This window comes from Rubrivivax gelatinosus, from assembly GCF_016583785.1.
GTDB lineage: Bacteria > Pseudomonadota > Gammaproteobacteria > Burkholderiales > Burkholderiaceae_C > Rubrivivax > Rubrivivax gelatinosus_B.
Genome location: NZ_NRRU01000008.1, coordinates 1 through 55,849, shown reverse-complemented (window position 1 = coordinate 55,849; position 55,849 = coordinate 1). Strand labels below are relative to the sequence as shown.

Genomic DNA, 55,849 nt, shown 5'->3' with positions numbered 1-55,849 from the left:
CGGCGGCAGCAGCGCCAGTTCTTCGACGGCGGCGAAGGTCAGGCGCAGCTTGTTCGTCAGCAGCCGGCCGAAAGCCTGCCAGTGGCGCGGGCGCGCCGCCAGCAGCCGCACCAGTTCGTGCTGCGGCACGTGCAGCAGCGTGCAGTCGCTCTCGGCCCAGGCGTCGTGGGTGCGCGCCGCGCCGTCGAAGAGCGCGATCTCGCCGAACCACTGCGGCGGCTCCAGCATCGCCAGCAGCGCCTCCTGCCCCGGGCCGGTGACGGCGCCGAAACGCATCACGCCGCGCACGATGGCGTACAGGCCGTCGGCTGCGTCGCCGCGGGCGAACAGCCGCTTGCCGGCGGCCAGCTGCTGCGGGCGCGCGAGCGCCAGCAGGTGGTCGGCCAGGTCTTCGGGCAGCGACGCGAACCAGGCGCCGGCACGCACGGTGTCGGCGAGTTTGGCGGGCAGCAGGGGCGCGGGCATGGCAGACAGGTTCGCAGCGGGATGGCGCCCGACGGTAGCGCAGCCGCCGGCCGCGGCGCGACGCGCCGGGGACAGCCCGAAGTCGTGCGATGCTCGCTGCCCACACCCGCGACCGCCATGGACAGCGCCCACCCTGCCCCACCCGCCCCGCTGGGCCTCGTCGCCGCGCTGCGCCAGGAGCTGCGCGAACTGCTCGAGCTGATGCCGGGCGCGCAGCGCCGGATCATCGGCAACCGCGAGTTCTGGCTGGGCGAACTGGAGGGGCATGCGGTGGTCGCGGTGCAGTCGCGCGTCGGCAAGGTGGCCGCGGCGGCGACGACGGCGACGCTGATCGCGCACTACGGCGTCGGCGCGGTGGTGCTGACCGGCATCGCCGGGGCGCTGGCGCCCGGGGTCGCGGTCGGCGATGTCGTCGTCTCGAGCGAACTGCTGCAGCACGACCTCGACGGCTCGCCCTTCTTCCCGCGCTGGGAGGTGCCGCTGACGGGGGTCTCGCGTTTTCCTGCCGACGCGGCGCTGGTCGAACGCGCCGCTGCCGCCGCGCGCGCGGCGCTGGCCGACCCGCTGGCACTGTTCGGCGCGCAGACGGTGCAGGCCTTCGGGCTGCATGCGCCGACCGTGCACACCGGGCTCATCGTCAGCGGCGACCGCTTCGTGCGCACGCGCCAGGACAGCGACACGCTGCGCCAGGCGCTGCCCGACGCGCTGGCGGTCGAGATGGAAGGCGCGGCGATCGCCCAGGTCTGCCACGAATGGGGCCTGCCCTTCGTCGCGATCCGCGCGATCTCGGACCGCGCCGACGACGACGCCCACGCCGACTTCTCGCGTTTCCTGCGCGAGGTCTGCGCGCGCTACGGTGCCGCGGTCGTGCGGCGGCTGCTGGCCGACGCGCCGCCGCCGGCCGGCGCCCGTTCCCCAGCGTTCTAGCCGCGGCCGCGGGGCCGGCGCACAGTGGCGCGATGAACACCTGGTCGCACGCCTTTACCGCCCCCTTCACAGCAGCCGGCCGCGCCGCGCTGGTGCCGCCGCCGCCCTGGCACTACGCCGGCTGGCTGCTCAACGTCGCCTTCGAACACGAGGCCGCGGGCGCCGCGGCGCTGGTGCCGCCGGCCGCCGGGCGTGCGCTCGGCCGCGGCTGCGTGCATTTCGCCGACTGGCAGGCCTGCACCGACGGCCACGAACTGCTGGACCCGGTGCTGGCCCAGTACCGCGAAACCATCGTCGTGCTCGAACTCGAACGCCCCGACGGCAGCCGCTGCAACTACTGCCCGGCGATCTGGGTCGACCAGGACATCTCGCTGCTACGCGGGCTGCTGCAGGGCTGGCCGAAGAAGGCCGGCAGCACCTGGCTGACGCGCAGCCTGCCGCTGGCGCACCCGGCCGCCGCGCCGCTGGCCGCCGGCACGCGCCTGGGGGCGACGCTGGCGGTGCGCGAACGCCGCCTGCTCGAAGCCCGCGCGACGCTCACCGGCGCACCCGGCCGGCCGCTCGGTTTCCTGGCCTTGCCGACTCTGGGCGCGGTCGGCTGGCCCGACCTGCGCCAGCCCGGCGTGATGCCCGAGCCGCGCCTGCTGCGCCCCGACATACGCGACCGCATCGGCTCCGGCTGGCACGCGGCCGAGGCCTCGCTGCAGCTGCTGGCGCATCCGCACGAGGAACTGGACGCGCTGGGCGCGGTGCGGGCCGTCGAGGCCAGCGCCGGCTGGATCGGCATCAGCGTCGCCGGAGCGCTCGATGCCTGAACACGCGCCGCCGGCACGCTCGACGGTGCGCCGGCTGCAGCTCGTCGACCTGGAACAGGTGCGCCACACCCAGGCCGGGCAGGAATGGGTGCCGCACTGGCACGAGGACTGGTCCTTCGGCGCCGTCGTGCAGGGCCGCTGCCGCTGCAGCGTCGGCGGGCAGCGCTGGCAGCCCCGTGCCGGCGACCTGATCGCGATCGCGCCGGGCACGGTGCACACCGGCGTGCTCGAAGCCACCGGCGCGCCGGTGCTGGTGGTGATGTTCTACGTGCCCGGGCGCTGGCTGCGCCGCGCCGGGCTGGTGCCGCCTGCGGCCAGCGGGCTCGTGCCGGCCCCGGAGCTGGCGGCACGAGCCGCGGCGCTGGACACGCTCGACGCCGTGCAGGCCTGGCTGCACGCCGCCGTCGCCGAACTCGGCGCCGGGCTGGCCGCGGCCGAAACCGGCCCGGGGCCGACGGCGGCCGAACACCAGGTGCTCGCCGGCCTGCGCGCCGCGGTGACGGCCGGCGAGACCCGCGTCGCCGCGCTCGCGCAGCGCTGCGGCATCGGCCGCCGCCGGCTGCACCAGGTGCTCGTGCGCTGGACCGGCACGTCGCCGTCGGACTACCTGCGCCAGGCGCGGCTGCACCAGGCGCGGCAACGCCTGGACGCGGGCGAGAGCCTGGCCGAGGTCGCCGCGGCCTGCGGTTTTGCCGACCAGGCGCATTTCACACGCTGGTTCCGCCGCGCCTTCGGCTACACGCCGGGCGACTGGCTTCAGGCCGGGCGCTGAACGAGCAGCCGCCCGATCGCCCGCAGCAGCGCGTCGACCATCACCCGCGTCACGACCAGCGGCGGCATGAAACGCAGGCTGGCAGCACGCTGGCCGACGACGAAACCGGCGTCGAACAGCCCGGCCGCGAGCTGGCGCGCCAGCGCCTCGTCGGCAAGCTGCAGCGCCAGCATCAGCCCGCGGCCGCGCACCTGAACCACCTGCTGCGCATGGCGCGCCTGCAGCGCCTGCAGCCGCGCGAGGAAGTACTCGCCGGTGGCGGCGGCACGTTCGACCACACCCTCGGCCTCGAAGGCCGCGATCACCGCGTTCGCCGCGGCGCAGCCGGCGGGGTCGTTCTGGTGCGACTGGGCATAACGCAGCGGCTGAGCATCCAGCGCGGCGGCGACGCCGGCATCCACCGTCAGCGCGCTCACCGGATAGCCGTTGCCCAGCGCCTTGCCGCAGGCCACCAGCTGCGGCGCCAGGCCTTCGTGCTGGTAGGCGAACCAGCACCCGCTGCGGCCGAAGCCGGTGGTCACCTCGTTGGCGACGACGTAGGCGCCGCCGCGGCGCGCGGCTTCGACCAGGTGCTGCACGAAGTCGGCGCGCGGGAAACGCACGGTCTCGATCGACGCGCCGCCCAGCTCCAGCACCAGCGCCGCGACCGTGCTCCAGTCGACCGCGTCGACCGCCGCCAGGTCGTCGCAGCGGATGTCGACGCGGTGGCCGTTGTCGGCCGCCAGCCGGCCGTAGCCGAAGGCCGCGAGGTAGCTGCTGTCGATGCGGGCGAGGCGCTGGCGCCCGCTCAGGTGCATCGCCACCTGCACCCCGAGGTTGACCGCCTCCGAGCCCGAGGACAGGAAGACGCTGCGCCCGCCCGGCATGGCGTGCAGCCGCGCCAGGTTGGCGGCCAGCGCCTCGGCTTCGGCGCTGCGGAAGGCGTAGCCCTGGTGCAGCACCGTGCCCAGGCTGCGGCGCAGCGCGCGGTTCACCGCCGGGTGCGCATGGCCCAGGTTGGCGGCCCAGACGCCGGACTCGAAGTCCAGGTAGCGCCGCCCCTGGTCGTCGACGAGGCGGCAGCCGCGCGCGCGTTGCAGCACCCGTTCGGGCTGGCCGTAGAAGGGCAGGATGCCGTGGTGGGGGTCGGGGATCTCGGTCATCGGGACGTCGGCGCGGTGATGCGCCGAGGCTAAGGCGTCGCTGCCGCAGCGGGCTTGAGCCCGGACACCGGTTTCAGCCCAGGCGCGAAGGCCGCACCCAGCCGAAGAGCAGCACGTCCTCGAACACGCCGCCGACATAGAGGTGGCGCACGAGCCGGCCTTCGGCGCGCAGCCCGGCTTTCTCCAGCACACGCGCCGAGGCCGGGTTGCGCGCCAAGCAGCGGCCGACGACGCGGCTCAGGCCCAGTTGGCCGTCGGCGAAGGCCGCCAGCGCGCGTGCCGCCTCGCTCGCATAACCCAGGCCCCAGTGTTCGTGGCCGACCCAGTAGCCGAGCTCGGCACTGGCGTGGCGTGCGTTGATGCCCATCAGCGCCGCCGCGCCCAGCAGTGCGCCGTCTTCGCGGCGCACGATGGCCCAGCTGATCTCGCTGCCGTCGGCCCAGCCGGCGGCATGGCTGGCGATCCAGGCTCCGGCGGCGCCGTCGGGGTAGGGGTGCGGGATCGCCAGCGTCGTCTCGGCAACGCGGGCGTCGCCGGCCAGGCGCTGGACATCGGGAGCATCGGCCGGCACGAAGGGGCGCAGCAGCAGGCGGGGGGTGTCGAGTACGGGTTGCATGTCGGCTGGGTGGAGGCCGGCTATTCTGCGCGGCGCCCACCACTTGCCAAGCCGATGGACCCCCGCAGTCTCGCCCACGCAGCCGAAATCCTGGATCAGGCCGACGCCGTCGTCGTCGCCGCCGGTGCCGGCATCGGCGTCGACTCGGGCCTGCCCGACTTCCGCGGCGACACCGGCTTCTGGAACGCCTACCCGGCGCTCGCCGCCGCCGGGCTGCGTTTTGCCGAGATCGCGTGCCCCGACAGCTTCGCCACGGACCCCGAGCTCGCCTGGGGCTTCTACGGCCACCGGCTGGACCTGTACCGGCGCACCGTGCCGCACGCCGGTTTCGACATCCTGCGGCGCTGGACTGAACGCGCGCCGGCCGGCGGCTTCGTCTTCACCAGCAACGTCGACGGCCAGTTCCAGCGCGCCGGCCTGGCGGCCGGGCGCATCGCCGAATGCCACGGCTCGATCCACTGGCTGCAATGCACGCGCCCCTGCAGCGACACGCTCTGGCCGGCGGACGAACTGGTGGTCGAGATCGACGCCGCCGCCTGCCGCTGGCGTGCGCCGCTGCCGCGCTGCCCGCGCTGCGGCGCCGGGGCGCGGCCCAACATCCTGATGTTCGGCGACGGCGCCTGGCTGCCCGGGCGCAGCGCCGCCCAGCTCGACGCACTCGCCGGCTGGCTGCGCGGCGTGCGCCGGCCGGTCGTCGTCGAGATCGGCGCCGGCACCGCCGTGCCCTCGGTGCGGCATTTCACGCACCAGGTGCTGCACGAACACGACGGCTGCCTGATCCGGCTGAACCCGCGCGAGAGCCGCGTGCCCGGCGCGCTGCACGTCGGCCTGGCGGCGGGTGCGCTCGACGGCCTGCTGGCGCTGGACGCGGCGCTCGCCGCCGGCTGAAACCCGGCCCCGCCACGACGATGACACCCCGCGCCACCTGGTTCGAACGCCTGACCGGCGTCGCCGAGACCTCGCCCACGCAGGTGCGCCGCGACCTCGCCTGGCACGACGGCCATCTGCATTCACGCGCCAACGGCCGGCGCTGGGCCGTCGGCGAGCTGGAACTGATCACGCTGGGCGAACTGCGCCAGCGCGCCGCCGCGCTGCCCGACGTCGGCGCGCCGGCCTGCCGCGTCGTGCAGGGCGACGTGCGGGCGCTGCACCGCGACCCGGCGCACGCCGGCGCGCTGTTCCAGGTGGCTTCGCAGTTCAACCTGCTGGAGATGGTCGGCCCCGAAGTCGGGCCCGAAGACGGCGTCGGCCGCTACGAAGGCGACCACACCCAGGGCCCCGCCTGCGCCGTGGCCTGCGGCGCCGCGACCATCGTGCGCAACTACTTCGTGCCGGTGGCCGGCGGCCCGGGGCAGACGGCAGAGCGCCAGATCGACGCGCTCGCCGGCCTGGGCGACGCGCTGGCCGCGGCGACCGGGCTGCCGCGCGCGGCGCTCTGGACGATGCGCAACGGCTACGCGCTGCCCTCGCGCGCCGGGCTGGAGGCGGTCGACGCGCACCTGGCGGCACTGGACGAAACCGGCCGCGACGCGCTGCGCGCGCAGCTGGCGATCGGCGTGCACCGCGACCTCGAGGTCACCGACGTCGCCGACGCACCGGGGCCGCGCGTGTCGCAGGCCTTCTGCTCGGCGCTGCCGGTGGCGTATTCGCGCCATCACGGCGCGCCCTGGGCAGGCTTCGCGACGCTGGTGCTCGAAGCCGCCTACGAGGCCACGCTGTGGGAGGCACGGCTGGCCGCGGCGGCCGGCAAACCGCCGCTCGTGCTGCTGACGCGCCTGGGCGGCGGCGCCTTCGGCAACCGCGACGCCTGGATCGACGCCGCGATGCGCCGCGCCTTCGCCTCGCCGGCTGCCGCCGGGCTGGACCTGCGCATCGTCAGCCACGGCCCGCCGCCACCGGCGCTGGTGGCGCTGGCGGCCGAGTTCGGCTGATCCGTCCTCAGGCCGACATCGCGGCGCAGGCTTCGGCGCAGGCGAGGCAGGCCTTGGCGCAGCGCCGGCAGTGGGCGTGTTCGTGGCGCCCGCACTCGTCGGCGCAGCGGCGGCAGACGTCCTCGCACAGCACGCAGGCCGAGGCGGCGGACTCGCTGCCGTGGGCGATGTAGCTCGCGGACAGCCGGCAGATCGCCGCGCAGTCCAGGTCGAGCACGATGCAGCGCGCCAGCATCGTCACGTCGTCCTCCTTCAGGCAGGCGGCGGCGCAGCGTTCGCAGGCCTCGGCGCAGGCAGTGCAGGCATCCAGGCAGGCTTGTTCGGTGTCGTGTTTCATCGGCGGCTTTCGGCCCGCGGCGCGGGCATGGGTGGCGTGCCCGGCGACGGCGCGGGGCCTGTGCCGCCCGGGCAATCGCCGCGCCGCCGGCCGCGCCGGCGCGCCGCTCAGTACAGCGGCCGCAGGCGGTCGAACACCGCCTGCTGCTCAGCCGGTGCGACCTCGTCGCAGCGCGCACCGGCCAGCGGGTCCTCGCCGGCCCACCAGGCGGCCGCCGGGCCGGGGTGGTCCAGCGCCGTCACCAACGCCTCGTTGAACTCGTACAGCTCCCAGGCCAGGCCGGCTTCGCGCAGCGCCGACTGCAGCGCGTTCTGCACCAGCGCGCGCACCTGGCGGTGGTCACTGCTCACCGGAACCTCGGCGCGGCGGCCGGCCGCGGCCTCGGCGCAGGCGCGTGCGTCGCTGGACGCGTGGCCGCGGCAGGCCAGCGGCCGCACCGGGTAGATCACGCAGACGCCCTGGGCGAGGAAGGGGCAGCGCACCGGCGCCGCGGCACGTTCGGCTTCGCTGCGGCGATGCGTTCGCGCCTCGGCGGCACGCAGCGCGCCGACCAGGTCGATGCCGCGGTCGGCCAACGGCGGCGCGACGCGGGCGAGGAAATGCGCCGCCAGCAGCACCTCGGGCGTGCTGGCGACGACACGCAGCTGGCAGCAGGTGGCGCAGGCCTTGCGGCAGGCGGGTGGCGGCTCGTCGGCGCAGCGCAGGCGCAGGTTGCCGTCGAAGGTGTCCAGCGCCTGCGCCATCAGGCGCTCGATGCCGGTGGTCGTGCCGCGGCCCTGGGCCAGCGTGCTGTCGAATGCGCGGTGCAGCGCGCGGTAGAAGTCGAGGTCGTCGCCTGCGGGCAGGTCGGCTGCGGCGGAGTCGGTGTCGACGGTCATCGGCAAGGCGTCGGGGCCGCTGGGCGGCGGGTGCGTGCACCTTATCCGGCGTCAGGTGGCGCGGCCTTGCAGCGGCGCAAGAAGCAACGCCCCGGCCGCCGCCCCACTGGACGAAAATACAGCCGAGATGGACGCCCCCGCCGCCCCCGCCTACACCGTGCCGGTGCGCACGCTGTGTGCGTTCGCGGCCAAGACCGGCGACCTGGACCTGCGTTTCACGCCGGCGCCGAGCGCGGCCGAAGGCATCGCCGGCCACCGCATCGTCGCCACGCGCCGCGGCGCCGCGCAACAGGCCGAGGTGACGCTGGAAGCGGCCTGGCGCCACCTGCGCGTGCGCGGCCGCGCCGACGGCGTCGACCTCTCGCGTGCGCTGGTCGAAGAGGTGAAGACCCACCGCGGCCCGGTCGAGCGTGTGCCCGAACACCACCGCGCGCTGCACCGTGCCCAGGCGCGCATCTATGGCTGGCTGCTGGCCGCGGCGCACGCGCTGCCGCGGGTGACGGTGCGCGTGCTGTACTTCGACGTCGACCGCCAGACCGAAACCGCCTTCGACGAGACGCTGGACGCGGCCGAGCTGCAGGCCCACTTCGAGACCTTGTGCGGGCGTTTTGCCGCCTGGGCCGACGCCGAGCTGGTGCATCGCGCGGCGCGCGACACAGCGCTGGCGGCGCTGGCCTGGCCGCACCCGGGCTACCGCGCCGGCCAGCGTGAGCTGGCAACCGCCGTCTACAACGCCGCGCGCTCCGGCCGGCCGCTGCTGGCGCAGGCGCCCACCGGCATCGGCAAGACGATGGCGACGCTGTTCCCGGTGCTCAAGGCCATGCCGGGGCAGCGCCTGGACCGCGTCTTCTTCGTCAGCGCCAAGACCCCCGGCCGGCGCCTGGCGCTGGACGCGCTGGCGACTCTGCAGGCCGGCGGCGCGCGGCCGCTGCGTGTGCTGCAGCTGGTGGCGCGCGACAAAGCCTGCGCCGAACCCGGCCGCGCCTGCCACGGCGACGACTGCCGGCTGGCGCGCGGCTTTTACGACCGGCTGCCGGCGGCGCGCGAAGCGGCGCTGGCCGCGCTAGTCCCCGACGGCGCCGCGCTGCCCGCGGTCGCGGCCGCGCACGCCGTCTGCCCCTACTACCTGGCGCAGGAGATGGCACGCTGGGCCGACGTCGTCGTCGGCGACTACAACTACGTCTTCGACTCGGGCGCGCTGCTGCACGCGCTGGTGCAGGAGAACGGCTGGCGCGCCGTGGCGCTGGTTGACGAGGCGCACAACCTGGTGCCGCGGGCGCGCGAGATGTACAGCGCGACGCTGGACGTGGCCGCGGTGCGCGCCGCCAAACGCAGCGCGCCGGCGGCGCTGAAGCGCCCGGCCGAACGCATCGCACGGGCGCTGGCTGCGCTCGCCAAGGCCGGCGACGCACCCTTCGAGGTGGCCGACGCCGCACCCGACAAGCTGCTGGACGCGCTGCGCGGCTACGTCTCGGCCGCGGCCGAGCTGGCGGTGCAGGCGCCGGCGGCGCTGGCGGGTGACGCGCTGCAGCTGCACTTCGACGCGCTGCGTTTTGCCGAACTGGCCGAGGCGCTGGATGCGGCCAGCAGCCAGTTCGACCTGACACGCCGCCCGGGCCTGCGCGGCAAACCCGAGGCGGTGGCCTGCGTGCGCAACATCGTGCCGGCGCCCTTTCTGAAGCCGCGGCTGCAGGCGCTGCACACGGCGGTGCTGTTCTCGGCGACGCTGGCGCCGGCCCCGTACCAGCGCGACCTGCTCGGCCTGCCCGAGGGCACGGCCTGGCTGGACTGCGATTCGCCCTTCGACGCCGCGCAGCTGCAGGTGAACATCAGCCGGCTGTCGACGCGCTGGGCCGACCGGCAGGCCTCGCTGGCGCCGCTGGCGGCGCTGATCGCCGGCCAGTACCGGGAGCGGCCGGGCAACTACCTGGCGTTCTTCAGCAGCTTCGACTACCTGGAGCGTGCCGCCGCGGTGCTGCAGGCGGCCGCGCCCGAGCTGCCGCTGCGCTGCCAGCAGCGGCGCATGGGCGAAGCCGAGCGCCAGGACTTCATCGCCTCGTTCACCGAAGACGGGCGCCAGATCGCGTTCGCGGTGCTGGGCGGCGCCTTTGGCGAAGGCATAGACCTGCCGGGCACGCGCCTCGTCGGCGCCTTCGTCGCGACGCTGGGGCTGCCGCCGGTGGACGCCGTGCAGGAAGCGATGAAGACCCGGCTGGACGCCCGTTTCGGCACCGGCTGGGACTACACCTACCTCGTGCCCGGGCTGCAGAAGGTGGTGCAGGCCGCCGGCCGCGTGATCCGCACCCCCGAGGACCGCGGCGTGCTGCACCTGGTCGACGACCGTTTCGGCCGCGCCGAGGTGCGGGCGCTGCTGCCGGGGTGGTGGCGGGTGCAGCGGCGCTGAGGCTCGTCAGCGACGACAGGAGGACCGGTGTTCGAGCACTCCGACATCCCCATCCGCGGCGGCGCGCTGCACGTCGTGCAGGCACGCAGGCCGGGCCGGCCGCTGCTGGTCGTGCACGGCGGCCCCGACTGGGACCACAGCTACCTGCTGCCCGCGGTCGCGGCGCTGCCGGATCACGGCATCCGGCCCCTGCTGTTCGACCTGCGTGGCTGCGGGCGCTCGCTGCGCTGCGCCGACAGCCGCGGCTACAGCGTCGACGCCGTCGTCGGCGACATCGTCGAACTGCTGGACGCGCTGGGGCTGGCCCAGGCGGACGTGCTCGGTTTCAGCTTCGGCGGCGTCGTCGCGCAGGCGCTGGCGGCGCAGCAGCCCGGGCGCATCGACCGCCTGGTACTGGCGTCGACCGCTTACCCGGTGCCCGCCGACACGCCCCCGTTGCCTGGGCGGCCCGAGCTGCGGGCTCTGTGGAGGCGCATCTTCGACACCGAAGCCGACCCGCTGACCGCGACACGTCGGCTGGCGCTGGAAACGCTGGAACTCGACGTGCACCGCACCGAGGCGCTGGAGGCCGCGCGCCGGCTGGTCGGCGCGGTGGGCTTCTCCGGCGAGTGGCTGAGCGCGGTACGCCAGCACGGCCTGGCCGGCCGACGCGGGACGCTGGCGTCGCTGGGTGCCCTCGGTGCCCGCGTGCGGCTGGTGCATGGCGAATACGACGCCCGCTTCGCCGTCGAAGGCGCACGGGCGGCGCACCAGGCGCTGCCGGCGTCCACGCTGTGCGTCGTGCCCGGGGCGGGGCACCTGGCTTATCTCGATGCGCCCGACGAATGGCAGGCGGCGCTGATCGAGGCGCTGAACTGAAAGCCTCGGCGCGCCCATCGCTCAGAACCGATTTCAGTCCGATATCGGCTTCAAGCGATTTCTTGCGGATATCGCCCCAAGGCGATACAGTGAATATATCGCCAGGAGCCGATATTCCATGGACTACCCCGTCCACCTCAGCAGCCAGCTGCCGCAGTTCCTGAAGTCGCTGCGCAAGTCGCGCGGGCTGACGCAGACCGAGCTCGCGCGCCGGCTGGGCGTGGTGCAGTCGCGCGTGGCGGACATCGAGCGTGACCCGGGCTCGGTCAGCGTGGAGCAGCTGCTGCAGCTGCTGTCCATCCTGGGCGCGCAACTGCTGATCCAGGACCTCGAGGCCGCCGCCGCGACGACGCCGCCCGCCACGCCGCCGGACGACGATGGCCCGCGCGGCGCCTGGTGAACCGCCCGCGCCGCGGCGGCGACCGAACACCTGGCGCAAGCGCACGGCCTGCCATGTCTGACGCACGCGAACTCTGGGTCTGGATGAACGGCGAGCACGTCGCCGTCTGGCAGCGCCCGCGCAGCGGCGGCCACCGTCTGGTGTACGAGAACTCCTGGCTCGCCTCGCCGAGGGCAAGGCCGCTGTCGCTGTCGCTGCCCTTCACGCCCGATCGTGCCGTCAGCGGGCCGGTCGTCGGCCACTTCTTCGACAACCTGCTGCCCGACGACGAGCGCATCCGGCGGCGCGTCGGCGCGCGCTTTCGTGTCGGCTCGACCGAGGCATTCGAGCTGCTCCAGGCGATCGGCCGGGACTGCGTCGGCGCGGTGCAGCTGCTGCCTGCAGGACAGCCGCCCACCGGATTCGACGCGCTGCGCTACGAGGCCATGGACGACGAGGCCGTCGCCCGGCACCTGCGCGGCGTGGCGGTCGACCCCGGGCCGGGCTGGCAGCCTGCGGCCGACGAGCTGCGCATCTCCATCGCCGGCGCGCAGGAGAAGACCGCGCTGCTGAAGGTCGACGGCCGCTGGTGCCGGCCGCAGGGCGCGACGCCGACCACACACATCCTCAAGCTGCCGCTGGGGCTGGTCGGCGGACGGCGGCTGGACCTCCGGCACTCGGTGCACAACGAATGGCTGTGCGCGCGGCTGCTGCGCGCGCTGGGCCTGCCGGTGGCCACGAGCGAGATCGCCCGCTTCGGCGACGAGACGGCGCTGATGGTCGAGCGTTTCGACCGCCAGTGGCTGGACACGCCGCAGCGCTGGATCGCCCGCATTCCGCAGGAGGACTTCTGCCAGGCGCTGGGCCTGCCGTCCGACGACAAGTACGAAGCCCAGGGCGGGCCGGGCCTGGCGCGCTGCCTGCAGCTGCTGCGCGGCAGCCGCAGCCGCGATGCCGACATCCGGAACTTCCTGTGCACGCAGCTGGCGTTCTGGCTGCTCGCGGCGACCGATGGCCACGCGAAGAACTTCTCCGTCTTCATGCTGCCGGGGGGCGCCTACCGGATGACGCCGCTGTACGACGTGCTGTCCATCTGGCCGGTGGTGGGTGAAGGCCCCAACCAGATCCGCTGGCAGGAAGCTCGGCTCGCGATGGCGCTGCGCTCGAAGAACGTGCATTACGAGCTGGGGCGCATCCAGACGCGGCACTGGCACGCGCTCGCCCGCCGCAGCGGCGTGGCCGACACCTGGGAAGCGATGCAGGCGCTGGTGGCCGGTGTCGAGCCCGCGATCGCCGCCGTCGAGGCGGAGCTGCCGGCCGGCTTCCCGCAGCGCACCGCAGACGCCATCTTCGCCGGGCTCCGACGGCAGCTCGTGGCCTGGGATGCAGGGCTGGCCGAGATCGCCTAGGGCTGGCGGGCGGATCGCCGATGGCGACACGGCCCGGCAGCCAGCGCAAGACATCGCGCTACCGCCATCGCAGGCCCGAGCTCAGCGAATGAACGCGTCGTACCCGGTCTTCAGGATCAGCGCCCCGACGACGACGATGAACACCTGGCGCACGAAACCCGCGCCGTGTTTGAGCGCCAGGCGCGAGCCGATGACGCTGCCGGCGACGTTGGCCACCGCCATCGTCAGGCCGATGTGCCACCAGACGTGGCCCTTGGCGGCGAAGAGGCCAATGGCGGCCAGGTTGGTGGCGACGTTCAGCAGCTTGGCCGAGGCCGAGGCGTTGAGGAAGTCGTAGCCCAGGAAGCGCACGAACAGGAAGATGAAGAAGCTGCCGGTGCCCGGGCCGAAGAAGCCGTCGTAGAAGCCGATGACCAGGCCGATGGCGGCGGCGCCCGCCGTCTCCGCCGCGCGCGACGCGATCGGCGCGTGGTGCTGGCCCAGGTCCTTGCGCGCCAGCGTGTAGAGCAGCACCGCCAGCAGGATCAGCGGCAGCGCCTTGCGCAGGAAACCGGGGTCCACCAGCGTCACCGCCCAGGCGCCCAGCAGCCCGCCGGCCAGCGCCGCGCCGGCGGCGGGGGCCAGCACCGCCCAGCGCAGCTCGACGCGCCGGCTGAACTGCCAGGCGGCGAACGAGGTGCCCCAGATCGACGCGCTCTTGTTGGTGCCGAACAGCGTGGCCGCCGGTGCCGTGGGGTAGGCGGCGAACAGCGCCGGCACCAGGATCAGCCCGCCGCCGCCGACGATGGAGTCGACGAGGCCGGCGAAGAACGAAGCGAAAGTGACGAGGACGAGATCCATCGGGAAGCGGCAGCCCCGGGCGGGCAAGGAGTGGGTCTGGTCGGCGCTGCCGCGGGCGCCCTCGCACCGTCGGCCGACGGTGCCCGGCCGGTGGCCGAAGGCGCGCATTCTCTCAGGGGGCGGCGGCGGGAGCTGCGGGCGACAATCCGGGCGATGGACACCACCGACTTCGCACTGCGCACCGAATACATCACGCTGGACGCGCTGCTCAAAGCCGCCGGCTGGGCTTCCAGCGGCGGCGAGGCCAAGACCGCCATCGCCGAGGGCCGGGCGCTTGTCAACGGCGAACCCGAGACGCGCCGCGGCCGCAAGCTGCGCGCCGGCGACCGCGTCGAATACGAAGGCCGGGCGCTGAACATCACTGGCGCCGCCGCATGACCCTGGACCTGGCCGCGCTGCTGGCCGCCCCGCTGGAGGCCACGACCAAGGGCCTGCCGGCGCGCGCCGTCGGCCGGCCGCTGGCCGAGCTGGGCACGCTGGGCCTGCGGCTGGACGGCGGCGAGCTGCCGTGGCCGGTGGCGCTGCTGAAGGACACTGCGCTGGCGCACAACAGCGCCTGGATGCGCGACTTCTGCGCCCGTGCCGGCGTCAGCCTGTGCCCGCACGGCAAGACGACGATGGCGCCGCAGCTCTTCGAGCGCCAGCTCGCCGACGGCGCCTGGGGCATCACCGCCGCCACCGCCGGCCATGTGCGCACGTATCGCCGCTTCGGTGTGCCGCGTGTGCTGCTGGCGAATCAGCTGGTCGGCGCGGCCAACGTCGACCTGGTGCTGGCGGAACTGGAGGCCGACCCGGCGTTCGACTTCTACACGCTGGTCGACTCCGAAGCCGCACTGGCCGAGCTGCTGGCCGGGCTGGCGCGCCGGCCGATCGGCCGGCCGCTGCAGGTGCTGCTGGAACTGGGCGCGCCGGGCGCGCGCACCGGCGTGCGCGGGCGCGACGCCGCGCTGGCGCTGGGCCGTGCGATCCGCGCCGCCGCGCCGGCTGTCGTGCTGCGCGGGATCGAGGCTTACGAGGGCGTGGTGCCGGGCGATGGCGAAGCCGCGGTCGAGCTGGCGGCGCTGACGCTGATCGAGCAGATCGGCGACATCGCCGCTGCCGGCGTCGCCGAGGGCTGGTTCGCGCCCGGCGAGGTGATCGTCTCGGCCGGCGGCTCGCAGTTCTTCGACCTGGCGGCGCAGGTGCTGGCGGCCGTGGCCGCGCACCCGGGCGGCCCGGCGGTGCGCCCGGTGCTGCGCAGCGGCTGCTACCTGTCGCACGACGCGCTGCATTACGAACGCATGCAGGAGCGGCTGCGGCAGCGCGCCGGGGCGGCGTGGGGCCGCGGCCCGGGGCTGCGCAAAGCGCTGGAGGTCTGGACCGTCGTGCAGTCGGTACCCGAACCCGGCCGCGCGATCTGCGCCGCCGGCAAACGCGACCTGTCGCACGACTTGATGCTGCCGCAGCCGTTGGGCTGGTGGTCGGCGGGCGAGGCGGCGCCGCGCGCGGTGCCGTCAGGGATCAAGACCGTGGCGCTGTCGGACCAGCACGCCTGGGTGGACGCGGCCGACGGGGCGATGCCGTGGCGCGTCGGCGACCTGGTCGGATTCGGCGTCGGGCATCCGTGCACGACGTTCGACCGGTGGGGGCTGCTGCTGACGGTGGATAACGGGTATCGGGTGACGGGTGGGGTGAGGACGTTTTTCTGAGCGTCCTCGGCACCGAGACGGATCCACGGCGACACGCGGTGCGCCTCGGTTGAGAAGATTCGTTGGAGTGAACTGATGCCGATCGAAACCGCGCGCTTGAATCTGCTGACGCCGGAGGAAGTCTCCGCCGAGGCGGTTCAGCGCTACTTCGTCGCCAACCGGGCGTTCTTGGCCGACTGGGAGCCGAGACGGTCGGACGATTACTACGATCTCTCGACGATTTCGAGGATGGTCGAGGCGCAGCAGGAACAGTTCCGCGCGCGCACAGGCATCAACTTCTACCTCGCGCGGCAGGGAAGCGCGGACGTCATCGGCACCATCGGGTTCTCGAACATCGTCTACGGCTGCTTCCTGTCTTGCTTCCTGGGTTATCGCTCGAGCCAGGGCAACGAGGGCCAGGGGCTGATGCAGGAAGGGCTGAGGGCCGCGATCCGGTGGGTGTTCGAGTCACTCCAGCTGCATCGAATCGAAGCGAACGTGATGCCGCGGAATCTGGCGTCGAAGCGGGTGCTGGAACGGCTCGGTTTCGAGCTGGAAGGCAGCAGCCGGAAATATCTGAAGATCAACGACGTCTGGGAAGATCATCAGCATTACGTGCTGTTGAACGAGGGCGTCGAGTAGCAAGCTTCCAGGGGCAGAATCAAACCAGCGCCTTTACGGCACCATCAAAAACGTCCAGGACGCAGCATCCGGAGGATCCGTGAGCGATTTCGAAGTCCGGCGCGAGACAGCACTTCGCATTCTCAAGGCAACGGGCATTCCAGAATCCAACTACCGCCCGCCGCTGCTGCGCCTCTTGTGGCACCTGGGCTTTCAAGTCCGTCCACCGCACTTCGCAGGCTTCGGCGCAACAGCCGTCTTCGCCGGTACGTTTTCCGCCATCGGCTGGGGAGCCCTCATGTGGCTGCTGGTGTGGCACAACGCACGCTGGTCCCCGATGGCCGCCTTGGGCGCGAGCGCCTTCGGGGGCGCGTGTTTCGGCTTGCTCATGAGCTCGTATTACGCACGTGACCGGCAGAAGCATCGCCTGCCGGACTGGGACAGCCTCGGCACGACCGGCCTCGGGCAGACACCCGACACCCACCGCCGCTGAAGCGACCGCACTCACCATCGGCGACCAGGCGGTCACAAAGAAGCCGTCGCCCCGGGGCAGCCCGCTCGCACAGCGTCGGGTGGACGACCCGACGCTGCAGTCCGGATTGGCGTGCGGCGAGACGTGACCCCGTCGGTGATGCTGCCCGGCCATGATGGTGCGGGCCGACCCGGCCGTCGACTTCTACACACGGGTCGACTCCGAGACCGCGCTGGCGCTGGGCCGCGCGATCTTCGCCGCCGGCAAACGCGACCTATCGCACGACCTGAAACTGCCGCGGCCGCTGGTTTGGTGGCCCGCGCGGCGCCGCGGCGCCGCGGCGCCGCGCGCGCTGCCGTTGGGAACAAGACTGTGGCGCTGTCGTACCAGCACGCCTGGGTGGACGCGGCCGACGGGGTGATGCTTTGGCGCTGTGGGCGCCCTCGTCGGATTCGGTGTCGGGCGTCCATGCACGACCTTCGACCGCTGGGGGCTGATTCCACGACGACACGCCATTGATTTGCCAGTCGGCTGCATCAGGCTGTTTGGCACGGTTATGCGCGTCACCGTTGCGGTGTGCCGCGGTCACCGGGTGGCCGGTTCCGTTCATGTCCCCCGGGCGGGCTGCGCCCGCCCTCCTCCTAATACTTCACTCCACCGGTCACCCGGCGCCCGCGGCAGGGCGGTGCGGGGTCTGTGCGCCTGCCCGACTCCTCCCCTCGAAGGCGGGTGGCAGGCTTGGAGGCTCTGATGCGCGGGATCAGAATGACCTGTAACCGACGCCGCTTTCGGCGTCACTTTTACGCCGCTGCCGGGCTCGGTCAACAGGGAGAAAAGTGTGATCCGACAAGCACTTGAGGTGCCCCGGCCGGGGGCTGTTACGCGGGCGTGGGGTGTGATAAGCGGCGTTTGGGCGCCGTCTACAACACGTTAGGCCCCACAGGAGATACCGTGTCACTTCCCGAACCGTCTGAAGACAAGGCGCTCATCGAGATTCAAGCTGCCTTGGATAAAACATCGGTCTCGACAAAACGCAAAGTGGTCGAGAAATTTGTCTTAGCGGCATTGGGGAGCATTCCCTGGGTGGGTGGATTCATCAGCGCTGCAGCGAGCATCAAAGTTGAACAACGAAATGCAGAAAAGGACAATCTGCAGACCAAATGGCTAGAAGAACACTCAAAGAAAATGCATCAACTCATGGGTGCCCTCAACGAAGTTGCTAGCAGGCTTGACAACCTCGGCGACACGGTCGATGACCGGATTCAAAGCGAAGAATATCTAGGCTTGGTTCGATCAGCATTTCGAACTTGGGAACGAGCAGAGACCGAAGACAAGCGGCGCTATGTTGCCAATCTGGTTTCCAACGCGGCAGGAACCCGTCTTTGTTCGGACGACGTAGTGCGGCTCTTCATAGATTGGCTTAACCTCTATCACGAAATACACTTTGCCGTCATGCGTGAGATCTACACCAATCCCGGCTCTACACGTTTTGAAATCTGGGAGGGCCTTTATGGAGCACCGACGCGAGAGGATTCTGCTGACGCTGACCTATACAAACTACTCATTAGAGACTTGAGCACAGGTGGCGTGATCCGGCAAGAACGGGAAACCACTGCCGACGGCCGCTTCCTTCGCAGGCGCCCCGTGCGCAATCGCAAGCTAGCTGGAGGTACCATGGAGTCCGCGTTTGAAGACTCCAAGCCGTACGTCCTTACCGAGCTGGGAAAGCAATTCGTTCACTACACCATGAATGAAGTCGTCCAACGTGTGAGCTAGTGGGGCCTAACCATTCGCTCAACCGGACCCATTGCGGCATGTGGCTAAAGGCCCTCCATTTCATTCTGGGCCTTTAGCCACATACCGCAACGGTCCGGTTAGCTCAAACGTTGAGGCTGTAGCAAACCCTCTGAAGCTCGGACCGCATGCTTGAGCCGAAAAATCGACCTCTCAGATCGCTCCAGGAGCGCCGATCGGTGGCCCGGCAAGGGTCGGCGCCCCCCGATTCCGTCTTGCTTTGAAGTGATCGGGCTTTTTCTACGACCTCGTTAGGCCACACAGAAATCGCCTCCATGCGCAACCTCGCATTTTTCCTCCCTATAGCACTTGCACTGGCGCTGCCCGGCACCGCCGCCGTGGCCAGCAAGGAGGAACGAGTACAGATCTGGCAGTACCAAGATGAAGAGCCCTTGGAAGCTCCGTCACTTGATCCCAGCATCCGGTCGGTCCAATGGCGAGAGGGTGACCTAGAAGTCATGTTCACTCAAGCGGCCCCATGTGGCACCTGGATCCCTGCTAATCCGGTCTGGACGGTTGACCGACTTCATGTGGTTCTGAACTTTGAATGGCATCCACGCTATCCCGACGCACCAGAGCCCAAAAAACTCTGCAAGAAGTACGTTCGGGCCTGGGTATTTCGTGTGCCAGAGGGGAAATACGAAGTCAGCTTTGGCTCGTCCGTGCAGCGATTCCGTCAATTCGAAGACAGGATCTTGTCCCTGCCAAGCCGCAATTGAAGCCTAACACCTCGCTCAAGCGCCGACGCGCTACGGCAGGCCACCTGGCCGACAAGGCCGACAAGGCTGGCGCAAGCTATTCTCGTCCTTGCCGGCCAAGCGTCCTGCCGCAGCACGCGGCTTAGCTCGAACGTTGAGGCTGTAGCAAAACCATGTTTTGCAGCCCCGAACACGACACGGCGCCCACTTCGGGCGCCGTTTCATTGGGCGGTACTGATTTCGCGATCGAGTGGCCGAATCGACTCCGCAGGCCGGTTGTCGCGGCAGATGCCGCCCGTGAGCCCGAGAAGGGCTCACCCCGCGCTTTCACCTCGTCCCGTACCCGGCCTTGGCCAACTTCTCGATGTTGTGCACCAGGCAGAAGAGCTTGAACTGGGCGTCGACCTTGGTCTGCCCGCGCAGCGTGAAGTGCCGCAGCCCCTTGTTGTGGCGCAGGTTGGCGAAGACCGGCTCCACCGAGCCCATTCGTCGGATCCAGTCCGCGTCCGACCAAAGCTACCTTTTACCGTCGGGCGATCGCACTCCACTGAGTCAGAAGCAATCGATCCCGAGCGCCTCTTTCAGTTCTCCGATTCAGCACAACGCGGCATACACTCACGAGCTGCGTAACCTGCCCTCAGCAGCGGTCGACGCAGCAGAACTAACGAGAGACCACGCATGCGACTCCTACTCGCCATCTTCCTGCCGTTCCTCGCCTTCTTCACCATTGGTCGCCCGTTCGCTGGGATCATTTGCCTCATCCTTCAGATCACTGTGCTCGGGTGGGTTCCCGCCGCCATTTGGGCCGTCTACGCCTTGAGCCAGTACAAGACTGACAAGAAGATTGAAGCAGCCCTCGCCAAGCGGGCGCCATAACCCTTCGCTGGAGCGTACTGGGACCTTGTTTCACTCTGGTGGAAGACGGCCTGTCCCGTCTTGAGAAACAGGATCCGTCCCAACGGCAAAAGGCCGAACCCGCATCGGGGCGCGGTCTCTCATCTTTCGAGCGGACCCAGCGCCTCGCTGCCTGCCGCGCCTCACCTCGAATTTGGACAGCGCGAAACTGTCCCCCGCCTATCGATTACACACTCGCGACCGCACGACGGCGGTGCTGTCTCGGGATACGATGGCAGAGGTTTGATGTTGGCAAACAAGGGAGAAATAATGAAAGTTGCCAAGATGCCCGAATCGACGAAAGCGCTATCCATTCGCACATTGGCCGGAGCGGCACTGCTTTGCACCCTCGCGGCCTGCGGGGGCGGCACCCAGGACGACAACGGCGAGGCGGGCCGCCTCATCTGCGCGACGGGCTGCAAATCCTCCAGTACGCTGGCCTCGAACAAACTCCGGCCGTCGTTCGTGGTCGTCGGTGACGGCAAACGCGTGCAGGCCCAGGCCGGTTTCAGCAGCGGCAGCGATCTGCGCTTCAACGTCGAGATCGACGGCAGCGACAGCCTGCGCCTGGTCACGCCCAAAGGGACGCAGGGCTTTCATATCCCGGCGGGCGACGTGACCACCGTCATTGGCGACGCGCTGTTCACGCTCATCGCCGGCGCCAAGCCGTATCTGTCCGAGGTGGATCCGCCATCGGGCGCGGCGCCGATGCAGTTTCAGTTCATCCGCGGCAGCACGACGCTGGTCTCCTCGGTGGAGCTGCCGGCGCCGTTCAAGATCACGAGCCCCGCGTCGGGCACGACGCTGGCCATCACCGCGCGCACGCTGCCCGTCAGACTGACCGCCACGGCGCCGGCCACGAAGCACGAAACGACGACCTTCAACTGCACCGACGTCAACGGCAACACGGCGTCGGGCACGCCCGGGTTGAAGGTGGTGCCCGGCAGCGCCAGCGCCGATTCAACCGGTGTGTCCTACTCGCTGGATATCGGCGCGGCGGTGGACGGGCTCAGCTTCAGCACCACCCATCCGCGTGGCGCGGTGGCCCGCTGCGACGTCGTGCTGCGGGCGATCGTCGAGGCGCAGGGCCAGGCTGACCCGCAGTTCGAAAGCGCCCAGATCTTCGCGCAGCAGATCCGGTCGGTCTCGTTCGCGATGCGCTAGAGACCTTGGGTGATGGGCCGCTGCGCCGGGCCTCGTTGCCCGCGCGCAGCCGTCACCGACGGCGTCGGTCAGGTGCCCGCCCCGGCGCGAGCAACGGCACCACCCGTCCGCTAGCCCTTCAGCGCCCTGAGCTCAGGCGCCAGGCCCGCCACAGCCGCCCGGTCCGGCTTGCCCGCCGACGTGACCGGCAGCGCGTCCACCCACACAACCGAACGCGGCCGCTTGTGCCGCGCCAACTGAGCCGCCAGATGGGCGACGATCACCGCATCGTCCGGCCTGCGCCCGACGGCCACCAGCGCCGCGGCGACCGTCTGCCCCCAGGTCTCGTCGGCCACACCGAACACCGCCGCAGCGGCAATGCCGGGCAGCGCTTCGAGCACGCGCTCCACCTCGGCCGGATAGACGTTTTCGCCGCCGCTGACGATCAGGTCGTGGCGGCGGCCGAACAGTTCGACATGCCCGTCCGGATGCACGCAACCGTGGTCGCCGGTGTCGAACCATGCCTCGGGGTCCAGCGCCGGCTCGCCCAGGTAGCCGTGCATGCGCATCGCGCCGCGCACCTGCAGGCGCTCGCCGTCGGCGCGCAGTTCGGCGCCGGGCAGCACCGTGCCGCAGCCCCAGGGCGCGGGGTCGAAACGCGCTTCGTAGGGCGTGGCGACGACCTGCGAGCAGGTCTCGGTGCAGCCATAGGTGACGACGACCGGCAACTGCGCCGCGCGCGCCCGGGCGAACAGCCGCGGCGAGGCCGCCGAGCCGCCCAGCAGCAGCGTGCGCAAGTGCGGCGGCGCGGTCCAGCCGGGGTTGGCGTCCAGCGTCAGCGTCAGCATCGTCGGCACCAGCGACAGCAGCGTGATGCGTTCGCGCACGATCAGCCCCGGCAGCGCGCCTGCATCGAAACGTGGCGCCAGCACCAGCGTCGCGCGTGCCGCCAGGCAGCGCGTGACGATGGACAGCCCGCCGATGCGGGCCACCGGCATCGCCAGCAGCCAGCGGTCGCCCGGCATCCAGCCGACATTGGCGGCGTGCGCCGCGGCCGACGCGGCGAAGGCCGCACGCGTCAGCACCGCGCCGCGTGCGCGCCCCGTCGTGCCCGAGGTGAACAGCACCGCGGCCGCGCCGTCCGGCAGCGGCCCGGCGGCGGCCGCCACGGCGGTCTCGGCGGCGTGTTCGGCCACCGTCGCACGCGGGTGCAGCAGCAGCGCCGGCAGGCCCAGCTCGAACAGCGCGTACAGCTGCAGCAGCGTGTCCAGCGTGTTGTGGCCGACGACCGGCAACGCCTGGCCGGGCCGGGCGCCACCTTGCAGCCCGGCCAGCCGCGGCTCGACGGCGGCGGCCAGTTCGGCATAGGTCCAGATGCGGCCGTCGCCGTCGACGACGGCCGGCGCAGCGCCCGCGTCGCGCGCGGCGGCGCGGATCGACAGCGCGCCGGCGCTCACGGCAGGCGCGGGAACTTGCGGAAGTCGGGCTTGCGCTTTTCCAGGAAGGCGTTCTTGCCTTCCTTGCCTTCTTCGGAGAGGTAGTACAGCAGCGTGGCGTTGCCGGCCAGCTCCTGCAGCCCGGCCTGGCCGTCGCAGTCGGCGTTCAGCGCCGCCTTCAGGCAGCGCAGCGCGATCGGGCTGTTGGCCAGCATTTCGCGGCACCACTGCACGGTCTCTTCTTCCAGCCGCTCGTAAGGCACGACGCAGTTCACCAGGCCCATGTCCAGCGCCTCCTGCGCGCCGTACTGGCGGCACAGGAACCAGATCTCGCGCGCCTTCTTCTGGCCGACGATGCGCGCCATGTAGCTGGCGCCGTAGCCGCCGTCGAAGCTGCCGACACGCGGGCCGGTCTGGCCGAAACGCGCGTTGTCGGCGGCGATCGTCAGGTCGCAAATCATGTGCAGCACGTGGCCGCCGCCGATCGCGTAGCCGGCCACCATCGCGACGACGGGTTTGGGCAGCGTGCGGATCTGGCGCTGCAGGTCCAGCACGTTCAGGCGCGGCACACCGTCGCCGCCGACATAACCGCCGTGGCCGCGCACGCGCTGGTCGCCGCCGGAGCAGAAGGCGTCCTTGCCGGCACCGGTGAGGATGATGACGCCGACGTTCTCGTCGTCGCGCGCGTCGCCGAAGGCACGCTCCATCTCCTGCACCGTCTCCGGGCGGAAGGCGTTGCGCACCTCGGGGCGGTTGATCGTGATCTTGGCGATGCCCTCGTCGCACTTCTCGTAGACGATGTCGCCATAGCCGGCGACGGCGGTCCAGGTGGGGACGGGCGGCAGTTCGGTCGTGCTCATGCGCTCTCGGAGTCGGACGAAAACACCGACTCTAGCTTGAGCAAGGTCATGCGCGCCCCGGGTTGGCGCAAACCGGAGGCAACCCGCTCAGACCTCGGCCTCGGCTTCCGGCCAGAGGTTCGGGAAGTAGAAACGCAGCGCGTGCTGCGGGACGGCGAAGCGCAGCTTGCCGTACGGCGTGTCCGACCGCAGGAAACCGCGGCCGATCAGCGCTGACACCAGCCCGGTCGCCAGCCGGTCGCCCAAGCCGGTCATCGCCTTGAAGTCGGCACGCGCCAGTTCGGTCTGGGTGGCAAACAGGTAATGCAGAGGCCGCAGCGCCTCGCGCCGCACGCCGGACTGGCGCGCCGACTGCTCGAAGCTCAGCGCGGCGTCGATGCGGCCCTGGATGTCGGCGACGTCCAGCATCTGGCGCATGAAGCGCGCCTGATCCAGGCAGGTCTCCAGCGCGTAGCCGATCCAGGCGACGAAACCGGCTTCGGTGAGATTGCCGCGCCCGTCCAGGTCACCTTGGCGGTGCTCGTCGGCGGCCTGCAGCAGTTGTTTGTAGCGGGGCTGGCTGCGCGCGAAGCCGCGCAGCGGCGACCACAGGCCGTGCGTCAGCCCGGCGGCGTGCAACACCAGATGGGTGTGCAGACGGCAGACCCGGCCATTGCCGTCGGCGAAAGGGTGGGCCCAGGCCAGACGGTGATGCGAGGCCATGGCCGCGACGACGCTGGCTTCGCCGCGGCGCACGCTGCCGTAAACCTGCGCCCAGCGGCTCACGAAGGCGTCCAGCGTGGTGTGCAGCGGCGCTTCGTGCCGTCCCACGGCGACCTGGCGCTCGCGGAACCGGCCGGGGACCATCAGCGAGCCGTCAGCCAGACGCAGGTCTTGTTCGCCCAGCCCCGAGAACAGGCGCTCGTGCAGCCACTGGACACACTCCGCGGAATACAGCCAGCGAGGCGCCGCTTCACGGCTTTCGGCGAGCAGGCCGTCGAGCCGGTCTTCGCACTGCTGCTCGGTCTCGATGTGGGCCACCGCCAGGCGCTGGCGGCGAGCGAGGTCGGCATCGCCGGAGTAGTCCTGCAGCAGCGCACGCTCGATCTCCGACGGGCGGGTTTGCTCGCCTTCGATGCGGTTCGTGTAGTACGAATTCATGCTGCGCAGCAACGCACGCAGTTCGCTGCGCGCCGCCGGAGCGGCCGATGCGCCGAGCACCGCCGCCTCGCGCACGAGGTCGCTCGCCTGCTCGAGCAAAGGTTCGAGCTTCGACGCCGACGGCATCAGCGGTTCGAATTGCTGTAGCGCGTCGTCGCGATCGATTTCTTGCGACTTCATCTGCGAGATTTCTGGTGTTCCATTTCACCTATGAATATCGCACGATGTTGCGGATTATTTTGCGAGATTTTGCGTGAACGTCTGAACGGCGCGGGGTGGCCGCCAGGTTCAGTCGCGCGCCGTGGACACCAGCACGTCCACGGCCCCTTCGGCCAGCACGTGCCGCGTCGTGCTGCCCAGCAGCAGGTCGACGCTCGCCGCGCGGCCGTGTTTGCCGAGCACGACGAGGTCGCAGCCCAGCTCCTGCTCCTGCTCGACGATGCGCAGCGAGGCATTGCCTTCGACGATGCAGGGCCGCCACTGCGCCGGGCGCAGGCCGCAGGCATCGGCCAGCGCCTGCAGCCGGTGTGCGGCGTCGGCGCGCGCCTGCTCGCGGTAACGCTCGACGGTGGCTTCGTCCACGCCGGCGTAGCGCAGCTTCTCGCCGAACGGCACTTCGTAGACCGCCAGCAGCACCAGCTGCGCATGCGGCGCGAAGCGGTGCGCCAGCGCCACCGCCGGCTGCGACCAGGGCGAGAAGTCGACCGCCACCAGCGCCCGCCGGTAAGGCTCGTGCGGCGGCTGGCGCACGACCAGCAGCGGCAGCGTGCTGCGCCGCATCAGGCGCTCGGCGGTGCTGCCCGGCACCAGCCGGCGCAGAAAGCCGGTGCCGCTGGCACCCAGCACCAGCAGCGCCGCCCGGCGTTGCCCGGCCTCGCGCAGGATCTCGTCGAGCACCGCGCCGCTGGCGCAGACGGCGTCGGGCACCACGTGGCGCCCTGCCTGCAGCGTGGCAGCCTGCTGCGCCAGCGCGGCCGCGGCTTCGTCGTGCATCGCCTGTTCGGGCTGGGTGCCGGCGCCCAGCCAGTCGCGCAGCGCCGCCAGCGTGTCGCCGGGCAGCACGTGCACCAGCGCCAGCGGCGCGCCGGTCTCGCGCGCCAGGCGCGCGGCGCGTTCTCCGGCCTGGCGCGCCTGGGGCGAGAAGTCGGTGGCGGCGAGCAAGGATGCGGGCTGTGGCACGGGCGTCCTCCTGGGCTGCGGCGCGGCCGGCGCCGATCTCGGGATTGTCTGAAGCCCCTGCGCCGCCCCGGCCACCGCGGGCTCTTTCGCTTGATGCGCGGCAAGCACCGCCGACCTTCGCCCAAACTCACGGAACTTCTCGCAAGTCCTTGAATCTGCGGCGTTTTTCGGCGCGCATCGCGGGCCGGCGGTCTTTCGCCACTAGACTCGGGCCTCGATGTCCCTTCTGCTTCTGCTCGTATTGCCGTTCATCGGCAGCGCGGTCGCCGCGCTGTTGCCGACGACCGCGCGCAACCTCGATTCGGTCTGGGCCGCGGCGGTCGCGCTTGCGGTCGCGGTGCCGCTGGCGCTGCTGTATCCCGAGGTCGCCGCCGGTGGAGTGGTCGTCGAACGCCTGACCTGGCTGCCCAGCCTGGGGCTGGACGTGGTGGTGCGCCTGGACGGCTTCGCCTGGATGTTCGCGATGCTGGTCGCGGGCATGGGGCTGCTGGTCATCGTCTACGCGCGCTACTACCTGTCGCCCGAAGACCCGGCGGCGCGTTTTTATTCGCTGCTGCTGGGCTTCATGGGCGCGATGCTGGGCGTCGTCGTCTCGGGCAACCTGCTGCAGCTGGTGATCTTCTGGGAGCTGACCAGCGTCTTCTCCTTCCTGCTGATCGGCTACTGGACGCACCGCCGCGACGCGCGCCGCGGCGCGCGCATGGCCTTCACCGTCACCGCCAGCGGCGGCCTGGCGCTGCTGGCCGGCGTGCTGCTGCTGGGCCACGTGGTCGGCAGCTACGAACTCGACGCCGTGCTCGCCGCCGGCGACACGGTGCGTGCGCACCGGCTGTATCCGTGGATCCTGGGCCTGGTGCTGCTCGGCGCGCTGACCAAGAGCGCGCAGTTCCCGTTCCACTTCTGGCTGCCGCACGCGATGGCGGCGCCGACGCCGGTGTCGGCCTACCTGCACTCGGCGACCATGGTCAAGGCCGGGGTCTTCCTGCTGGCGCGGCTGTGGCCGGTGCTGTCGGGCACCGAGCCCTGGTTCTGGATCGTCGGCGGCACGGGCCTGGCGACGCTGCTGCTGGGCGCCTGGGCGGCGATGTTCCAGAACGACCTGAAAGGGCTGCTGGCGTATTCGACCATCAGCCACCTCGGGCTGATCACGCTGCTGCTGGGGCTGGACAGCCCGGTGGCGGCGGTGGCGGCGGTGTTCCACATGATGAACCACGCGACCTTCAAGGCCTCGCTGTTCATGTCGGTGGGCATCATCGACCACGAGACCGGCACCCGCGACATGCGCCGCCTCGACGGCCTGTTCCGGCACATGCCGGTGACGGGCACGCTGGCCATCGTCGCCTGCGCCGCGATGGCCGGGGTGCCGCTGCTCAACGGCTTCCTGTCCAAGGAGATGTTCTTCGCCGAGACGGTGTTCGTCGGCGCCAACCCGGTGGTGCAGATCGTGCTGCCGCTGGCGGCGACGCTGGCCGGGGTGTTCGCGGTGGTCTATTCGCTGCGTTTCGGCCACGACGTCTTCTTCGGCCCCGAAGCACGCGAGCTGCCGCGCGAGCCGCACGAGCCGGTGCGCTGGATGCGCGTGCCGGTGGAGCTGCTGGTGCTGGCCTGCATCGCGGTCGGCACGCTGCCGGCGCTGGTCATCGGCCCGCTGCTGGAGACCGCGGCACGCCCGGTCGTCGGCGGCACGCTGCCGGTTTACAGCCTGGCGCTGTGGCACGGGCTGAACACGCCGCTGATCATGAGCGCGGTGGCGATGGCCGGCGGCATCGTCGTCTATCTGTCCTACGCCCGGGCCTTCAAGCGCCGGCCACGCGGCGGCGCGCCGCTGGTCGGGCGCTACGACGGCCGGCGTGTCTTCCACCACGCGCTGGCCCAGGTCACGGCCTGGTCGCGGCGCACGCTGCGGCTGCTGGGCACGCGCCGGCTGCAGCCGCAGCTGCTGGCCATCGTCGCTGCCGCCGGGCTCACCGGCGCGGCCTCGGCGCTGGTCGTGCCGCTGGAATGGGGCGAGCGCGCGCGCATGCCGGGGGCGCCGGGTTTCGTGCTGCTCTGGGCCGTCGGCGCGGCCAGCGCCGTCGGCGCCGCCTGGCAGGCCAAGTACCACCGGCTGGCGGCGCTGACGATGCTGGGCGTCGTCGGGCTGGCGCTGTGCATCACCTTCGCCTGGTTCTCGGCGCCCGACCTGGCGCTGACACAGCTGGCAGTCGAGGTGGTCACCGTCGTGCTCTTCCTGCTCGGCCTGCGCTGGCTGCCCAAACGCACGGTGCCCGACGACCCGCGCAGCGACGCGCGCGCCCGCTGGCGCCGGCGGCGCGACTTCTTCATCGCGCTGGCACTGGGCGCGGGGCTGGCGGCGCTGTCGTTCGCGCTGCTGACGCGGCACGCGCCGCTCAGCATCTCGCCCTACTTCCTCGAGAACGCGTTGCCGCTGGGCGGCGGCACCAACGTCGTCAACGTGATGCTGGTCGACTTCCGCGCCTTCGACACGCTGGGCGAGATCACGGTGCTGGGCATCGTCGGCATCACGGTCTACGCGCTGCTGCGGCGCTTCCGCCCGCCGCGCGAGGTGATCCACCGGCCGACGCAGCAGCAGCTGGTGGCACCCGACGGCCCCAGCGACCTGGCCGAACACGCCGACTCGCCGCTGGCGGCGCAGAGCTATCTGGAAGTGCCGGCGGTGCTGGTGCGGCTGCTGCTGCCGGTGGCCGGGATCTTCGCCGCCCACCTGTTCCTGCGTGGCCACGACGAACCCGGCGGCGGCTTCGTCGCCGGGCTCGTGGTCTCGATCGCCTTCATCGCCCAGTACATGGTTTCGGGCACACGCTGGGTCGAAGAACGCATGGTGCTCAAACCCCCGCGCTGGATCGCCTTCGGGCTGCTGGTCGCGCTCGCGACCGGCCTGGGCTCGCTGGCTTTCGGCTATCCCTTCCTGACGACGCACACCGCGCACGTCGCCGTGCCGCTGCTGGGCACGCTGCACCTGCCGAGCGCGGCGCTGTTCGACCTGGGCGTGTTCGCCGTCGTCGTCGGCTCGACGCTGCTGCTGCTGACGGCCATCGCCCACCAGTCGCTGCGCGCACAGCGCCGCCCCGTCGCCGAACGCGCAGGGGAGGCCTGATGGAAGTCGTGGTCTCGCTCGCGATCGGCGTGCTCACCGGGGCCGGCGTCTGGCTGATCCTCAGGCCGCGGACCTTCCAGGTGCTGGTCGGGCTGTCGCTGCTGTCCTACGCGGTCAACCTGTTCATCTTCAGCGTCGGCAGCCTGGCGGTCGACCGCGAGCCCATCGTCGTGCCCGGCGTCGCGCCCGACCTGCTGAACTACACCGACCCGCTGCCGCAGTCGCTGGTGCTGACGGCCATCGTCATCGGCTTCGCGACGACGGCGCTGTTCCTCGTCGTGCTGCTGGCGCTGCGCGGGCTGTCCGGCGGCGACCACGTCGACGGCCAGGAAGAGGAGCAGCCATGACGCTGGCTCCCGACTGGATCGCCGCCCCGGTGCTGCTGCCGCTGTTCACGGCCGCGGCGATGCTGCTGCTGGGCGAGCAGCGCCGCGGCATCAAGGCGGTGTTCAACACGCTGTCGACCGGCGCCGGGCTCGTGATCGCGCTGCTGCTGCTGCAAGGCGTTAACACCCAGGACGCACCGGCGGTCTACTCGGTCTACCTGCCGGGCAACTGGCCGGTGCCCTACGGCATCGTGCTCGTCGTCGACCGGCTCTCGGCGCTGATGATGGTGCTGACCGGCTGCGTCGCGCTCGGCGCGCTGCTGTTCGCACTGGCACGCTGGCACCGGGCCGGGGTCTATTTCCACGTGCTGTTCCAGCTCCAGCTGATGGGGCTGTACGGCGTGTTCCTGACCGCCGACCTGTTCAATCTCTTCGTTTTCTTCGAGGTGCTGCTGGCGGCCAGCTACGCGCTGCTGCTGCACGGCGGCGGGCCCGAGCGGGTGCGCGCCGGGCTGCACTACATCGCGATCAACCTCGTCGCCTCGCTGCTGTTCCTGATCGGCGTGGCGGTGCTCTACGGCGTCACCGGCACGCTGAACATGGCCGACATCGCGCGCAAGCTGGCGCTGGTGGCGGACTCCGACCGCGGCCTGCTGCTGGCGGGCGCGTCCATCCTCGGCGTGGCCTTTTTCGCCAAGGCGGCGCTGTGGCCGCTGAACTTCTGGCTGCCGCCGGCTTATGCCGCGGCCGGCGCGCCGTCGGCGGCGGTGTTCGCGATCCTGACCAAGGTCGGCGTCTACGCGGTGCTGCGGCTGTGGACGCTGTGTTTCCCCGAGAGCGCCGGCGCCTCGGCCTTCTACGGCGGCGACCTGCTGGCCTGGGGCGGCATCGCGACGCTGGCCTACGGCTCGGTCGGCATGCTGGCTTCGCAGCAGCCGGGGCGGCTGGCGGGCTACAGCGTCATCGCTTCGTCGGGCACGCTGATCGCGGCGATCGGGCTGCACGAGACGGCGCTGGCCGGCGGCGCGCTGTACTACCTGGCGAGCTCGACGCTGGCCGGCGCGGCGATGTTCCTGGTGGTCGAGTTGCTCGAGCGTGCGCGCGAGGTCGAGACCGCGCCACCGCAGGCCGACCCGGGCGACGAGGTGCTGCCCGACTTCGTCGACACCGCGCCGCCGCGCACCGTCAACCTCGACGACGACGAGGAGGTGCTGATCGGCCGCGCGATCCCGGCCGCGCTGGCTTTCGTCGGCGTCGCCTTCGGCATCTGCGCCATCGGCCTGTCGGGGCTGCCGCCGCTGTCGGGTTTCGTCGGCAAGCTGGCGATGCTGTCGGCGCTGCTGCCGCGGCGCGACCTGGCGGCCTGGGTGCTGTTCGCGCTGCTGATCGTCTCGGGGCTGATGGCGGCGACGGCGCTGGTGCGCATCGGCATCCGCCACTTCTGGACCCTGGGCGACCGCCCGGCGCCGCGGCTGCGTGTCATCGAAGGCCTGCCGATCGCGGCGCTGCTGGCGGTGCTGGCGGCGCTCGTCGTCGGCGGCGAGCCGGTGCTCGTGTACACGCGCGCCACCGCCGAGGCGCTGCTTTCGCCCCAGGGCTACATCGACGCGGTGACGGCGGCGCAGCCGCTGCCGGCGCCGCTGGTGGAGGTGGCACGATGAAACGCTGGCTGCCGGCGCCGCTGGTGTCGATCGGGCTGTTCGGGATGTGGCTGCTGCTGCGGCCATCGCTGGCGCCCGGCTCGCTGGCGCTGGGCCTGCTGCTGGCGCTGCTGATGCCCAAGCTGATGTCGCCGCTGCGCCCGCCGGCTGGGCCGGTGCGGCGGCCGCTGGTCGTGCTGCGGCTGGTCGCCGCCGTCGGCGTCGACGTCGTCCAGTCGGCGCTGGACGTCTTGCGCGGCGTACTGCGTTCGGGGCGGCAGCCGCCGCGCGGCAGCTTCGTCACCGTGCCGCTGGAGCTGCGCGACGTGCACGCGCTGGCGGCGCTGGCGATGATCACGACCGTCGTGCCCGGCACCGTGTGGTGCGAACTGGCGCCCGACCGCAGCGCGCTGCGGCTGCACGTCTTCGACCTCGCCGGCGAGGCCGAATTCGTCGCCCATTTCAAGCAGCGCTACGAACGCCCGCTCAAGGAGATCTTCGAATGACGCCGCTGCTGACCTGGGCCATCGCCGGCACGCTGGCGCTGTACGCGCTGGCGATGGCGATCGCGCTGGCGCGGCTGCTGCGCGGCCCGAGCGCGCAGGACCGCGTGCTTGCGCTCGACTTCATCTACATCGTCGGCATGCTGATGATGCTGGCGCTGGCGATCCGCTACGACAGCCGCATGTACTTCGAAGGCGCGCTGCTGATGGTGCTGTTCGGCTTCGTCGGCTCGGTGGCGCTGGCCAAGTTCCTGCTGCGCGGGGAGGCGATCGAATGACGATGCCCCCCTGGAGCGACATCGTCGTCGCGCTGCTGCTGCTGGCCAGCGGCGGCGTGGTGCTGACCTCGGCGCTCGGGCTGTGGCGGCTGAAGGACTTCTTCACCCGCATGCACGCGCCGGCGCTGGCCTCGACGCTGGCGGCCTGGCTCGTCGTCGCGGCCTCGATCGTGCATTTCACCGCGCGTGAAGGCCAGCTCTCGCTGCACGTCTGGCTGACGGTGATGCTGCTGTCGATCACGGCGCCGGTGACGACCATCGTGCTGGCGCGTGCGGCGCTGTTCCGCCGCCGCCACGCCGGCGACGAACTGCCGCCGCCGCTGGCCGGCGACAAGCCGAAGCGCGCGCGCGACCTCGACCGCCAGGACGACTGAACGCGGCCGCAGCGGCCGCGCGCTTCAGCGCAGCTCGTCGGGCAGCTCGATCTTGACTTCGAGGATCTCGAAGTTGTCCTGGCGTTCGACGCTGACCTTCACGTCCTCGGGCGCGATCTTCACGTACTTGCTGATCACGGCCATCAGTTCCTGCTGCAGCTTGGGCAGGTAGTCGGCGCGCGGCGTGCCGCGCCCCGAGCGCTCGTGCGCCAGGATGATCTGCAGCCGCTCCTTGGCGACCGTCGCGGTCTGCTTCTTCTCTCCGAGGAAGAACGAGAGGAAGGACATCGCGTGTTACCTCCCGCCGAACAGGCGCTTGAAGAAGCCGGGCTTCTGGTAGTCGGTGAAGCGCATCGGGCGCTCCTCGCCGAGAAAGCGCGCGACCACGTCCTTGTACGCCTCGGCGACGTCGGTGTCCTTCAGGTGGATCGCCGGCAGGCCCTGGTTGCTGGCGCTGAGCACCGCCTCGCTCTCGGGCACGACGCCGATCAGCGGGATGCGCAGGATCTCCTGCACGTCCTTGAGCGACAGCATCTGCCCGTCCTCGACACGCTCGGGGTCGTAGCGCGTGATCAGCAGGTGCTCCTTGACCGGTTCCTTGCCGTCGATCGCGCGCCGCGTCTTCGACGACAGCATGCCCAGGATGCGGTCGCTGTCGCGCACCGACGAGACCTCGGGGTTGGTGACGATCAGCGCTTCGTCAGCGAAGTGCATCGCCATCAGCGCGCCGGTCTCGATGCCCGCCGGCGAGTCGCAGATGACGTAGTCGAAGCCGAGCTCGGCGAGTTCGGCCAGCACCCGTTCGACGCCGTCCTGCACCAGCGCGTCCTTGTCGCGCGTCTGGCTGGCGGCGAGCACGAACAGGTTCTCGCAGTTCTTGTCCTTGATCAGCGCCTGCTGCAGCTTGGCCTCGCCGTGGATCACGTTGATCAGGTCGTAGACCACGCGGCGCTCGCAGCCCATGATCAGGTCGAGGTTGCGCAGGCCGACGTCGAAATCGATCACCGCGGTCTTGTGGCCGCGCAGCGCCAGGCCCGAGGCGAAGCTGGCGCTGGTGGTGGTCTTGCCCACGCCGCCCTTGCCGGACGTGACGACAATGATTCGGCTCATCGTGTTGGGTTTCCTCTGTGGGATGAAGAAGGCGCGGCGCGCCCTCAGGACACGGCCAGCGGCTCGATCACGAGCCGCTCGCCTTCCAGGCGCACCTGCGCGGGTTTGCCGAGCACGTCGTCCGCCAGCGGCGTCTCGGTGGTGCGGTACATGCCGGCCACCGAAACCAGCTGCGGCTCCATGCAGGTGCTGAAGATGCGGGCGTCGGCGTCGCCGCGTGCGCCGGCGATGGCGCGGCCGCGCAGCGGCGCGTAGACGTGGATGCTGCCGTCGGCGATGACCTCGGCGCCGAAGCTGACGACCGAGAGCACGACCAGGTCGCCGCCGCGTGCGTAGACGCGCTGGCCCGAGCGCAGCGGCTTGTCGACGATCAGCGTCGTGGCCGCCGCGGCGGGCACCGGGACCTCGACCTCGCGGATCACCTCGACTTCGCGCACGACCTCGCGCGTCTCGGGCTCGGGGCGGGCCTCGTGGCGGACCTCGGGCTCGGTCGCCGGCGGCAGGCCGGCGGCACGCGCCGCGTCCATCTGCGCCGCGTTGCCGCCCTGGGCGGCGACGGCGCGCATGCGGTGGCGTGCCAGATGCGCCAGCAGCGCCGCGAAGTCGGGCACGGCCTCGCCGTCGCGCAGCGGACTCAGGTCGACGACCAGCGGTTCGTCGTCGAAGAGGCCGGGGCTGTCGGCGAAACGCTGGTCGAGCGCGGCACCGAGCGCGGCGGCGTCGGCGCTGTGCAGGCGCAGCGCGGTCAGCAGCCAGGCGGTGCTTTTGAGGTCGAAGAGGGGGACAGCCGGCAGATGGGACATGGCAAGACGGGGAATCGCTGCGGCCCGCGCGTGCCGGATGCCGCACGGGAGATACCGCGGGCAAAGTCTACTATGGGCGGTTTGGGCGCCCATGGCCGCCAGCCGCTTGCCGCGATCAGCCCGTGGCCCGCTGCCGTCGGCGGAAGGTCTCGACGATGTCGTCTATGACCTCGCGGCGCAGGCGCTTGCGGTCATCGATCGGATAGCGGGACAGCACGAGCACCGTGTGCAAATAGCCGACGCCCTTGGTGAACAGCAACTCGCCCAGCGTCAGCACCTCGTGGTCATGCGGCTCGCGGCCGACGACGGCGGCGACACGGCGGCGGCCGAGCTCCAGCATCTCGTAATAAACCGGATCGGTGCGCGCCGTCTCGGTGGTCGACTCCACGCTGAGCGCCGGCTGGTAGGCGATGCGGTACAGGTCCGGATGGGCCTCCCAGTAGCCGATGAAGGCTTCGGCATGGGCGCGCAAGGCCTGCAGCGGCGGCGTGCCCTCGGGCGCCGCGGCCAGAAGCACCTGCTGCAGTTCGCTCATGTACTCGCCCCAGACCGCACGCAGCAGGGCCTGTTTGCCGTCGAAGTAGGTGTAGAAGGCCATCAGCGAGGCGCCAAGCGGCTCGGTCACGGCGCGGATCGTCACCGCATCCGGCCCGTGCTCGATCAGCAGGCGTTTGGCCTCGTCGACCAGCGACTGGCGGAACGCCGCTTGCGCCTGAGCACTGCGGCGGCGGGGTTTGGGCGGGGGCGAAGCGGAACGACGGACGGCCATGGCGCGCTGGAGTACAGCGGCCGGGCCGCGGTGAACCGATAGGAAGGGCAGTCTAGGCACGCCCTGCCGTCACGATACGTCACGCTGGCGACGGTTTAGGGGCCGGACTTCAGGCCGAAGCGACGATCTCGCGGGCGATTTGATCCAGCCCAACGGAGCGTTCGACAGATCCACGTCGAACCGCTTCCTTCGGCATTCCATAGACAACGCAGCTCGCCTCGTCCTGGGCCAGCGTGCGCGAGCCGGCCTGGCGCATCTCCAGCAGCCCGGCGGCGCCATCGTCGCCCATGCCGGTCATGATGATGCCGGTGGCATTGGCGCCGGCGGCACGTGCGACCGAGCGGAACAGCACGTCGACCGAGGGCCGGTGGCGGTTGACCGGCGGGCCGTCGACGACGTCGACGTGGTAGTAGGCGCCGCTGCGCCGTAGCACCAGGTGGCGGCCGCCGGGGGCGATCAGAACCCGGCCCGGGATGACTCGGTCGCCAGTGCCGGCCTCGCGCACCTCGACCTCGCAGACCGAGTCCAGGCGCTGGGCGAAGGCGGCGGTGAAACGTTCGGGCATGTGCTGCACCAGCACGATGCCTGGGCAGACACGCGGCAGCGCCGTCAACACCCGCTCCAGCGCCTGGGTGCCGCCGGTCGAGGTGCCGAGCGCGACGATGCGTTCGGTGGTCTGCGACATCGCGCGTGCGCCCGAGGGCGGCAGCACCGCGTCGGCGTTCAGCTTGGCCGGCACCGGCGCCGGCTCGGCCGGCGCCCGCCGCGGATGCAGCCGCGCCTGGGCGGCGCCGCGCACGGTCGCCACCAGCTCGGCGGCGGCTTCGCCGAGGAACTGCTTGAGCCCCAGGCGCGGCTTGGTGACGATGGCCACCGCGCCGGCCGCCAGCGCCTCCATCGTCGTGCGCGCGCCCTTCTCGGTCAGCGTCGAGCAGATCACGACCGGCGTCGGCCGCTCGTGCATCAGCTTGCGCAAAAAGGTCAGGCCGTCCATGCGCGGCATCTCGACGTCGAGCACGAGGACGTCGGGCCAGGCGCGCTGCATGCGCTCCATCGCGATGATCGGGTCGGACGCGGTCGTGACCTCGAAGTCGGGCGTCTGCGCGAACAGCGCGCCCAGCACCTGGCGCACCACCGCGGAGTCGTCGACGACGAGAACCTGTATCGGCTTGACCGCCACCGCGTTCAGACCTTGACGTAGGTGGACGGCGCCACCTGGCGCACCGCGTTGCTGACGCCGTGCAGGGTCTCCGAGTGCCCAATCAGCAGGTGCCCGCCGGTCACGAGCTGGCCGAGCACGCGGGCGACGACCTCGCGCTTCTTGTCGGCGTCGAAATAGATCATCACGTTGCGCAGGAAGACGATGTCGAAGCGGCCGATCGCCGGCAGCGGCCGGTTCAGGTTGAGCTGGGCGAAGCTGACACGCTCGCGCAGCGCACGCGCCACCAGCAGCGTGCCGTCGGCCGGCCCCTGGCCGCGCAGGCAATGGCGCCTGAGCAGCGCCGGCGGCACCTGGCGCGCGCGCTCCATCGGGTAGCGCGCGCTGCGCGCGCGTTCCAGCACGCGGCTGCTGATGTCGCTACCCATCACCTCCCACGACGTCGTGCCCATGGTCTCGGCCAGCACCATCGCGATCGTGTAGCACTCCTCGCCGCTGGAGCAGGCCGCGCTCCAGACGCGCAGCGGCCGGGCCTCGGCCGCGGCCTCGCGCGCGATCTGTTCCAGCAGATCGAAATGGCGAGGTTCGCGGAAGAAGTAGGTCTCGTTGGTCGTCAGCAGGTCGATCGCGGTCTGGAACTCGCCGGGCGCGTCGCCGCTGTGCAGCAGGCTGTAGTACTCCTCGTAGCTGCCCAGGCCGTGTTCACGCAACCTGCGCGAGAGCCGGCCGCTGACCAGGGCCTTCTTCGCCGGCGACAGACGGATGCCGGCGGCTTCGTGGATGAAAAGCTGGAAACGCTCGAACTCGCGTTCGGAGATGGCGGGATCGTTCATCGGTCCTTCAGACGGCAGACTGGGGTGCGCGCAGCTCGGGCAGCCGCGCCTGATGGCTCTTGAGCCAGCCGGGCAGGTCCTCGGCCGGCATCGGGCGCGCGATCAGATAACCCTGGGCGACGTTGCAGCCTGCGTTCTGCAGCAGCTGCCAGTCGGCCAGGCACTCGACGCCTTCGGCGACGCTGACGAGCTCGAACCGGCGCGCCGTCTCCAGCGCCGACTCGACCAGCATGCGCTGGGCGTGGCGCACCGAGGCGCCGTGCACGAAACGGCGGTCGATCTTCAGTTCGCTGAACGGGATGCGCGCGAGCTGGCTCATCGACGCGTAGCCGGTGCCGAAGTCGTCGATCGACAGCCCGAAGCCCTTCAGGCGCAGCCGCGTCAGCACGCCGATGCCGCCGTCGTAGGACTGCACGACCGAACCCTCGGTCAGCTCGAACACGATCTGCGGCGGCTCCAGACCGTGGCCCTGCACCCGCGCCAGCAGCTCGCCGACGAGGTCGGGCGCACCGAGCAGTCGCGGCGACAGGTTCAGCGCCATCGACATCCGCAGCCCGCGGGCATTCCAGTACGCGACGCAGGCCAGCGCGCTGTCGATGACGGAATAGCTCAGGTCGCGGATCAGGCCGCTGTTCTCGGCGAGCTCGACGAAGCCGCCGGCGGGCACGTCGCCGGCCACCGGATGGCGCCAGCGCGCCAGCGCCTCGACGCCACGCAACAGCCCGGTGCGCAGATCGACCTTGGGCTGGTAGTGCACCGCCACCTGGCCGGTGCGGATCGCTTCGGCCAGGTCGGCGGCCGGCGGCAGCTGGGCATCGGGCCGCCGGTGCGGGCGCGGTCTGGCCTGGCGCAGCAGCACCGCGGCCAGCGCGTCGCGCGCCAGCGGCTTGGACAGCGCCGCCAGCACCGGCATGCCGATCTCGCGCGCCAGCACCTCCACCGAGTGGATCAGCGCGCCGTCGCGGGCCGACAGCACGACCAGCGGCAGCAGGTGCCCGCGGCGCTGCATCGTCTCGATCAGCTCGATGCCGTCCATCTCCGGCATCTCGAGGTCGACGAAGACGACCTGCGGCGGCGGCTTCAGCTCCTGCAGCAGCGCCAGCGCCTCGGCGCCGCCGGGGGCTTCGTGCACGCGCCGCACGCCCAGTTCCAGGCACAGCCCGGCGGCGTGGCGCCGCTGCACGTCGCTGTCGTCGACGACGAGGATCGAATCGAAGGCGACACGAGCCGAGGACATGGGCTGTTCCCGCGCAGGCGTCAGGCGGCCAGCGCGGCGGCGCCGATCAGGTCGTCGATCGCCAGCACGCGCGCGACGTCGAGCAGGATCACGAAGCGCCCGCGCACCTTGCCCATGCCGAGGATGAAGTCGGCCGGGACGCGCGAACCGAAGCTCGGCGGCGGCTCGATCTCGCTGGCCGGGATCTCCAGCACCTCGCTGACGGCGTCGACAACGACGCCGACGACCTGCGAGCCGTCGCCGTCGGCGATCTCGACGATGACGATGCACGAGCGCCGGCCGACCGTGGAGCGGCTGCGGCCCAGACGCGCCTGCAGGTCCATCACCGGCACGACCGCGCCGCGCAGGTTGATGACGCCGAGCACCGCCTGCGGCATCGCCGGCACCTCGGTGGGTGCGCGGTATTCGATGATCTCCTTGATCGCGAGGATCGCGATCGCGAACAACTCGCCGCCGAGCACGAAGGTCAGGACCTGGCCGGGGTCGGCGTCGGCCGGGGGCACCGGGCGCAGCACCGCGGCGCCCGGGGACACGAGAGTGGGCATCATCGCGGCGCCCCCGTCAGAAGTTGACGTAGTCCGACTCGTCGACCGTGGCGGCGCTGCCGCCGGCCGGTGCCGCGGCGCGCCGGATCACGGCCGCGGCCCGGCGCTCGGGGCTGTCGGCACGCGCGGCCGGCTGGCGCGAACGCGCCGCCGGCGCGCTGCTCAGCTTGAAGAAGGCCATCGCCTGCTGCAACTGCTCGGCCTGGCTGCTCATCTCCTCGGCCGTGGCCGCCAGCTCTTCCGAGCTCGAGGCGTTCTGCTGCGTCGTCTGGCTCAGCTGGGTCACAGCGGCGTTGATCTGGCCGACGCCGGTGGACTGCTCCTGCGACGCGGCCGTGATCTCCTGCACCAGGTCGGAGGTCTTCTGGATGTTGGGCACGATCTGGTCGAGCAGGCGGCCGGCACGTTCGGCCAGTTCGACGCTGGAGCCGGCGACGTCGCCGATCTCCTGCGCCGCGACCTGGCTGCGTTCGGCCAGCTTGCGCACCTCGGCGGCGACGACGGCGAAGCCCTTGCCGTGTTCACCGGCCCGCGCGGCTTCGATCGCGGCGTTCAGCGCCAGCAGGTTGGTCTGGTAGGCGATGTCGTCGATGATCGAGATCTTCTGCGCGATCTGCTTCATCGCCGAGACCGTGGACTTGACCGATTCGCCGCCTTCCTGGGCTTCGGTCGCAGCCTTCGTGGCCATGCCGTCGGTGACCTTGGCGTTCTCGGTGTTCTGCGCGATCGACGCCGTCATCTGCTCCATGGAGGCGCTGGTCTCCTCGACGCCGGCGGCCTGCTCGCTGGCCGACTGCGACAGCGACTGCGCGGTCGCGCTGACCTCCTCGGACGCACCGGCCAGCGCCTCGGCGCTCTGGTTGACCTCGGTGACGACCTGCGAGAGCTTGGCCACCATGTTCTTCACCGCGAACAGCATGCTGCGTTCGTCGCCGGCCTTGGTCGCGACCTCGACCGTCAGGTCGCCCTGAGCGACACGGCCCAGCACGTCGGCCGCATAGGCCGGCTCGCCGCCGAGGGTGCGCACGAGGTTGCGCGTGATCAGCAGCGCCACGAGCACGGCGACGACGATCGCGGCGACGGCCAGCATGATGATGAGCTTGATGCCCTCGGCGACCTCGGCCTGCGCCGTGGTCGAGGCCTCCTTCATCTGCTCTTCGTAGTAGTCGAGCTGGGCCTGCACGGCCCGCTGATAAGCGGTGTTCACCGGCGCAATCTCGGCCACCATGTACTCGATCGCCTTGGTCCGGTCCTGGCGGGCGAGCGCGAAGAACGCCGGGAACTTGCCGACGAGGTCCTCGCGCACTTTGTCCGTCGCGGCGACCAACTCGAGGCCCTTGGGGTTCGAGGACATCGCCTTGACCTTGGCCGAGGCTTCGGCACTGGCGGCCAGGTTGTCCTGGATGGTCTTCTGCGCCTTCTGCATCTCGGCGTCGTCGCGCGCCAGCAGCAGCGCACGGGCCTGGCGGCCGTTGTCGATGGCTTTCTTCAGCATGCCCTCGCCGGCCGCGGTCTTGGGCACGCGGTCGTCGACGATCACGCCCAGGGCGTTGGCAGCGTCCTGCATGCGCGTGATGCCCAGCACCGACAGCGCGACCAGCAGCGCGATGACCAGACCGAACCCGAGGGTCAGTCGGGTGGCGACTTTCATTTTTCCGAACATGACAGGTCCTTAGGAAACGGGGTGGGAGCCGGCGTCACGCGGTGACCGCGCGGCGCTCGAGGGTTGAATGGGAGCCCGGGCCGGCCTGAGCCAGCAGCGCGGGCACGTCCAGGATCAGTGCAACGTCGCCCGAGCCCAGCAGGCTCGAGCCGCTGATGCCGCGGATGCGCTGGAACATGCGCGACAGCGGCTTGATGACGGTCTGGCTCTCGCCGTGGAGCGCGTCGACGACGAGCCCGCAGCGCGCGCCGGCGGCCTGCACGACGACGATGTTCTGGCGCGCCGGCGGCTGGCCGCCGAGGCGGAACTGCTCGCGCAGACGCAGCAGCGGCAGCACGCGGCCACGCAGGTCGGTGTAGTCGTGGCCGTCGGCGCAGCTGTAGGCCACGCACTCGTCGACCATCTCCATCGGCACGACGAACATCGAGCCGCCGACCGCGACCTGGAAGCCGTTGATGATCGCCAGCGTCAGCGGCAGGCGCACGGTGACGGTCGTGCCCAGCCCAGGCCGCGTGCGCAGCTCGACGCTGCCGCGCAGCGCGGCGATGTTCTGCTTGACGACGTCCATGCCGACACCGCGGCCCGACAGGTTGGTCACCTGCTCGGCGGTGGAGAAGCCGGGCTCGAAGATCAGCTGGTCGATCTCGTGTTCGCTGGGCGTGTGGTCGGGCGCGACCAGGCCGCGTTCGCGCGCCTTCTTCAGGATGCGTTCGCGGTCCAGGCCGCCGCCGTCGTCGCTGACCTCGATCACGATCGACCCCGAGTCGTGGAAGGCGTTGAGCGCGACGACGCCGCGCGCCGGCTTGCCGCGCGCCTGGCGCTGCTCGGGCGAGTCGATGCCGTGGTCGATGGCGTTGCGCACCAGGTGCATCAGCGGGTCGCCCAGCTTCTCGACCACGGTCTTGTCGAGCTCGGCGTCCTCGCCGCTGATGCGCAGTTCGATGTCCTTGCCCAGCTCCCGGGCGACGTCGTGCACGACACGCTTGTAGCGCGAGAAGGTGGCGCCGATGCGCACCATGCGCAGGTTGAGCGCGCCGTCACGCACCTCCTGCACCAGTTCGGCCAGCGTCGCATGCGCGGCCTGCAGCTCCAGGTCGCGCACGCGGCGGCCGGCCTGCTGTGCGCCGGCGGCGGCGATGACGAGTTCGCCCACCAGCGTGATCAGGCGATCGAGCCGGCTGGCGTCGACGCGGATCGTGGCCGCGTCCTGCGAGCGGTGCTCGCGCGTCTGGCGCTGCTTCTCGAGCGCGGCCTCGACGACCTCGGGCGCGAGCTGCGCCTGCTCGGCGAGGATGGCGCCCAGACGCGGCGCCGGGTCGGCCTGGCGCTGGCGGCCCAGCGCCTCCTCGAGCTCGCGCTCGGTGACGCTGCCGCAGCGCACCAGGATCTCGCCGATGCGCTCGGGGCCTTCGGGCAGCGCGTGGATCAGGTCGACGTACTCGGCGATGCGGCTCTCGGGCGGCACCACGCGCAGCTCGCAGTCGTCGATGACGAACTCGAACACGCTCTCGATCGTCGCCCGGTCGGCCGCGGTGACGAGTGCGATCTCGAAGCCCAGGCAGCAGGCCTCGGCGTCCAGCCCCTCGAGCGTGGGCACGGCGTCGGGCAGCGTGACGATGCGCTCGACCCGGCCCAGCGTGGACAGGTAGCGGATGAAGGACAGCGGGTCCATGCCGTTGCGCAGCACGTCGGGGCCGAAGCGCAGCGACAGATGCCACTGGCCTTCGCCGGGCCGGGTTTCGGTGCGCGGCTGCACCGCGGCCGCAGCCTCGGCGGCACCGGCGGCACCGAAGTCGCCCAGGCGCACCAGCAGCGCCCGCTCCTCCTCCAGGTGGCCGGCATCGGGTTCGCTGCCGGCCTCGATCGTGTCTATGCCACTGGCCAGGTGGTCGCAGCAGCGCAGCAGCAGCGGCAGCAGCGGCCCGGCCAGCGGCAGGGTGCCGGCGCGCACGTCGTCGAGCACGCTCTCCAGCGCATGGGTGAAGCGCACCAGCGCGTCCAGCCCGAACAGCCCGGCCGAACCCTTGATCGTGTGCGCAGCGCGGAAGATGGCGTTGACGTCGGCCGCGGCGCCGCCGCTCTCTTCGGCCGTGAGCAGCGCCGTCTCCATCTCGGCGAGCAGCTCGCGCGCCTCGCTGAAGAAGGTCTTCAGTGCGTCGTCCATGTCCACGTTGTCGTCTCCCTGGTGGCCCGGCGTCAGCGCGCGGCGGGCAGGTTCGGCGCGTTGCCGAAGTGGCCGGCGAGGTCCAGCGCCTGGAACACCTCCAGCACCGCCGGGCTGTGGCGCACGAGGCGCAGCTCGCGGCCGCGGGCGGCAGCGCTCTTCCTGGCGGCAAACAGCAGCTGCACGCCGGCGCTGTCGAACTCGGTGACACCCGCCAGGTCGATCTCCAGCGGGTGTGCGACGGCTTCGGCGAGCCGGGCGAGCAGCGCCTCGCGCAGCTCGCCCGCGCGGTAGATGCTCAGTTCGCCGTCGATGGCGAAGGTGTCTGTCGGGGTCATCGGGGCTCCTTGCGGCGGCCGGCGGGCTACGGCAGCACCAGCTTCTGCACCACCGCCAGCAGCTGCGGCGGGTTGAAGGGCTTGACCACCCAGGCCTTGGCGCCGGCGGCCTGGCCTTCGGCCTTGCGGTTCGCGGCCGACTCGGTGGTCAGCATCACGATCGGCGTGAAGCGGTAGGCCGCCAGCTGCTTGACCGCCTTCACGAACGAGATGCCGTCGAGGTTGGGCATGTTCACGTCGCTGACGATCAGGTGCACCTTCTGGCCGACGAGCTTGCGCAGCCCGTCGGCACCGTCGCAGGCCTCGAGCACGTCGTAGCCGGCACCGCGCAACGCGATGGCGACGACCTGCCGCAAGGAGGCCGAGTCGTCGACGATCATGATGGTCTTGCCCATGTCCGCTGTTCCTGGTGTGAGGCGGTTGTTCAGAAGAAGGTGACGGCGTCTTCGGCCGGCGCGGCAGGCGCCGGCGTGGCGGCGGGGGTGCCGGCGGCCGTCTCCGTCAGGTGCTCGTCGGACATCGCATAGCTGCTGCGCAGCTCCTCGAGCAGCACGCCGGTGTCCAGCGGCGCGCTGCTGCCCTGTTGTTCGAATCGTTGGCGCACGCTGTCGCTGAGCGCGGCCAGGTGCAGCAGGCTGTCGCGCACGTGGCTCAGGCGCTGGCTGACGCGGTCCTGGAATTGCAGCTGCACCAGCGCCTGCACGACCTCGCCCTGTATGCCCTGGCTCTCGGTCTGCAGCCGCGCGGCCGCCGCTTCGAGCGAACGCGTGACGCCCTCGAAGTCGGCGAGCACGCCATGGATCGCCGACTGCGACGCGGCCAGCGTCTGCGTTTCGGTCGCGGCCGCCCGGTCGGCGTTGCCGCAGGCCTGCACGATGGCCTTGGAGATCGCGTCGACGTCGCGCGCCATGCGTTCGCCGGTCGTCGCCGACTGCGCCGAGAGCTTGCGCACCTCCTGCGCCAGCACGCCGAAGCCGCGGCCCTCGGGGCCGGCGTGGGCGGCCTCGATCGCGGCGTTGATCGCCAGCAGGTTGGTCTTGGAGGCGATCGCCGAGACCTCGGTGGCCATCTCGCGCAGTTCGGCGACGAAAGGCGCGAGCTGCTGCACCGCCTGGCGCAGCACGGCGTTGCCGTCCATCGCCGCCTGCAGCGAGCCGAGCACGCCTTCCAGGTCGCGGCGGCTGCGCCCCTGGACTTCGGAGGCGCCGTGGTCACCGCCCGAGCCGGCGGCAGCCAGCGCCGTGTCCAGGCTGGAGACGATGCCGCCGAAACGGTCGGTGAGCGCGACGATCGCGCTCTCCATCTGGCCACGCGCGCCGTCGACGTGGGCCGACCACAGCGGCGCCAGATCCCGGCCGAGCGCGGTCTGGCCGTCGAGCCAGCTGCGCATCTCGTCCTGGTGGCGGCGCTCCTGGGCGGCGCTGCGCCGGTCGCTCCAGACGGCGACGGCGAGCAGCGCCAGCAGCGCCAGCCAGCCCACCCATTCGCCCGAGGCGGCGGCGCCGAGCAGCAGCACCAGCGGCAGCGCGACCGTCGTCGCCCGCCAGCGGCGCAGCGACAGCCTCGGACGCGCCGCGGCCAAGGCGGTGCGGGGGCGCGGCAGGGAGAGTTCCGTCATGGACAGGTCGTTTCGAGCGAGGGAGGGGTTGGCGGGACGGCCCACCGTATTGGTTTGCCGTATGCATACGCCTATCGACTCCAGGCGACCCCGCTGTAGCACGCCTTAATCGGGCGTCGGGGCCCGCACGCATTCCTTCACGAAACCGCGAAGGAATTGGCATTTTTGCTATATTCAATTAACTTAAACTGATACTTTCTCCGCTGCCGGATCGAGCACGAGGCCCGCAGGGAAGGCCCGATGGGCGCGCGTGGCGCGGCGCCCTAGACTGGCCCGACCCGCTGGTGGAGGAGAGAGCTTCGATGAGAGCGACCGTGCGCCTCGTGTTCGGCCCCGAAGAGCTGACCGTGAACCTGCCCGACCACGACTCGCCGTGGGCGCCCGACGTCGCCCGGCGCTGGCTCGACGAGCAGTTCATCGCCAACGACTGCGAGCCGCTGCGCGCGCTCGGCAAGGTGCTGGTGGCCGACAAGCTGGCCGCGATCGCACGCGCCGTGGGCTGGCGCGGTTTCCACGACGACGAAAACTTCCGCCAGGACTACGCGCGCGCCGCCGCCGGCGCGCTGGCGCGGCCAATGGTCAAGGTCGACGCCGAGGCCGGGCTGGTCACCTTCTGATACCGATCGCCCCCGGTGCCGGGGGTCGGCACGCTTGCCGCCCATAGGCGGCGAAGGCAGCATCGGTTCGCCCAGGGCCCCGGCCCGAACTGCGAAGGACCGTGATGCCGAAGACGCCCGTTTCCCGCGCCGCCGCCGCACTGCCGCTGGCCGCGCTGCTGCTGCTGGCCGAAGCCGCCTGTGCACGCGACGCCGCGCCGGCCGCGCGCCCGGCGCCGCAACTGGCCGCGGTCGCCCAAGCGGCCAAGGTCGAGGGCCTGCGCCGCGGCGTCGTCTCGGCGGCCAACCCCTACGCTGCCGAAGCCGGCGCACGCATCCTCGGCTGGGGCGGCAACGCGGTCGACGCGGCGGTCGGCATCGCCTACGCGCTCAACGTCGTCGAGCCGCAGTCGGCGGGCATCGGCGGCGGCGGTTTCATGATGGTCCACCTGGCCGAGAGCGGCGAAACCTTCATCGTCGACAGCCGCGAAACCGCACCCGCTGGCGCGACGCCGGACATGTTCGTCGGCGTGCCCAACCCCACGCTGCAGGGCGTGGCCGTCGGCGTGCCGGGCATGGTGCGCGGCACCGCCTATGCCGTCGAACGCTGGGGCAAGCTCGGCCTGGGCCGGGTGATGCTGCCGGCGATCCGGCTCGCCGCCGACGGCTTCGAGGCCACGCCGCGTTACGTCAGCGCCAGCTGCAACTCACGCGCACGCAACTCGCCCGAAGCCGAGGCCTTCTTCTGCCCCGGCGGCGTGCCGCCCGAGGTCGGCCAGCTGATCGTCAACGAACCGCTGGCGCAGACGCTGCGGCTGATCGCATCACGCGGCCCCGACTGCTTCTACCAGCTCAAGCCCGAGATCGGCTGCGACATCGCACGCGGCATTGTCGAGGGCCAGAAGTTCCAGCGCACCGAGCCCGGCAGCAAGGGCGGCAGCATGGACTACCCCGACCTCGCGGCCTACGCCCCGGCACTGCGCACGCCGGTCGAAGGCGGCTACCACGGCTGGAAGCTCAAGACCATGCCGCCGCCGTCCTCGGGCGGCACGACGGTGCTGCAGATGCTGGGCCTGATCGAACGTTTCCCCATCGGCGACGCCAGCCAGGGCTGGGGCTTCGGCGAAGCCAAGACCGTGCAGACCATGGCCGAAACCATGCGCGTGGCCTTCGCCGACCGCGCCGTCTGGGCCGGCGACCCCGATTTCGTGCCGGTGCCGGTGCGCGGCCTGCTGCACCCGCAGTACGTCGCCCAGCGCAGCGCGCTGATCGTGCCCGGCGTGCGCCAGCAGCCCGACCCGACGGCCGGCGACCCGCGGCCCTACGACGGCGCGCCGCTGAAGGCCGGCCGCAAGCTCGCCGTCGCCGCCCCGGTGACCGGCCCGGGCGAGACCACGACCCATTTCTCGGTCGTCGACCGCTGGGGCAACATGGTCTCGTACACGAACACGATCGAGTCCTCGCACGGCATCGGCGTGTTCGCCGGCTACAAGCGCGAGGACGGTTCGTTCCGCAGCTTCGGCTTCCTGCTGAACAACGAGCTGACCGACTTCAACCTCGCGCCCAGCACCAACCCCTACACCGGCAGCGCCGGCTACAACGACGTGCAGCCCGGCAAGCGCCCGCGCAGCAGCATGGCGCCGACGATGCTGTTCACGCCCGAGGGCCAGCCGGTCGTGGCCTACGGCTCGCCCGGCGGCGCGACCATCATCAACTCGGTGTTCAACGTGACGCTGAACCTCGTCGACCACAAGATGGGGCTGCAGCAGGCGATAGACGCGCCGCGCGTATCGGTCGCCGGTGCCGGCAGCAGCGTCGCCACCGAGGCGGCGATGCCGCAGGCCACGGTCGACGCGCTGAAGGCGCTGGGCTACACGGTGTCGATCACCGACATCGGCTCGGTGCAGGCGGTGCTGGTCGACCCGGCGACGGGGCGCCAGTACGGCGCCGCCGACCCGCGCCGCGAAGGCACGGTCATCGCACTGCCCAAACGGAAATGACCCACCCCCGCAGCGCCTTCGGCGCACCCCCTCGAGGGGGCGCCGCCAGTGGCCCGGCAAAGCCGGTCCACGGCGGCCGCTTGGCGCTGCCGGCTTGATGCGCCGGAGGTGCCCATTGGCACCATCGCGGCGTCCAAGAAGTCAGTTCGTCGCGACGCGGAAGATCTGAACCGCACGCACCAGCGTCGCCGCGCGGGCCTCGAGCGCGACGCAGGCCGCGGCGGCCTGCTCCGCGAGCGCGGCGTTCTGCTGCGTCGACTGGTCTATCGTCGAGATCGCGCCGTTGACCTCGGCGATGCCCTGCGACTGCTCGCCGGTGGCGTGCGTGATCTCGGCCACCAGCGTGCCGACGCGGTGCACCGACTGCACGACCTCGGCGATCACGCCCTCGGCGGTCTGCACCCGGCGGGCGCCGTCGGTCACCTGCTCGACCGAACTGCCGATCAGCTCGCGGATCTCCTTGGCCGCCTGGCTGCTGCGCTGCGCCAGCGCGCGCACCTCGCTGGCGACGACGGCAAAACCGCGCCCCTGCTCGCCGGCACGCGCGGCCTCGACCGCGGCGTTGAGCGACAGGATGTTGGTCTGGAAGGCGATGCCTTCGATCACCTGGATGACCTCGGCCACCCGCTTGGACGAGCTCTCGATCGACTCCATCGTCTTGACGAGCTCGACCACCGCAGCACCGCCGCGGCCGGCGACCTCGGTCGCGTCCTGGCTGACACGCGCCACCTGCTGCGCGGTGCCGGCCGTCGCCTTGACGGTGCCGGTGATCTGTTCCATCACCGAAGCCGTGCGCTGGACTTCGGACGACTGGGTCTCGGTGCGCTGCGACAGGTCGTTGCTGCCCTGGGCGATCTCCTTGGACGCCGAGGTCATGCCCGCGACCTCGACACGCACGTCGGCGACGATGGCCTGCATGTTCAGGTTGGCGAGCCAGATGTTGCGCGTCAGCTTGCCCAGCGGGTGGCGCGGGTCGTAGTCGATGCGGCCGGTCAGGTTGCAGCCGGCGATCTGGGCCGCGGTGCGCGTGCACTCGTCCAGGCGCCGGGCAATCGAGACGTGGAACCAGCTGCCGATGACGATGCAGCCGACCAGCGTCGCGGCGACCTGGGCCCAGACGCTGTCGAACAACCAGCCCGCCGCGGCGGTGCCGGCGACCAGCGCGAACAGCGCGCCGAACAGCCGCACCGTCAGCGACATCCGGAACAGCCGGTACGGGATGTCGCGCAGCCCGTGGAAGCGCACGCCGCCGGCATGCAAGCGGATCGTGTGCCGCCCCGACTCGCGCTCCGCCTTCACCTGGGCGTACAAGGCCTCGGCGTCGCGGATCTGCTCGCGCGTCGGTTTCAGCCGCACCGACATATAGCTCGCCGGCTTGCCGTTCTCCAGCACCGGCGTGACGTTGGCGACAACCCAGTAGTGGTCGCCGTTCTTGCAGCGGTTCTTGACGACGCCGGTCCAGGGCCGGCCGTTGCTGATCGTCATCCACATGTCTTTGAACGCTTCCGGCGGCATGTCCGGATGGCGCACCAGGTTGTGCGGCTGGCCTATCAGTTCGTCGTAGTCGAAGCCGCTGATGCGCACGAAGGCGTTGTTGCAGTGCGTGATGCGGCCCTTCGCATCGGTCGTCGAGACCAGCACGCTGCCTTCAGCCATTTCCACTTCGCGCTGGGTGACGGGCTCGTTCACGCGCATGCCGCTAGACCTTTCTTGTCTCCGGCTCAGGCGAACCGGGGTATTTCGAGATTTCGGCGCCCGATCAGCGGACTTGAACCGAACTGAAGAAAACTCTGGCACTAGTTCTCGCGGCGCCGCTCGCGCCGGGCTCATACCCTGAGCCACCGAGGACCGACACTGCCCGCACGGCACCCGCCCGTCGACAAGGCCCGCAGCCTGCGCCGGCCCTAGACTCCCGCCGCCACCCGATGCTGACGCTGCATTTCTCCAACCGCTTCGAGGCGCTTGCCGCGCTGCTGGGCGCACGCCTGGCCGAGCCACGTGCCGACCTGTTCGTCGCCGACCAGCTGGTCGTGCCCAGCGCGGCGCTGCGCCGGCGGCTGACGCTGGCCTTCGCCGACGCCGAGGGTGTCTGCGCGCACCTGCAGTTCGACTACCTCGCGCAGTGGCTGTGGCGCCAGATCGCGCGGGTCGTGCCCGGCATCGACGAGGCGCAGTCGCCGTTCGCGCCCGAAGTGCTGGCCTGGCGCGTCTGGCGTGCGCTCGGCGACGCCGAGTGGGTGGCACCGCACCCGCGCCTGGCCGGCTACCTGGCGCAGGCCGACGCGGTGATGCGCTGGGAGCTGGCGCTGCGCATCGCGCGTGTCGTCGAGCAGTACGTGACCTACCGCCCCGAATGGCTGGCCGAGTGGCTGACCGGGCGCAGCGTCGCCTTCCCCGGCGATGCCGCGGCGGCCGACGCCGACTGGCAGGCCGCGCTGTGGCGGCGCATCGTCGCCGAGACCGGCGTCTCGGGCCGGCACCCGATCGAAGGTTTCATCGAGACGCTGTCGCGCCCGGGCGGCGCGGCGCGTGCGCGTGAAGCCGGCCTGCCCGAGCGGGTGCACGTGTTCGCGCTGCCGACGATGCCGCCGCTGCACGCGCGGCTGCTGGCGGCGCTGGGCCAGGCGATCGAGGTCGAGGTCTACGTGCTCAACCCCTGCCGCGAGTACTGGTTCGAGCTCGTCGACGCCCGCCGCCTGGCCTGGCTGCGTGCCGCCGGCCGCGACGCCGGCCACGAGATCGGCAACCGGCTGCTCGCCGGCTGGGGCCAGCAGACGCAGGCCCAGATCGACGTCCTGCTGGAAGCCGCCGATGCCGCCGCCGTCGACGAACATCTGTTCCTCGAACACCCCGGCGACACCCTGCTCGGGCGGCTGCAGAACAGCATCCTCGACTCGGCCGAGCTCGAACCCGCCTCGGCCGCCGATCTGGCCGGCGACCGCAGCATCGAGTTCCACGTCGCGCATTCGCGCACCCGCGAGCTGGAGGCGCTGCACGACCGGCTGCTGGCACTGTTCGCCGCCGACCCGACGCTCGCGCCGGCCGACGTGCTCGTCGTCACGCCCGACCTGGAAGCCACCGCGCCGCTGGTCGACGCCGTCTTCGGCACCGCGCCGGCGTCGCGCCGCATCCCCTACGGCATCACCGGCCGCGGCCGCAGCGGCAGCGACCCGGTGGCGCGGGCGCTGCTGGCGCTGCTGGCACTGGTGGAGTCGCGGCTGCCGGCGAGCGAGCTGTTCGCGCTGCTGCAGCAGCCGCTGGTGGCGCGCCGTTTCGGCCTCGACGAGCCCGCGCTCGAACGCCTGCACGGCTGGCTGCTGGCGAGCGGCCTGCGCTGGGGTTTCGACGCCGCGCACCGCGCCGGCTACGGCCTGCCGGCCGAGCCGCGGCACACGCTGGCCGACGCGCTGGAGCGCCTGTTCCTCGGCCACGTGCTGCCGGCGCATACCGGCCAGCCCTTCGCCGGGCTGCTGCCCGCCGGCGGCGCCGAAGGTTCAGGCGCGGTCGCGCTCGGCGCCTTCTGGTCCTACGCCCGGGCGCTGCAGGCGCTGCACGACGAGGCCGCGGCACCGCGCCCGGCGGCCGCCTGGAGCCGGCTGCTGCTGGCCGCGACCGAACGATTCTTCGACCCGGCCGGCGACGAGCTGCCGGCACTGCGCGAGCTGCGCGGCACGCTGCTGCAGCTGGGCGCCGACATCGAAGCCGGCGCCGGCGCCACGCCGCTGCCGCTGGCGGTGCTGCGGCGTGCACTCGAAGACCGCCTGGACGACCCGGCACGCGGTGGCGTGCCCGGCGGCGCAGTCTGCTTCGCGGCGATGTCCAGCCTGCGCAGCCTGCCCTACCGCGTGGTCTGCGCGATCGGCCTGGACGACGGTGCCTTCCCGACGACAGCGCGTGCGCCCGAGTTCGACCTGGTCGCGCTGGCGCCGCGGCGCGGCGACCGCCAGCGCCGCCTCGACGAACGCAACGTCTTCCTCGACCTGCTGCTGGCGGCACGCGAGCGCCTGCACCTGAGCTGGCGTGGCCGCAGCGTGCGCGACAACGCGCCGCTGCCGCCTTCGGTGCTGGTGGCCGAGCTGCTGGACGTGCTGGCGCCAGCGGTCGCCGACGATCCCGAGAACCCGGCGTCGCTGGCCGCGGCACGTGCGGCGCTGACGGTCGAACACCCGCTGCAGTCTTTCGCGCTCGAACTCTTCGGCGCCGATGGCGATGCCCGCCGCCGCAGCCACGACGCCGAACTCGCCGCCGCGCTGCGCCACGGCGCCGCCGCCGCGGTGCCAGCACTGGCGCCGCTGCCGGCCGACGCCGACGACGAAGACGAGGCCACGCCGGCCGACCCCGCCGCACCCTTCTTCACGCTGCCGCTGCCGCCGCCCGGCGACGAGTGGCGCAGCACGACGCTGGAGCAGTTGGTCGAGTTCTTCCGCCAGCCCTGCCGCTACCTGCTGCGCCGGCGGCTGCAGATCGCGCTGCGCCACGACGAAGAGGCGCTGCAGGACGAGGAGCCGTTGGTGGCCGACGCGCTGGCGCGCAACGCACTCGCCGAACGCCTGCTGCCGGCGCTGCTGGCCGGCGCCACGCCTGAGCAGGCCGCGGCGCTGGCCGAAGCCGGCACCGAACTGCCGGCCGGTGTGCTCGGCCGCCAGCAACGTGAAGCCGAGCTCGCGCGCCTGGGCGCCTTCGCTGCGCAGGTGCGCGAAGCCGGTGCCGAGCCGCTGCTGCCGGCCGTCGGCGCCGAGCTGGTGTTCGATCTCGCCGGCGAACGCTGGACGCTGGCCGCCGGTTTTGCCGACCTGCGCGCCAGCGGCCTGCTGCGCTGGCGCTGGCGCACGCTGCGTGCGCCCGATCTGCTCGAAGCCTGGCTCCAGCACCTGGTGATCGCCGCAGCCGCGCCGGCCGGCGTCGCGCCACGCACACGCTGGATCCTGGCCAATGGCGAGCTGGAGCTGCGTGCACCCGATTCGCCGCGCACGCTGCTGGCCGGGCTGATGGCGCTGTACCGCCGCGGGCTGGTCAAGCCTCTGCCCTTCTATCCGAAGAGCGCGCTGGCGCTGGTGCAGCACGGCGAGCTCGACGCCGCCAAGGTCTGGACCACGACCGAACGCACACCCTGGGCCGAAGGCGGCGAAGAAGCGCACCGGCTGGCGCTGCGTGGCCACATCGCCGACGCGCTGGGCGGCGAGTTCCCGGCGCTCGCCCGTGCGGTGTTCGAACCGCTGCTGGCGCACGCCGGCGGGAGCGCGCTCGCATGAACGCCTTCACGCCCGCCGCCGTCGCCCGCCCGCTGGACGTCTTCGCCTGCCCGCTGGACGGCATCGCGCTGGTCGAAGCCTCGGCCGGCACCGGCAAGACCTGGAACCTCTGCGGCCTGGTGCTGCGCCTGCTGCTGGAAAAACGGCTGGAGCTGCAGCAGGTGCTGGTCGTCACCTTCACCAACGCCGCCACCGCCGAACTGCGCGAACGCATCCGCGCGCGCCTGGTCGACGTGCTGGCGGCGCTGGACGGCCACGCCGCGGCGCTGGCCGACCCCTTCGTCGCCGGGCTGCTGCAGGCGCTGCGCCGGCCCGGGGTCGAACTCGCCGACGCCGAGATGCACCAGCGCATCGAACGTGCGCTGCAGACCTTCGACGAAGCCTCGATCTTCACGATCCACGGCTTCTGCCAGCGCGCGCTGGCCGACACGCCCTTCGCGTCGGCGATGCCGATGCAGCTGGAACTGGCCGACGACGCGGCGCTGCGGCGCGAGGTCGTGCTCGACTTCTGGCGCCGGCGTGTCGCCGGCGAAGGCCTGTCGCCGGCGCTGGCGGCGCTGCTGCTGTCGCGCGGCGACACGCCCGAGAAATGGACCGAGCTGCTGCGCCGCCGTGGTGCCCGGCCGCTGGCGCGGCTGGTCTGGCCCGAGGCGCTGGACGCGCCCGCCGGCGGCGGCGACACGACGGTGCTGGACGCACTGTTCGCGGACGCGCGCAGCCTGTGGCGCGGCGAGCGCGAACGCATTCTCGCGATCGTGCACGAGGCGCTGCCGCGGCTGCCGGCCAACATCTACAAGGCCGACAGCGTCGCCGCCGCGGCGCGCGCCTGGGACCAGATCACGGCCGCGCCGCAGGCGCTGCTGGCGCCACCGGCCAAAGCGGTCGAGAAGGCGCCGCTGCTCGGCAAGACGCGGCTCAAGCCGAAGAAGGACCAGGCGCCGCCGGCAGCGCACGCCTTTTTCGAACTCGCCGACGCGCTGCTGGAGGCGCTGGCCGCCACGCGCGCCGCGCTCGAAGCCGAACGCCTGCGGCTGCTGCGGGACCTGCTCACTGAAGCGCCGGCGCGGCTGCGGGAACTGAAACGCGAACGCCGCGTCGTCGCCTTCGACGACATGCTGCAGAACCTGCACGAGCGCCTGTGCAGCGGCCACTGCCCCGGGCTGGCGGCGGCGCTGCGCGCACGGTTCCCGGCGGCGCTGATCGACGAGTTCCAGGACACCGACCCGCTGCAGTGGGCTATCTTCGAGACCGTCTACGGCGGCGGCGAGGCGCCGCTGTTCCTGATCGGCGACCCCAAGCAGGCGATCTACAGCTTCCGCAACGCCGACCTGCACACCTATCTGGCGGCGCGCGAGCGTGCCGGCGCGCACTGGACGCTGGCCGAGAACCAGCGTTCGTCGGCGCCGCTGCTGGACGCGCTGAACGCCTTGTTCGCGCAGCAGCCGCGCGCCTTCATGCTCGAGGGGCTGGATTACCAGCGTGTGGGCTGCGGCGCCAAACCGCGCACACCCTTCGCCGACCCCGGCGCCGGGCGCGCCGCGCTCGAACTCTGGCAGCTGCCGGCCGACGACGAAGGCCAGCCGCTGGCCAAGCCGCAGGCCCAGGCGCGGGCCGCCCAGGCCTGCGCCGCCGAAATCGCACGCCTGGTGGCAGCCGGCCGGCGCGGCGACGCGACGCTGGGCGCGCGGGGCCTGGCCGCCGGCGACATCGCGGTGCTGGTACGCAGCCACCGCCAGGGCTGGCGCATGCGCCAGGCGCTGGCGGCGCTGGGTGTGGGCAGCGTCGAGCTGTCGCAGGCCAGCGTCTTCGCCAGCCCCGACGCCGAAGACCTGGAGCGTGTGCTCGCCGCGGTGCTGGAGCCGGCCAACGCCGCACGCCTGCGCGCCGCGCTCGCGACCGAAGCGATGGGCGCCGAGGCCGCGGCCATCGCCGCGCTCGCCGACGACGAAGCCGCGCTCAGCGAACGGGTGCAGCGTTTTGCCGCCTACCGCGAAACCTGGTTCACACGCGGCGTCGCGGTGATGCTGCGGCGCTGGATGCAGGACGAAGGCGTCGCCGCCCGCCTGCTGGCACGCGCCGACGGCGAACGCCGGATGACCAACTGGCTGCACCTGGCCGAATGCCTGCAGCGCGCCGCCGAGACCGGCCTGGCGCCTGAGGCGCTGCAGCGCTGGCTGCACGACGAACGCCAGGCACCCGGCGGCGACGAAGAAACCCAGCTGCGTCTCGAGTCCGACCGCAACCTGGTGCAGATCGTCACCATCCACAAGAGCAAGGGGCTGGAGTACCCGGTGGTCTTCTGCCCCTTCGTCTGGGACGGCCACCCCGGCGGTGGCGCCAGCGGCGAAGGCCAGGAGCTGCACGACGCCGACGGCCGCCAGCTCTGGGTCTTCGGCGACGCCGAAACCGACCCCGGCGCCGCCGACCGCGCTGCGGTCGAGCAGGCGGCCGAGACGCTGCGCCTGATCTACGTCGCGCTGACACGCGCGGTGCACCGGCTGGTGCTGGTCGTCGGCAGCTACCAGTGCAAACGTTCGAGCAAGGAAAGCGGCAAGGCGCTGATCCACTGGCTGGTCGACGACGGCGCCAGCGAGCCCGCCGCCTGGCTGCAGGCCAGGCGCACGCCGGAGCAGATCGCCGCCGCCTGGCAGGCTTTCGCCGAAGCGAACTCGCCGCAGGTCGCGCTGCGTGCGCTGCCGGCCGGCCCCGGCACGCCGGTGGCGCCCGAACGCGCCGACCCCGACAAGATCCAGGCGCTGGCGCCGCCGGCGCGCATCCCGCCGGCGTGGTGGATCGGCAGCTACAGCAGCCTGACCCAGGGCTTGCGCCACGAAGGCGCGGCGCTGGACCACGACGGCGCCGAACGCGGTGCACGCGCGGCGCCGCCGCCGGGCCTCGCGGCCGACGACGTGCTGCGTTTCCCACGCGGCGCCGCCGCCGGCGAATGCCTGCACCACCTGTTCGAACACGCCGATTTCGCCGACGCCGCCCGCTGGCCCGAAGCCGCCGCGCGTGCGCTGAAGGCCCAGCCGCCGGCCGACGGCGCCGACAGCGCCCGCCTGGCGCCGATGCTGGAAAACCTGCTCGGCGACGTGCTCGCGACCCGGCTGCCGGGTGGTGTCGTGCTCGCCGACCTGGCGCGCGGCAAACGCTTGGCCGAGCTTGAGTTCAGCCTGCCGGCGCCGGCCTTGCGTGCCGACGCACTGGCCGCGGTGCTGCGCGACGCCGGGCTGCCGGTGCCGGCGCTGGCTTTCAGCACGCTGCACGGTTATCTGCGCGGTTTCATGGACCTGGTGTTCGAACACCAGGGCCGCTGCCACGTGCTCGACTGGAAGTCCAACCACCTGGGCTGGAACGCCGCCGACTACGGCCCGGCCCCGGTGGCGCGCGAAGTCGCCGCCCACGGCTACCAGTTGCAGGCGCTGCTGTACCTGGTCGCGCTGCACCGCTGGCAGCGCGCGCGGCGTTCGGCCTACGACCCCGAGCGCCACCTCGGCGGCGCGATGGTGCTGTTCGTGCGCGGCGTGCGCCCGGGCTGGCGCAACCCCGACGGCAGCGCCGCCGGCGTCTGGAGCCTGCGCCCCGACGTCGCGCTGATCGAACGCCTGTCGGCCCTGTTCGACGCCGTGGAGGACCTGCGATGAGCCGCCGACGCCGCCCCGACGAAGACACGCTGCCGCTGTTCGGCGAGGCCGATTGGCCCGCGGCCGAACCCGCGCCCCAGCCGCCCGCGCCAGCCGACGACGACAGCGGCTGGAGCCCCGCCCTGCCCGCCGAGGCCCTGCCCGATCTGGATGTCTTTTTCGACGAAGACGGCACGCTGCCAGTCGGGTGCGCCGTCGGCCG

The 55,849-nt window shown here is 71.7% G+C and carries 54 protein-coding genes (1 of these 54 cut by a window edge); 29 read left to right on the top strand and 25 right to left on the bottom strand.

Annotation, left to right across the window (positions count from 1 at the left end):
• Positions 1-465: the 5' portion of a Crp/Fnr family transcriptional regulator gene (locus tag CKO43_RS03800; RefSeq protein WP_200377877.1), read on the bottom strand. The gene continues 231 nt to the left of window position 1, outside the view; only the first 465 of its 696 coding nucleotides appear in the window; its start codon is at positions 463-465; the stop codon falls past the left edge of the window.
• 117 nt (positions 466-582) lie between these two features.
• On the opposite strand from CKO43_RS03800, the gene CKO43_RS03795 reads away from it, so the two are divergent.
• From CKO43_RS03795 to CKO43_RS03785, 3 genes are read left to right on the top strand one after another with little or no spacing between them, the layout of a single operon-like run.
• Complete coding sequence (locus CKO43_RS03795) at positions 583-1,392, top strand: 5'-methylthioadenosine/adenosylhomocysteine nucleosidase (RefSeq protein ID WP_200377876.1); 810 nt, start codon at positions 583-585, stop codon at positions 1,390-1,392.
• Between the two features lie 32 nt (positions 1,393-1,424).
• On the top strand, positions 1,425-2,207 hold the full coding sequence (locus tag CKO43_RS03790) for an acetoacetate decarboxylase family protein (RefSeq protein WP_200377875.1): 783 nt from the start codon (positions 1,425-1,427) through the stop codon (positions 2,205-2,207).
• Positions 2,200-2,979 carry a helix-turn-helix domain-containing protein gene (locus tag CKO43_RS03785; RefSeq protein WP_200377874.1) on the top strand — a complete coding sequence of 260 codons (780 nt, stop codon included), beginning with the start codon at positions 2,200-2,202 and terminating at the stop codon, positions 2,977-2,979. Before CKO43_RS03790 ends, CKO43_RS03785 begins: the two co-directional genes overlap by 8 nt.
• Here the strand turns inward: CKO43_RS03785 and CKO43_RS03780 are convergent.
• The gene (locus CKO43_RS03780) at positions 2,964-4,121 is read right to left on the bottom strand and encodes an aminotransferase class III-fold pyridoxal phosphate-dependent enzyme (RefSeq protein ID WP_200377873.1); all 1,158 of its coding nucleotides are present in this window, start codon (positions 4,119-4,121) and stop codon (positions 2,964-2,966) included. The two genes, CKO43_RS03785 and CKO43_RS03780, sit on opposite strands and share 16 nt — an antisense overlap.
• Positions 4,122-4,194: 73 nt before the next feature.
• A complete protein-coding gene (locus CKO43_RS03775; RefSeq protein ID WP_200377872.1) occupies positions 4,195-4,737 on the bottom strand; it encodes a GNAT family N-acetyltransferase in 543 nt (180 codons plus the stop codon).
• Between the two features lie 54 nt (positions 4,738-4,791).
• Here CKO43_RS03775 and CKO43_RS03770 point away from each other — a divergent pair, with 54 nt between their 5' ends.
• The gene (locus tag CKO43_RS03770) at positions 4,792-5,625 is read left to right on the top strand and encodes an SIR2 family NAD-dependent protein deacylase (protein WP_200377871.1); all 834 of its coding nucleotides are present in this window, start codon (positions 4,792-4,794) and stop codon (positions 5,623-5,625) included.
• A 20-nt stretch (positions 5,626-5,645) separates the two neighbouring features.
• Positions 5,646-6,668 (top strand): hypothetical protein, encoded by a 1,023-nt coding sequence (locus tag CKO43_RS03765; protein ID WP_200377870.1) that lies wholly within the window; start codon positions 5,646-5,648, stop codon positions 6,666-6,668.
• Positions 6,669-6,675: 7 nt separating this feature from the next.
• On the opposite strand, the gene CKO43_RS03760 is transcribed toward CKO43_RS03765, so the two are convergent.
• A complete protein-coding gene (locus tag CKO43_RS03760; RefSeq protein WP_200377869.1) occupies positions 6,676-7,005 on the bottom strand; it encodes a four-helix bundle copper-binding protein in 330 nt (109 codons plus the stop codon).
• Positions 7,006-7,112: 107 nt separating this feature from the next.
• A complete protein-coding gene (locus CKO43_RS03755) occupies positions 7,113-7,883 on the bottom strand; it encodes a YkgJ family cysteine cluster protein (RefSeq protein WP_200377868.1) in 771 nt (256 codons plus the stop codon).
• 127 nt (positions 7,884-8,010) lie between these two features.
• On the opposite strand from CKO43_RS03755, the gene CKO43_RS03750 reads away from it, so the two are divergent.
• The 4 genes from CKO43_RS03750 (at position 8,011) to CKO43_RS03735 (ending at position 12,933) form a co-directional block, all read left to right on the top strand.
• A complete protein-coding gene (locus CKO43_RS03750) occupies positions 8,011-10,287 on the top strand; it encodes an ATP-dependent DNA helicase (protein WP_200377867.1) in 2,277 nt (758 codons plus the stop codon).
• 27 nt (positions 10,288-10,314) lie between these two features.
• Positions 10,315-11,145 carry an alpha/beta fold hydrolase gene (locus tag CKO43_RS03745; RefSeq protein WP_200377866.1) on the top strand — a complete coding sequence of 277 codons (831 nt, stop codon included), beginning with the start codon at positions 10,315-10,317 and terminating at the stop codon, positions 11,143-11,145.
• A 118-nt stretch (positions 11,146-11,263) separates the two neighbouring features.
• Positions 11,264-11,545: a helix-turn-helix domain-containing protein gene (locus CKO43_RS03740; RefSeq protein ID WP_200377865.1), complete on the top strand. Its 282-nt coding sequence runs from the start codon at positions 11,264-11,266 to the stop codon at positions 11,543-11,545.
• Between the two features lie 53 nt (positions 11,546-11,598).
• Positions 11,599-12,933: a type II toxin-antitoxin system HipA family toxin gene (locus CKO43_RS03735; RefSeq protein ID WP_242481044.1), complete on the top strand. Its 1,335-nt coding sequence runs from the start codon at positions 11,599-11,601 to the stop codon at positions 12,931-12,933.
• Positions 12,934-13,014: 81 nt separating this feature from the next.
• Here the strand turns inward: CKO43_RS03735 and CKO43_RS03730 are convergent, their stop codons facing one another.
• Entirely contained in the window at positions 13,015-13,773 is a 759-nt protein-coding gene (locus CKO43_RS03730; protein ID WP_200377864.1) for a sulfite exporter TauE/SafE family protein, read from the bottom strand.
• 153 nt (positions 13,774-13,926) lie between these two features.
• Here CKO43_RS03730 and CKO43_RS03725 point away from each other — a divergent pair, with 153 nt between their 5' ends.
• The 7 genes from CKO43_RS03725 to CKO43_RS03695 all read left to right on the top strand — a co-directional run bounded on the left by CKO43_RS03725 (position 13,927) and on the right by CKO43_RS03695 (position 19,046).
• Positions 13,927-14,151, top strand: coding sequence for an RNA-binding S4 domain-containing protein (locus CKO43_RS03725; RefSeq protein WP_200377863.1), 225 nt, complete (start codon positions 13,927-13,929; stop codon positions 14,149-14,151).
• Positions 14,148-15,461: a type III PLP-dependent enzyme domain-containing protein gene (locus tag CKO43_RS03720; RefSeq protein ID WP_200377862.1), complete on the top strand. Its 1,314-nt coding sequence runs from the start codon at positions 14,148-14,150 to the stop codon at positions 15,459-15,461. Before CKO43_RS03725 ends, CKO43_RS03720 begins: the two co-directional genes overlap by 4 nt.
• Positions 15,462-15,536: 75 nt before the next feature.
• Positions 15,537-16,082 (top strand): GNAT family N-acetyltransferase, encoded by a 546-nt coding sequence (locus CKO43_RS03715; RefSeq protein ID WP_200377861.1) that lies wholly within the window; start codon positions 15,537-15,539, stop codon positions 16,080-16,082.
• Positions 16,083-16,161: 79 nt separating this feature from the next.
• Positions 16,162-16,554, top strand: a complete 393-nt coding sequence (locus CKO43_RS03710) for a DUF6404 family protein (RefSeq protein ID WP_200377860.1) — start codon at positions 16,162-16,164, stop codon at positions 16,552-16,554.
• Positions 16,555-16,705: 151 nt separating this feature from the next.
• The gene (locus CKO43_RS03705) at positions 16,706-16,954 is read left to right on the top strand and encodes a hypothetical protein (RefSeq protein ID WP_242481043.1); all 249 of its coding nucleotides are present in this window, start codon (positions 16,706-16,708) and stop codon (positions 16,952-16,954) included.
• A 530-nt stretch (positions 16,955-17,484) separates the two neighbouring features.
• Positions 17,485-18,309: a hypothetical protein gene (locus CKO43_RS03700; RefSeq protein WP_200377859.1), complete on the top strand. Its 825-nt coding sequence runs from the start codon at positions 17,485-17,487 to the stop codon at positions 18,307-18,309.
• Between the two features lie 293 nt (positions 18,310-18,602).
• Positions 18,603-19,046: a hypothetical protein gene (locus tag CKO43_RS03695; RefSeq protein ID WP_200377858.1), complete on the top strand. Its 444-nt coding sequence runs from the start codon at positions 18,603-18,605 to the stop codon at positions 19,044-19,046.
• A 306-nt stretch (positions 19,047-19,352) separates the two neighbouring features.
• On the opposite strand, the gene CKO43_RS03690 is transcribed toward CKO43_RS03695, so the two are convergent.
• Positions 19,353-19,511 (bottom strand): transposase, encoded by a 159-nt coding sequence (locus CKO43_RS03690; protein ID WP_242481042.1) that lies wholly within the window; start codon positions 19,509-19,511, stop codon positions 19,353-19,355.
• 192 nt (positions 19,512-19,703) lie between these two features.
• Here CKO43_RS03690 and CKO43_RS03685 point away from each other — a divergent pair, with 192 nt between their 5' ends.
• Entirely contained in the window at positions 19,704-19,901 is a 198-nt protein-coding gene (locus CKO43_RS03685) for a YqaE/Pmp3 family membrane protein (protein WP_200229856.1), read from the top strand.
• A 288-nt stretch (positions 19,902-20,189) separates the two neighbouring features.
• A complete protein-coding gene (locus CKO43_RS03680) occupies positions 20,190-21,083 on the top strand; it encodes a hypothetical protein (protein ID WP_200377857.1) in 894 nt (297 codons plus the stop codon).
• Between the two features lie 110 nt (positions 21,084-21,193).
• On the opposite strand, the gene CKO43_RS03675 is transcribed toward CKO43_RS03680, so the two are convergent.
• The 4 genes from CKO43_RS03675 to CKO43_RS03660 form a co-directional block, all read right to left on the bottom strand.
• A complete protein-coding gene (locus CKO43_RS03675; RefSeq protein WP_200377856.1) occupies positions 21,194-22,519 on the bottom strand; it encodes an AMP-binding protein in 1,326 nt (441 codons plus the stop codon).
• Positions 22,516-23,358 carry a 1,4-dihydroxy-2-naphthoyl-CoA synthase gene (gene menB / locus CKO43_RS03670; protein WP_200229866.1) on the bottom strand — a complete coding sequence of 281 codons (843 nt, stop codon included), beginning with the start codon at positions 23,356-23,358 and terminating at the stop codon, positions 22,516-22,518. The genes CKO43_RS03675 and menB overlap by 4 nt, the downstream gene beginning before the upstream one ends.
• 87 nt (positions 23,359-23,445) lie before the next feature.
• The gene (locus CKO43_RS03665; RefSeq protein WP_200377855.1) at positions 23,446-24,678 is read right to left on the bottom strand and encodes a Fic family protein; all 1,233 of its coding nucleotides are present in this window, start codon (positions 24,676-24,678) and stop codon (positions 23,446-23,448) included.
• A gap of 108 nt (positions 24,679-24,786) precedes the next feature.
• Positions 24,787-25,677, bottom strand: a complete 891-nt coding sequence (locus CKO43_RS03660; RefSeq protein WP_200377854.1) for a universal stress protein — start codon at positions 25,675-25,677, stop codon at positions 24,787-24,789.
• A 217-nt stretch (positions 25,678-25,894) separates the two neighbouring features.
• Here CKO43_RS03660 and CKO43_RS03655 point away from each other — a divergent pair, with 217 nt between their 5' ends.
• From CKO43_RS03655 to mnhG, 6 genes are read left to right on the top strand one after another with little or no spacing between them, the layout of a single operon-like run.
• Positions 25,895-28,795 carry a monovalent cation/H+ antiporter subunit A gene (locus CKO43_RS03655; RefSeq protein WP_200229872.1) on the top strand — a complete coding sequence of 967 codons (2,901 nt, stop codon included), beginning with the start codon at positions 25,895-25,897 and terminating at the stop codon, positions 28,793-28,795.
• Positions 28,795-29,142 carry a Na+/H+ antiporter subunit C gene (locus tag CKO43_RS03650; RefSeq protein WP_200229874.1) on the top strand — a complete coding sequence of 116 codons (348 nt, stop codon included), beginning with the start codon at positions 28,795-28,797 and terminating at the stop codon, positions 29,140-29,142. Before CKO43_RS03655 ends, CKO43_RS03650 begins: the two co-directional genes overlap by 1 nt.
• On the top strand, positions 29,139-30,782 hold the full coding sequence (locus CKO43_RS03645) for a monovalent cation/H+ antiporter subunit D (protein ID WP_200377853.1): 1,644 nt from the start codon (positions 29,139-29,141) through the stop codon (positions 30,780-30,782). Before CKO43_RS03650 ends, CKO43_RS03645 begins: the two co-directional genes overlap by 4 nt.
• Positions 30,779-31,267: a Na+/H+ antiporter subunit E gene (locus CKO43_RS03640; RefSeq protein WP_200229878.1), complete on the top strand. Its 489-nt coding sequence runs from the start codon at positions 30,779-30,781 to the stop codon at positions 31,265-31,267. The genes CKO43_RS03645 and CKO43_RS03640 overlap by 4 nt, the downstream gene beginning before the upstream one ends.
• Positions 31,264-31,542, top strand: a complete 279-nt coding sequence (locus CKO43_RS03635) for a K+/H+ antiporter subunit F (protein WP_200229879.1) — start codon at positions 31,264-31,266, stop codon at positions 31,540-31,542. The genes CKO43_RS03640 and CKO43_RS03635 overlap by 4 nt, the downstream gene beginning before the upstream one ends.
• Complete coding sequence (mnhG, locus tag CKO43_RS03630) at positions 31,539-31,916, top strand: monovalent cation/H(+) antiporter subunit G (protein WP_200229880.1); 378 nt, start codon at positions 31,539-31,541, stop codon at positions 31,914-31,916. The genes CKO43_RS03635 and mnhG overlap by 4 nt, the downstream gene beginning before the upstream one ends.
• Before the next feature lie 24 nt (positions 31,917-31,940).
• Here the strand turns inward: mnhG and minE are convergent, their stop codons facing one another.
• The 13 genes from minE to CKO43_RS03565 form a co-directional block, all read right to left on the bottom strand.
• Entirely contained in the window at positions 31,941-32,204 is a 264-nt protein-coding gene (gene minE / locus CKO43_RS03625; RefSeq protein ID WP_200229881.1) for a cell division topological specificity factor MinE, read from the bottom strand.
• Positions 32,205-32,210: 6 nt separating this feature from the next.
• A complete protein-coding gene (minD, locus tag CKO43_RS03620) occupies positions 32,211-33,026 on the bottom strand; it encodes a septum site-determining protein MinD (RefSeq protein ID WP_200229882.1) in 816 nt (271 codons plus the stop codon).
• A 44-nt stretch (positions 33,027-33,070) separates the two neighbouring features.
• A complete protein-coding gene (gene minC, locus CKO43_RS03615) occupies positions 33,071-33,829 on the bottom strand; it encodes a septum site-determining protein MinC (RefSeq protein ID WP_200377852.1) in 759 nt (252 codons plus the stop codon).
• A 115-nt stretch (positions 33,830-33,944) separates the two neighbouring features.
• Positions 33,945-34,598 (bottom strand): TetR/AcrR family transcriptional regulator, encoded by a 654-nt coding sequence (locus CKO43_RS03610; RefSeq protein ID WP_200377851.1) that lies wholly within the window; start codon positions 34,596-34,598, stop codon positions 33,945-33,947.
• 109 nt (positions 34,599-34,707) lie between these two features.
• The gene (locus CKO43_RS03605) at positions 34,708-35,778 is read right to left on the bottom strand and encodes a chemotaxis-specific protein-glutamate methyltransferase CheB (protein ID WP_200229887.1); all 1,071 of its coding nucleotides are present in this window, start codon (positions 35,776-35,778) and stop codon (positions 34,708-34,710) included.
• Between the two features lie 5 nt (positions 35,779-35,783).
• Positions 35,784-36,590 (bottom strand): CheR family methyltransferase, encoded by an 807-nt coding sequence (locus CKO43_RS03600; protein ID WP_200229888.1) that lies wholly within the window; start codon positions 36,588-36,590, stop codon positions 35,784-35,786.
• Positions 36,591-36,597: 7 nt separating this feature from the next.
• Positions 36,598-37,827, bottom strand: a complete 1,230-nt coding sequence (locus CKO43_RS03595; RefSeq protein WP_200229889.1) for an EAL domain-containing response regulator — start codon at positions 37,825-37,827, stop codon at positions 36,598-36,600.
• Positions 37,828-37,847: 20 nt separating this feature from the next.
• Positions 37,848-38,375 (bottom strand): chemotaxis protein CheW, encoded by a 528-nt coding sequence (locus CKO43_RS03590; RefSeq protein ID WP_200229890.1) that lies wholly within the window; start codon positions 38,373-38,375, stop codon positions 37,848-37,850.
• Positions 38,376-38,388: 13 nt separating this feature from the next.
• On the bottom strand, positions 38,389-40,023 hold the full coding sequence (locus CKO43_RS03585; RefSeq protein ID WP_200377850.1) for a methyl-accepting chemotaxis protein: 1,635 nt from the start codon (positions 40,021-40,023) through the stop codon (positions 38,389-38,391).
• Between the two features lie 46 nt (positions 40,024-40,069).
• On the bottom strand, positions 40,070-42,205 hold the full coding sequence (locus CKO43_RS03580; RefSeq protein WP_200377849.1) for a chemotaxis protein CheW: 2,136 nt from the start codon (positions 42,203-42,205) through the stop codon (positions 40,070-40,072).
• A 26-nt stretch (positions 42,206-42,231) separates the two neighbouring features.
• Positions 42,232-42,537 (bottom strand): STAS domain-containing protein, encoded by a 306-nt coding sequence (locus CKO43_RS03575; protein WP_200229893.1) that lies wholly within the window; start codon positions 42,535-42,537, stop codon positions 42,232-42,234.
• A gap of 26 nt (positions 42,538-42,563) precedes the next feature.
• On the bottom strand, positions 42,564-42,932 hold the full coding sequence (locus CKO43_RS03570) for a response regulator (RefSeq protein ID WP_200229896.1): 369 nt from the start codon (positions 42,930-42,932) through the stop codon (positions 42,564-42,566).
• 29 nt (positions 42,933-42,961) lie between these two features.
• Positions 42,962-44,155: a methyl-accepting chemotaxis protein gene (locus CKO43_RS03565; RefSeq protein WP_200229898.1), complete on the bottom strand. Its 1,194-nt coding sequence runs from the start codon at positions 44,153-44,155 to the stop codon at positions 42,962-42,964.
• A 302-nt stretch (positions 44,156-44,457) separates the two neighbouring features.
• On the opposite strand from CKO43_RS03565, the gene CKO43_RS03560 reads away from it, so the two are divergent.
• Together CKO43_RS03560 and ggt are read left to right on the top strand one after the other, a co-directional pair.
• Positions 44,458-44,772: a hypothetical protein gene (locus CKO43_RS03560; RefSeq protein WP_207184856.1), complete on the top strand. Its 315-nt coding sequence runs from the start codon at positions 44,458-44,460 to the stop codon at positions 44,770-44,772.
• A gap of 104 nt (positions 44,773-44,876) precedes the next feature.
• A complete protein-coding gene (gene ggt / locus CKO43_RS03555) occupies positions 44,877-46,751 on the top strand; it encodes a gamma-glutamyltransferase (protein WP_200377848.1) in 1,875 nt (624 codons plus the stop codon).
• 141 nt (positions 46,752-46,892) lie between these two features.
• Here the strand turns inward: ggt and CKO43_RS03550 are convergent, their stop codons facing one another.
• Positions 46,893-48,407, bottom strand: coding sequence for a methyl-accepting chemotaxis protein (locus tag CKO43_RS03550; protein WP_242481041.1), 1,515 nt, complete (start codon positions 48,405-48,407; stop codon positions 46,893-46,895).
• A 269-nt stretch (positions 48,408-48,676) separates the two neighbouring features.
• Between CKO43_RS03550 and recC the strand changes: the two genes are divergently transcribed.
• From recC to CKO43_RS03535, 3 genes are all read left to right on the top strand, one after another.
• Complete coding sequence (gene recC, locus CKO43_RS03545; protein WP_200377846.1) at positions 48,677-52,003, top strand: exodeoxyribonuclease V subunit gamma; 3,327 nt, start codon at positions 48,677-48,679, stop codon at positions 52,001-52,003.
• Positions 52,000-55,647 (top strand): exodeoxyribonuclease V subunit beta, encoded by a 3,648-nt coding sequence (gene recB, locus CKO43_RS03540; RefSeq protein WP_200377845.1) that lies wholly within the window; start codon positions 52,000-52,002, stop codon positions 55,645-55,647. The genes recC and recB overlap by 4 nt, the downstream gene beginning before the upstream one ends.
• A partial coding sequence (locus CKO43_RS03535) for a hypothetical protein (RefSeq protein WP_200377844.1) occupies positions 55,644-55,849 on the top strand: 206 nt, incomplete at its 3' end. The genes recB and CKO43_RS03535, both read left to right, overlap by 4 nt.

Coding starts and splice junctions, on each gene's coding strand:
- CKO43_RS03705 (WP_242481043.1), top strand. CDS start 16,706: ATGATGGTGCGGGCCGACCCGGCCGTCGACTTCTACACACGGGTCGAC.
- CKO43_RS03755 (WP_200377868.1), bottom strand. CDS start 7,883: ATGACCGTCGACACCGACTCCGCCGCAGCCGACCTGCCCGCAGGCGAC.
- CKO43_RS03600 (WP_200229888.1), bottom strand. CDS start 36,590: ATGAACGATCCCGCCATCTCCGAACGCGAGTTCGAGCGTTTCCAGCTT.
- CKO43_RS03610 (WP_200377851.1), bottom strand. CDS start 34,598: ATGGCCGTCCGTCGTTCCGCTTCGCCCCCGCCCAAACCCCGCCGCCGC.
- CKO43_RS03775 (WP_200377872.1), bottom strand. CDS start 4,737: ATGCAACCCGTACTCGACACCCCCCGCCTGCTGCTGCGCCCCTTCGTG.
- CKO43_RS03765 (WP_200377870.1), top strand. CDS start 5,646: ATGACACCCCGCGCCACCTGGTTCGAACGCCTGACCGGCGTCGCCGAG.
- CKO43_RS03680 (WP_200377857.1), top strand. CDS start 20,190: ATGAAAGTTGCCAAGATGCCCGAATCGACGAAAGCGCTATCCATTCGC.
- CKO43_RS03575 (WP_200229893.1), bottom strand. CDS start 42,537: ATGACCCCGACAGACACCTTCGCCATCGACGGCGAACTGAGCATCTAC.
- CKO43_RS03635 (WP_200229879.1), top strand. CDS start 31,264: ATGACGCCGCTGCTGACCTGGGCCATCGCCGGCACGCTGGCGCTGTAC.
- minE (WP_200229881.1), bottom strand. CDS start 32,204: ATGTCCTTCCTCTCGTTCTTCCTCGGAGAGAAGAAGCAGACCGCGACG.
- CKO43_RS03760 (WP_200377869.1), bottom strand. CDS start 7,005: ATGAAACACGACACCGAACAAGCCTGCCTGGATGCCTGCACTGCCTGC.
- ggt (WP_200377848.1), top strand. CDS start 44,877: ATGCCGAAGACGCCCGTTTCCCGCGCCGCCGCCGCACTGCCGCTGGCC.
- CKO43_RS03585 (WP_200377850.1), bottom strand. CDS start 40,023: ATGAAAGTCGCCACCCGACTGACCCTCGGGTTCGGTCTGGTCATCGCG.
- minC (WP_200377852.1), bottom strand. CDS start 33,829: ATGTCCCATCTGCCGGCTGTCCCCCTCTTCGACCTCAAAAGCACCGCC.
- CKO43_RS03655 (WP_200229872.1), top strand. CDS start 25,895: ATGTCCCTTCTGCTTCTGCTCGTATTGCCGTTCATCGGCAGCGCGGTC.
- recB (WP_200377845.1), top strand. CDS start 52,000: ATGAACGCCTTCACGCCCGCCGCCGTCGCCCGCCCGCTGGACGTCTTC.
- CKO43_RS03650 (WP_200229874.1), top strand. CDS start 28,795: ATGGAAGTCGTGGTCTCGCTCGCGATCGGCGTGCTCACCGGGGCCGGC.
- CKO43_RS03695 (WP_200377858.1), top strand. CDS start 18,603: ATGCGCAACCTCGCATTTTTCCTCCCTATAGCACTTGCACTGGCGCTG.
- CKO43_RS03595 (WP_200229889.1), bottom strand. CDS start 37,827: ATGTCCTCGGCTCGTGTCGCCTTCGATTCGATCCTCGTCGTCGACGAC.
- CKO43_RS03735 (WP_242481044.1), top strand. CDS start 11,599: ATGTCTGACGCACGCGAACTCTGGGTCTGGATGAACGGCGAGCACGTC.
- CKO43_RS03770 (WP_200377871.1), top strand. CDS start 4,792: ATGGACCCCCGCAGTCTCGCCCACGCAGCCGAAATCCTGGATCAGGCC.
- CKO43_RS03780 (WP_200377873.1), bottom strand. CDS start 4,121: ATGACCGAGATCCCCGACCCCCACCACGGCATCCTGCCCTTCTACGGC.
- CKO43_RS03550 (WP_242481041.1), bottom strand. CDS start 48,407: ATGGCTGAAGGCAGCGTGCTGGTCTCGACGACCGATGCGAAGGGCCGC.
- CKO43_RS03795 (WP_200377876.1), top strand. CDS start 583: ATGGACAGCGCCCACCCTGCCCCACCCGCCCCGCTGGGCCTCGTCGCC.
- CKO43_RS03720 (WP_200377862.1), top strand. CDS start 14,148: ATGACCCTGGACCTGGCCGCGCTGCTGGCCGCCCCGCTGGAGGCCACG.
- minD (WP_200229882.1), bottom strand. CDS start 33,026: ATGAGCCGAATCATTGTCGTCACGTCCGGCAAGGGCGGCGTGGGCAAG.
- CKO43_RS03690 (WP_242481042.1), bottom strand. CDS start 19,511: ATGGGCTCGGTGGAGCCGGTCTTCGCCAACCTGCGCCACAACAAGGGG.
- recC (WP_200377846.1), top strand. CDS start 48,677: ATGCTGACGCTGCATTTCTCCAACCGCTTCGAGGCGCTTGCCGCGCTG.
- CKO43_RS03640 (WP_200229878.1), top strand. CDS start 30,779: ATGAAACGCTGGCTGCCGGCGCCGCTGGTGTCGATCGGGCTGTTCGGG.
- CKO43_RS03590 (WP_200229890.1), bottom strand. CDS start 38,375: ATGATGCCCACTCTCGTGTCCCCGGGCGCCGCGGTGCTGCGCCCGGTG.
- CKO43_RS03565 (WP_200229898.1), bottom strand. CDS start 44,155: ATGACGGAACTCTCCCTGCCGCGCCCCCGCACCGCCTTGGCCGCGGCG.
- CKO43_RS03665 (WP_200377855.1), bottom strand. CDS start 24,678: ATGAAGTCGCAAGAAATCGATCGCGACGACGCGCTACAGCAATTCGAA.
- mnhG (WP_200229880.1), top strand. CDS start 31,539: ATGACGATGCCCCCCTGGAGCGACATCGTCGTCGCGCTGCTGCTGCTG.
- CKO43_RS03560 (WP_207184856.1), top strand. CDS start 44,458: ATGAGAGCGACCGTGCGCCTCGTGTTCGGCCCCGAAGAGCTGACCGTG.
- CKO43_RS03685 (WP_200229856.1), top strand. CDS start 19,704: ATGCGACTCCTACTCGCCATCTTCCTGCCGTTCCTCGCCTTCTTCACC.
- CKO43_RS03725 (WP_200377863.1), top strand. CDS start 13,927: ATGGACACCACCGACTTCGCACTGCGCACCGAATACATCACGCTGGAC.
- CKO43_RS03645 (WP_200377853.1), top strand. CDS start 29,139: ATGACGCTGGCTCCCGACTGGATCGCCGCCCCGGTGCTGCTGCCGCTG.
- CKO43_RS03790 (WP_200377875.1), top strand. CDS start 1,425: ATGAACACCTGGTCGCACGCCTTTACCGCCCCCTTCACAGCAGCCGGC.
- menB (WP_200229866.1), bottom strand. CDS start 23,358: ATGAGCACGACCGAACTGCCGCCCGTCCCCACCTGGACCGCCGTCGCC.
- CKO43_RS03750 (WP_200377867.1), top strand. CDS start 8,011: ATGGACGCCCCCGCCGCCCCCGCCTACACCGTGCCGGTGCGCACGCTG.
- CKO43_RS03570 (WP_200229896.1), bottom strand. CDS start 42,932: ATGGGCAAGACCATCATGATCGTCGACGACTCGGCCTCCTTGCGGCAG.
- CKO43_RS03715 (WP_200377861.1), top strand. CDS start 15,537: ATGCCGATCGAAACCGCGCGCTTGAATCTGCTGACGCCGGAGGAAGTC.
- CKO43_RS03785 (WP_200377874.1), top strand. CDS start 2,200: ATGCCTGAACACGCGCCGCCGGCACGCTCGACGGTGCGCCGGCTGCAG.
- CKO43_RS03730 (WP_200377864.1), bottom strand. CDS start 13,773: ATGGATCTCGTCCTCGTCACTTTCGCTTCGTTCTTCGCCGGCCTCGTC.
- CKO43_RS03740 (WP_200377865.1), top strand. CDS start 11,264: ATGGACTACCCCGTCCACCTCAGCAGCCAGCTGCCGCAGTTCCTGAAG.